This window comes from Streptomyces sp. NPDC101160 (genome assembly GCF_044768205.1).
In the GTDB taxonomy this organism is placed as follows: domain Bacteria; phylum Actinomycetota; class Actinomycetes; order Streptomycetales; family Streptomycetaceae; genus Streptomyces.
The window spans coordinates 522,153-577,163 of record NZ_JBIWPJ010000004.1; the positions used below are offsets into that span (position 1 = coordinate 522,153).

Sequence of the window (55,011 nt, forward strand, 5' to 3'; positions counted from 1 at the left end):
CAGGGCCAGGGCCCGAGGCCGGACCAGCGCCCGCAGGGCCTCCGGCCACGGGCCGCCCGCCCCGCGCCACCTCGCCTCAGCCTCGTGTCACCGTGACCGTGACCCGTGCGCCGGGGGCGGCGAGGAGCACCACGCGGCCCGGTCGCGGGCGCAGCACGACCGCCCTCCCCCGGGCCGCGACCTGCCACGCGCCCGGGGGCAGGGACAGTTCGGTGGCGCGGGGGCCGCGGCGGGCGGAGTCGTAGTCGAGGCGGTAGACGCCGGCCCCGGAGTCGTACGCGGCGGCGCGCACGGTGCCGGCGACGGCCTCGGCGTAGGGCTCGGCGGTGAGCTCCTTGTTCGTACGGAAGGCGCCGGCGCCGTCCACCGCGCAGTAGCCGCCGCCGTAGCACCACTCCCAGCCCGCCCAGCCGGAGGAGTAGCGGCCGAGCGAGGCCATGGCCTCGCGGTAGAAGCGGTTCATGTTCGGCAGCGCGTTGTTGAGCGGGCCCCACTCCCCCACCACCACGGGGACCTGGTACTGCTTCGGGTACTGGGTGACGGCGGCCTCGTAGCTCTCGACCCAGCGGGCCGACGGGTCGTAGTCCCCGCCCGCCTCCATGGTGGAGTTGTAGAAGTGCGGGGCGTAGACGATCTTCGGGTCGTCGATCCGGCCGAGGCCGGTCGGCACGCCCTCGCCGACGATCGGGGTCGGTTCGACGAAGATCCAGCCCTCCCGGTCGGCCGACCGGATCGCGTCCGCGATGCGGTTGTACATCGGCGTGAGCTGCTCGCGCTCGATCCGCCGGGCGGCGGTCGGCAGGTCCTCGCCCTCCCGCATCTCGCCCATGGGCTCGTTGATGGGGTCGTAGCCGAGGACGGCCGGGTGGTCGCGGAAGCGGTCGGCCAGCACCCGCCACATCCGGGCCTGGGCGAGCCTCAGGTCGGGGTCCTCGTAGAGGTGGGTGAAGGCGCGCTGGACGGCGGGCTCGAAGTACTCGGAGAACCAGTCGTCGGGGTGCGGGGTGAAGGGCAGCCCGTCGGTCCTGGTCGCCCACGCCGGAACGCCCCGGCTGCCGAACGCGGGCCCGAAGACGTCCTGGTGGGCGTCGAGGACGACCTTCATGTCGTACTTCTCGGCCCAGTCGAGAACCCGTTCGATCCTGCGGAGGTAGTCCTTGCTGTACTGGCCGGGCCTGGGCTCCAGGTCGTCCCAGAAGACCAGCACACGGGCGAGGTTGAAGCCCTTGGCGCGCATGTCGCGGAAGTGCTTCTCGGTGATGCCGGAGAGCGCCTGCTCGCCCCGGTGGGACTTGTCCGCGACGTTCCAGCCCCGCAGCTGGAGGGTGCGCCCCCGGGCGTCGGTGAGGGCCGGTATCGCCCCACCTGTCGGACCCGTCGCCGCACCGGTGTCGGCGCGGGCGGCGGTCGGGGCGAGGAGCGCGGCGACGACAGCGGTCGCGGCAAGGGTGGTTCGCAACAAGGAGGGCCTCCGGCACGACGAGGTGAGCGTTGTTCACGTTTCGCGTGCCGGAGATCCCATCAGTATTACTGGCGGGTCATCAAGAGGTCGGTCAGAAGGTCTTCAGGACGTTCTCAGGAGGTCTTCAGGACGATCTTCCCGAAGAGCTCGCCGGACGCCATCTTCGCGAAGCCCTCCCGGGCCCGGTCCAGCGGCAGCACCTCGTCGATCACCGGCCGCACACCCGTCGCGGCGCAGAAGGACAGCAGGTCCTCCAGCTCGTCCTTGGAGCCCATGGTCGAGCCGACGACCTTCAGCTCCAGGAAGAAGATCCGGGTCAGTTCGGCGTGCGAGGGCCGGTCGCCGCTGGTGGCACCGGAGATGACGAGCGTGCCGCCGGGCCGCAGCGACTTGACCGAGTGCGACCAGGTGGCGGCACCGACGGTCTCGATGACCGCGTCCACCCGCTGCGGCAGCCGCGCGCCGGGCTCGTACGCCTCCAGGGCGCCGAGCTCGACGGCCCGCTTCCGCTTGGCCTCGTCACGGCTGGTGGCGAAGACCCGCAGGCCGGCCGCCTTGCCGAGGACGATCGCGGCGGTGGCGACACCGCCGCCGGCGCCCTGCACGAGGACCGAGTCCCCGGGTCGTACCCCGGCGTTGGTGAAGAGCATCCGGTACGCGGTGAGCCAGGCGGTCGGCAGACAGGCGGCCTCCTCGAAGGAGAGCTCCTTGGGCTTGGGCAGCACGTTCCAGGCGGGCACGGAGACCCGCTCGGCGAAGGTGCCCTGGTAGCGCTCGGTCAGGATGGAGCGCGGCTCGTCGGGGCCGACGCCGTGGCCGGTCTGGCCGATGACGGAGTGCAGCACGACCTCGTTGCCGTGCTCGTCGATGCCCGCGGCGTCACAGCCGAGGATCATCGGCAGCTTGTCCTCGGACAGTCCGACCCCGCGCAGCGACCACAGGTCGTGGTGGTTGAGCGAGGCGGCCTTGACGGTGACGGTCGTCCACCCGGGCCGTGCCTCGGGCTCGGGCCGTTCGCCCAGTTCGAGGCCGTTCAGGGGCTGGTCGCGGTCGATTCGGGCAGCGTAGGCAGCGAACATGCCCCTGACCCTAGGGGCGGACGGGGAGCTCGCGGAACCACGCCGAGGTGTGACGCACGTCCCTCGCGGCGATCTTGCCGCCCACCCGCGCGAGGGCCCGCCCGGCCCACCGCACCCGCACGCCCGAGGGCCCCGCCCGTACACCGCACCCGTACACGCGAGGGCCCGCCCGGCCCACCGCACCCCATACACGCGAGGGCCCCGCCCAATCCACCGCACCCGTACGCCCGAGGGCCCCGCCCGGCCCACCGCACCCGCACACCCCAGGGCCGCCCAATCCACCGCACCCGCACACGCGAGGGCCCCGCCCGGTTCGCGTTCACGAACCTGGCGGGGCCCTCGGGGGTGTGCTGCCGAGCCCTGGCTCAGCGGCGGGCGACGCCCTCCGCGCGCGCGGCGGCGGCGACCGCGGCCGCGACGGCCGGGGCGACCCGCTCGTCGAACGGCGACGGGATCACGCAGTCGGCGGACAGGTCGTCGCCGACCACGGCGGCGATCGCGTCGGCCGCGGCGATCTTCATGCCCTCGGTGATCCGGGAGGCCCGGACCTGGAGCGCGCCGGCGAAGATGCCGGGGAACGCGAGGACGTTGTTGATCTGGTTCGGGTAGTCCGAACGGCCGGTGGCCACGACCGCCGCGTACTTGTGCGCGACGTCCGGGTGCACCTCGGGGTTCGGGTTGGCCATGGCGAAGACGAAGGCCTTCGGCGCCATGGCGGCGACCGCCTCCTCGGGGACCGTACCGCCGGAGACGCCGATGAAGACGTCGGCGCCGGCGAGGGCGGTCTCCAGGGAGCCGGAGAGGCCCGCCTTGTTCGTCAGCTCGGCGATCTCGCGCTTGACGTCGGTCAGGTCCTCGCGGTCCTGGCTGACGATGCCCTTGCGGTCGGTCACGGCGACGTCGCCGATGCCCGCCGACAGGAGGAACTTCGCGATGGCCACACCGGCCGCACCGGCGCCGGAGATGACCGCGCGCAGGTCGCCGAGGGTCCGGCCGGTCAGCTTCGCGGCGTTGCGCAGCGCGGCGAGCGTGACGATCGCCGTGCCGTGCTGGTCGTCGTGGAAGACCGGGATGTCCAGGCGCTCCTGGAGCTTGCGCTCGATCTCGAAGCACCGCGGCGCCGAGATGTCCTCCAGGTTCACGCCGCCGAAGGACGGGGCGAGCCGGACGACGGTCTCGACGATCTCGTCGGTGTCCGTGGTGGCGAGCGCGATCGGCACCGCGTCCACGCCGCCGAACTGCTTGAAGAGGATCGCCTTCCCCTCCATGACCGGAAGCGACGCCTCCGGGCCGATGTCGCCGAGGCCGAGCACCGCCGTGCCGTCGGTCACGACCGCCACGACCTGGGACTTCCAGGTGTAGTCGTTGACCAGCTCGGGCTGCTCCGCGATTGCCGTGCACACCTTGGCGACGCCGGGCGTGTACGCGAGGGACAGGTCGTCCTTGTCCCGCACCGGCACCGTGGCCTGGATGGCCATCTTGCCGCCGCGGTGCAGCGCGAAAACCGGATCGAAGGGCTCGCCGGGAGCCCCTTCGGTACCGCTCTCGCTGCGAGGATTGACGATCTCCGCTGCCATTGGGTTGACCCCTTAAGTCTTCTTCATTTTGAGGGTTGCCACTCCCTGGTAAGGAGGGGTGGGCGGGTCCCGCGGCCGCCGTGTCTGGCAGCCGCGCGGGCGCGCCGCACAACGCGCCCTGAGCCCCGGATGAGGGGTGTAAGGATCCTTCTTACCGGACGGACGGGTCCGGAGACGAGTCCATTCGGCCTCGGTGACGCGACTCATACCGAGCGCTACCGGACGTGCACGGAGAACGACACGTCACTCCATGTCCGGAAACATACTTTCCCGACCCGAATAGCGGCCTTCATGTCGTCCGAATGGCGAGATGCACGGAAGATTTTGCGGTGCAGACCCCACCCGTCCGCAGAAGATTTCGCTTGGGAGGACTGGGCAAGCGCGTTCCGAAGCCACCCGTTATCCGATTTTGACATCCTTGGCCGTCGGATTCGGGCAGTCCGAATGGCAAGATGCCAAATCACACGAGGTCGCGGCACTCGAAGCTGCGTGCACGACCCCCTAGGCAACGTAGGCAACTCCCCTCACCCGCCGGAGGAACCCGACCATGACCGCACGCTCCACGCGCTGCACGACCGCCGCCAAGACCCGCACGTCCCGTCTTGCCGCGGTCGCCGCCATCGCGGTCGCCGGCTCCATGCTGCTGACCGCCTGTGGCGACCAGACGAACAGCCAGAAGCCCGAGGGCGGCTCGTCCTCCGCGGTCGCCTCCAACGCGCCGCTGTTCTCCAAGCTCCCGGCCGACATCCAGAAGGCCGGCAAGATCAAGGTCGGCACGGACGCCTCGTACGCCCCCATGGAGTTCACCCAGGGCGAGAAGATCGTGGGTGTCGACCCCGACATCGCCGAGGCCCTCAGCAAGCAGCTCGGCGTCAAGTTCGAGTTCACCTCCGGCACCTTCGACGGCCTGATCACCTCGATCTACACCGGCCGCCAGGACCTGATCATGTCCTCGATGACGGACAACAAGAAGCGTCAGGAGGGCCTGGACGACAGCGGGAAGAAGATCGGCAAGGGCATCGACTTCGTCGACTACTTCAGCTCCGGCGTCTCCCTGCTCGTCAAGAAGGGCAACCCGCAGCACATCAACTCCCTCGACGACCTCTGCGGCAAGACCGTGGCCGTCCAGCGCGGCACGATCTACGAGGACACCTTCAAGGCCCAGGCCACCAAGTGCGGTGACAAGAAGCTGACCATCCAGGCGTTCGACACCGACGCCGAGGCCCAGACCCGCGTCAAGGCCGGCGGTGCGGTCGCCGACCTGAACGACTACCCGGTCGCCTCGTACATCGCGAAGACCTCCGGCGGCGGCAACGACTTCGAGGTCACCGGCAACCAGAGCGACGTCGGCCTCTTCGGCATCGGCGTCTCCAAGGACAAGACCCAGCTGCGCGACGCCATCAAGGAAGCGCTCGACGCGGCCATCAAGGACGGGTCCTACGGCCAGGCGCTGAAGCAGTGGAACGTCGAGGGCAGCGCCGTGAAGCAGGCGACCGTCAACGCCGGCCAGTGAGCCTCCCCGCCGTCCCCCGCTCCACCTGAAGGGCAGTCGTATGACTGACAAGATCCGCAAGGAACCGGCCGCCGCTCCGGCCGGTTCCGGCCCCACGGACAACCCGCCGGCCGGCCCGGCCGGCCCCCCGTCGGGCGTCCCCTACGAGGCGATCAAGGCCATCCCGGTCCGCCACTACGGCCGCTGGATCAGCGCCGTCGTGGTCGTGGCGCTCCTCGGCTGGCTGCTCTACGCCTTCTCTCAGGGCAACATCATCTGGGCCACGGTGTGGGACAAGCTGTTCGACACCTCGGTCCTGCACGGCCTGTGGAGCACGGTCGTCATCTCGGTCGCCTCGATGGCGCTGGGCCTCGTGCTCGGCATCCTCTTCGCCGTGATGCGCCTGTCGAAGAACCCGGTCACCGGCGCGGTCGCCTGGCTCTACATCTGGTTCTTCCGCGGCACCCCGGTGTACGTCCAGCTGCTGGTGTGGTTCAACCTGTCGCTGATCTTCGAGTACATCAACCTCGGGCCGATCTACAAGAACGAGACCGTCGACGTCATGACGCCGTTCATGGTCGCGCTCCTCGGCCTCGGCCTCAACGAGGGCGCGTACATGGCGGAGATCGTCCGCGCCGGCATCCAGTCGGTCGACGAGGGCCAGACCGAGGCGGCGCACGCGCTCGGCATGTCCCAGACGAAGACCATGTGGCGGATCGTCCTGCCGCAGGCCATGCGCGTGATCGTGCCGCCGACCGGCAACGAGTTCATCAACATGCTGAAGACCTCGTCCCTGGTCTCGGCCGTGCAGTACACCGAACTACTGCGTGCCTCGTCCAACATCGGCACCACCGCCGGCGCCGTGATGGAGATGCTCTTCGTGGCCTCCATCTGGTACCTCGCGCTCACCAGCGTGTTCAGCGTCGGCCAGTACTACCTGGAGCGCCGCTTCGCCCGCGGGTCGACCCGCAACCTGCCGGCCACGCCGTGGCAGCGCGTCAAGAAGAACCTCGTCACGTTCAAGCGTTCCCCGGAGGCGACCCGATGACCGGTCAGCCCATGGTCAAGGCCGAAGGCGTCCACAAGTCCTACGGCGCCGCGCACATCCTCCGGGGCATCGACCTGGAGGTGCAGAACGGCGAGGTGTTCTGTCTGGTCGGTCCGTCCGGCTCCGGCAAGTCGACCTTCCTGCGCTGCATCAACCACCTGGAGCGCATCGACGGCGGCCGGCTCTCGGTCGACGGCCAGCTGGTCGGCTACCGCCAGAAGGGCGAGAAGCTCTACGAGCTGAAGGACAGCGAGGTCGCGTCCCAGCGCCGCGACATCGGCATGGTCTTCCAGCGCTTCAACCTGTTCCCGCACATGACGGCCCTGGCCAACGTCATGGAGGCGCCGATCCAGGTGAAGGGCGAGTCCAAGGCGGTGGCGCGCGAGCGGGCCGAGCGCCTGCTCGACCGCGTCGGCCTCGGCGACAAGATGGGGAACTACCCCTCGCAGCTCTCCGGCGGCCAGCAGCAGCGCGTGGCCATCGCCCGCGCGCTGGCGATGGAGCCGAAGCTGATGCTCTTCGACGAGCCGACCTCGGCGCTCGACCCGGAGCTCGTGGGTGACGTCCTCGACGTCATGCGGGACCTGGCCGAGTCGGGCATGACGATGATCGTCGTCACGCACGAGATGGGCTTCGCCCGTGAGGTGGGCGACTCGCTGGTGTTCATGGACGGCGGCGTGGTGGTGGAGTCGGGCCACCCGAGGGACGTCCTGACGAACCCGCAGCACGACCGGACGAAGGCGTTCCTTTCGAAGGTCCTCTGAGCGGTACGAGAAGGGGCGGTACGGGCACGAGCCGGTACCGCCCCTTTCGGCGTCCCGTGGTCCTCCTTCACGGCGGGAAGGCGCTGTACGAGCAGGAGCCCGCACCGCCCCTTTTCGGCGCCCCGTGGTCTTACTTCACGGCGAGGAGGAGGGTGTCGGAGGGCGAGGCCCAGACGGCCCGGGCCTCGGCGAAGCCGGCGGCGCGGAGGGTGTCGGCGTGCCAGCGGGGCGAGGGCGTGTCGCCGTCGGCGTGCTCGCCGTAGATCTCGTAGCGGCGGGCGGTGGGCCCGGCGAGGACCGGGTCCTTGGCGGCGAGCGCCCACCAGTCGGCCCAGTCGAGCACGCCGGCGGCCTTCTCGGCGTCCATCCGGGCGTGCCGCTGCGCCCGCTCGGCGGCGTTGATGCGCGGGGTGGTCTCGTCGATCATGTGGTCGGCGTTCATGAAGACGCCGCCGTCGCGGACGAGGCCGGCGAGCTGCCCGTAGAGGGCCGTCAGGGGCTCGCTGTGCAGCCAGTGGAGGGCGGTGGCGGTCAGGACGGCGTCGTACGAGTCGTGGGGCAGCTCGCGCGTCCAGGCGGGGTCCTTGAGGTCGGCGGTGACGAAGGTGACGCGCTCGTCGCCCTCGAAGTAGCCCTCGGCGATGGCGAGCAGGGCCGGGTCGAGGTCGACGCCGGTGCTGGTCGCCTTCGGGAACCTTTGGAGCAGCCGGTCCGTGATACTTCCCGTACCGCACGCGAGGTCGAGCACGCGGGGCTCCGGTCCCACGACGGCCTCGACCATGTCGAGCATCACGCGGAAGCGTTCCTCGCGGTCCGGCATGTACCACTCCTGCTGGCGGTCCCAGCTCTGCTGCCAGGCCGTCCAGTCGGTGCGGGTCGTGTCGGTCATGCTTCTGCCTCCACCCTCTTCGTAATACCCTCAAAGGGAGAGCGTCGCTTACCCTCCCCCGCCTCGACCCTAGCCCGCCGGAGTAAGGACTACAAGTGGAACTGGCCTATTACTCGGACTACGCCGTGCGTCTGGTCAACACCGAGGAGCCGGCCCGCAGCAAGGACTCCCTCACCTCCGTCGACGCGGTCCGGGAACTCTTCGGGGAGGCCTCCCAGATGGCCCGGCGGGTGACCGACGCCGACGTGACCCGCTTCCGCTCGGTACGGTCCCGGCTGCGCGCGGTCTTCACCGCGGCCGACGAGGGCGACCACACGGGAGCGGTCGACCTCCTCAACTCGCTCCTGCTCGAGTTCCCGGTCAGCCCACAGATCTCGGGCCACGACTACCTCGACGAGGAGGGCAGGCCGCGCTGGCACATGCACCTCGCCGATCACCCGTCGAACGCGACCGCGGGCTACGCGGCCATCGCCGCGATGGGCCTCGCCTTCCACCTGACGGAGTTCGGCGCGGACCGGCTCGGCCTGTGCCAGGCGTCCCCCTGCCGCAACGCCTACCTCGACACCTCGACCAACCGCTCCCGCCGCTACTGCTCCGACCGCTGCGCGACCCGGGCCAACGTGGCCGCCTACCGGGCCCGCAAACGCCAGGAGGCCGCGGAGGCCGAACGCACCGGCCGCACGGCCGTGAGCAGCCAGGAGAGCACCACACCGGCCGACCGCTGACGCCCGGGCGTGACGGGCCGGTACCGCGCCCGCACCCGCCCCAGCACCAGCTGCTCCGGCACGACCCCGAACACCCGGCTGTCGCCCTCCGCGGCCGGGTTGTCCCCCAGCACCCACCAGCCCCCGTCCCGCCGCTCCACCAGCCGCTTCACGATCAGCAGGTCCTGCTGCAGCGGATGCCGCAGCACGGCCACCTGCCCGGGCCGCAACCGCGCCCCGTAGTGCACGAACAGCTGGTCGCCATGGAGCAGCGTGGGCACCATCGACACCCCCGTCACCTCGGCGATCCCGAACGGGGCCCCGGGCTCCCGCCCCGGCTCATGCCCCGATTCCACCATTCGGCACCTCCCGGTCCGATCGTCCACGAGTCCCATGGTGACCCTGGACTTTTGTCCTAAGCCCCTGGGGGCGCTCGCGAAATCCCGCTTCTCACCGAGTAATGTCCCACCTGAGAAGACGATCACGAGGAAGGACAGCAGCATGCTCTCCCGCCTGTTTGCCCCCAAGGTGAAGGTCAGCGCCCACTGCGACCTCCCCTGCGGCGTGTACGACCCGGCCCAGGCCCGCATCGAGGCCGAGTCGGTCAAGGCCGTCCAGGAGAAGATGTCGGCGAACGAGGACCCGCACTTCCAGGCCCGCGCCACGGTCATCAAGGAGCAGCGCGCGGAGCTCGCCAAGCACCACGTCTCGGTGCTCTGGAGCGACTACTTCAAGGCCCCGCACTTCGAGAAGTACCCCGAGCTCAACCAGCTGGTGAACGACACCCTGAAGGCCCTCTCGGCCGCCAAGGCGTCGACGGACCCGAAGACGGGCGAGAAGGCGCTGGAGCTCATCGCCGAGATCGACCGCATCTTCTGGGAGACGAAGAAGGCCTGACCTTCTTCCGCACCTGCCCGAAGGGGCCCGACCGCACAGCGGCCGGGCCCCTTCGGCGCGTTCCGGGCGCCGGTCGTCGGGTTGTCGGTCCGTCACTCCACCGGCAGTGCGTACCGGCGCTTCTCCTTCGATGTCGCGCCCAGGCGGTCGTAGAAGCGGATGGCGCCGTCGTTCCAGGTGGGGGTCTGCCACTGGATCTCGGTGAGGCCGAGGGTGCGGGCCTCGCGGTGGACGGCGGACATCAGGAGGGCGCCGAGGCCGTGGCCGCGGGCTTCGGCGGTGAGGTAGAGGCAGTCCATGTGGAGGTATTCGGCGGCGTCCCAGGTGGAGATTTCCGGGGCGCAGGTCGCGTAGCCGGCGAGGGTGCCGTCGGGGAGTTCGGCGACCAGGCAGCGCAGGCGCGGGGTCTCGGTGCCGAAGAGGAGGCGGTGGAGGCGGGCGGCCAGGTCGGTGGGCGGGGGCGCGGCGTGCTCGTAGGCGGCATGTTCGGCGGCCAGTTCGGCGACCCGGGGCAGGTCCTCGGGGTGGGCGTGCCGGGCGAGGGGGATGGCTGCCGCCCCGGGCGCCGCCTGCTGCTCCGCGTGATCGTTCATGCCGTCATCATGCACGGCCCCGCCGTCCCGCCGCCCCGCAGCCACCTCCGGTACGGCGCCGCGCGCAGCGCCACCTCGCGGTAGGCGGCGGCGAGGGCCGCGTACGGGCGGTCCAGGGGAGCGCCGGGGGCGGCGAAGAGGAGCAGGCGGACGGCGAGGGGGTCGCCGCGGAGGGGCCGGACGGCCATGTCGTCGCGTGGGCCGGAGGTGGGCTGGCAGGGGGCGACGGCCTCGCCGAGGGCGATGAGGGAGGCGGCCGTGTGGTAGTCGGCGTGCAGCACCGGCGGGTCGAGGCCGGCGGCGGTCAGGACGCGGCGCAGGCCGTCCCATTCGCCGTCGACGGCCGGGTCGACGGTCCAGCGGTCGTGGGCCAGGTCGGCGAGGTCGACGACCTCGTGGGCGGCGGCGGGGTGGTCGCGGGCCATGGAGACGAACTGCGGCTCGCGCTCGACGAGGACGCGCGCCCGCAGGCCGTCCGGGACCCGCAGGGGGCAGCCCTCGACCTCGTGGACGAAGGCCACGTCGAGCTGGCCCGCGGCGACCGTGCGCAGCAGGGTGTGGGCGGAGACGTCGACGCGCAGCGCGATCTCGGGGGCGATGTCGCGGCGGAGCCGGCGCAGCCAGCCGGGCAGGGCGCGGCTGGCGGTGGAGCCGACCCGGAGGGCCGGGCCGCCGGTGCGGGCGGCGGCGGCCCGGGTCTCGGTGACCAGCGCGGCCATGCCGTCGACGAGGGGGCGGGCCCGGCTGAGCACGGAGCGGCCGAGCGGGGTGGGGTGGCAGCCGGTGCGGCCGCGGGAGAAGAGTTCGGCGCCGAGCGCGTTCTCGATGCGGCGCAGCTGGGTGGTCAGGGAGGGCTGGCTGACGCCGAGTTGGCGGGCGGCCTTGTGCAGGCTGCCGGCGTCGGCGATGGCGCACAGCGCCCGCAGGTGCCTCACCTCCAGCTCCATGCCCCGAGGTTAGGGCGGCCCTCGCGCGCGCACCAGAGCGTCAACCGGTCTGTGATGCAACGGTGTTATCGCCGATTGACATCATTCCGCCGCCGTCCCGGCTCCCCCGACACTCTCCTCAACCCCACAGGAGGAGCCCCCACATGCGACACCCGAAGATGCTCACGTCCTTACTGACCGCCGCTCTCGGCGCCGGCCTGACGCTCTCCCTCTCCGCCGCCCCGGCCGCCGCCTCCGCCCCCTCGGCGGCGTACGCCGGTTCCGCCGCGGAGGCCAAGGCCAACCAGGCGTTCTTCGACGCCGTCATGAAGTCGGTCGCGAAGAAGCGGGCCGCCACGCCTGGTGCCGACGCCGTCACCGTGGTCTACAGCACCGCCAACGCACCCAGTTTCCGTACCCAGATCGCCCGCTCGGCGCAGATATGGAACAGCTCGGTGGTCAACGTCCGTCTGGCGGAGGGGTCCAACGCGGACTTCGCCTACTACGAGGGCAGCGACTCCCGCGGCTCGTACGCGAGCACCGACGGGCACGGCAACGGCTACATCTTCCTCGACTACCAGCAGAACCAGCAGTACAACTCCACCCGCGTCACCGCCCACGAGACCGGTCACGTCCTCGGTCTCCCCGACCACTACAGCGGTCCGTGCAGCGAGCTGATGTCCGGCGGCGGGCCCGGCACGTCCTGCCAGAACGCCTACCCGAACAGCCAGGAGCGCTCCCGCGTCGACCAGCTGTGGCGCTACGGCCTCGCCTCGGCCATGAAGCACTGATCGCGGCCGGACCGGTACAGCGGCAGGGCGGCCCGTACGGGTCGCCCTGCTCGCGTTCCGTGACGAGACGGGGTCAGGCCGCCTGCGGCAGCCGGCGGCCGAACTCGGTGCCCGGCGGCAGCTGGCGCCGGACCCGGGCCAGGGCCTCCTCGAAGTCACCGCCCGCGATGCCGGACTCGAAGGCCGCGCCGCCGTAGTGCAGGGTCAGGCTGAGGTCGGCGCGGTCGCCGAGGGTCAGCAGACAGCTGAGCGTGGCCTGCTGGGTGACGCCGTCCGTGACGACGGGGAGCGGCAGGTCCCACTCCAGGACGCAACCGCCGAGGGCCTGCCCGCCCTCGTCCGCGGCGCTGAGCGCGGCGAAGCTCGCGCCCGTGTACTCGATTCCCCTGATGCGGGTGGCCACATGGCTCCCGTCGGCCGTGATGACGATCGCTTCCGCACCACGGCGGTCCCGGTACCAGCCGGTCCAGACTTCTGTCGACTCCGATGACATGCGCGGACTGTAGCGGTATGACCAGCTCCGGCGCGCGGCCGGTCACCCGGCGGCCGGACTTGTCCCGGTCTCGCCGTTCTTGCCGGTCACGGGCGTGGTCGTGGCTTCCGCGCCGACTTCTGACGCTGCGTCCGACGGTGTCCCCGGCGGTGTCCCCGGCGGTCCGTCGTCAGGCGCCTCGTACAGCTCGCACTCCGGGTTGCGGCACGGCTGCACCTCCCACTCCGGCACCCAGGCCCCGAGGACCTTGTGCCGCCGCGCGAGGACCTGGCGCGGCTGTCCGCAGGCCGGGCAGGGATGCTCGGCCCGCGGGTCCCGGGTCGTCCGGGGAAGCTCCTCGGTCATGCCTCCAGGGTAGGACCGGTGCCCGGGGGCCGCTCCCCCGTCACCACGCCGGGTCGAGCTCCCGGTCACCGCTTCCTGGTGTACGTGCGCACGACGACCCCGTTGCCGAAGGTCCGTACGCCATCGAGCGCGAAGTCCCGGAGGGCGAAGTCCGCGCCGAACATCGGCATGCCGGAGCCGTACACCTGCGGGTACGACTTGATGACCAGCTCGTCGATCTCCTCGACCAGCTGCCCCGCGACCTGCGCGCCGCCGCAGAGCCAGATGCCCAGCGAGCCGTCCTCGGCCTTGAGCTCGCGGACCCGGGCGGCCAGGTCGCCGGCGACGAGCTCGACGTTCGGGTCGGGCGACTCGGTGAGCGAGCGGGTCGCGACGATCTCGCGCAGGTGGGCGTACGGGCTGGTGATGCCGGCGTCCAGGGCGAGGCGGTACGAGCCGAGGCCCTGGATGACCGTGTCGAAGCGCTTGTTGGGCACGTCCGCGAGGCCGACGGCCGCCCGGAAGGCGGTCGGGAGCGTGTCCGGGTACTCGGTGTTCATGAAAGCGGCGTACTCCTCGTCCATGAACTGGAACATGGACGAGGCGTCGCCGTGGGGGTCGCCGATGAACCCGTCGAGGGAGCAGGCGACGTAGTACGTGAGCTTGCGCAAGCCGAATCTCTTTCCGTGGGCGGATGCGGCCCGCACCTGCGAACCACTGCATGCATAGTGCTTCACATGTAGTGGTTAGCGCAAGCCCTTTCGTACGCCGGTACGACTCTGCTCGGCGAGTCCTCTCCGCGGCTGCGCTCAGCGGCTGCGCCGCGTCACGAACTCCGCGAGCGCCAGCAGGTCTCCGGCCGCCGACAGGTCCGGCACCGCGCGGGAGAGCTGCTCCACCGCGCGGGCCATCCGCTCGGCGGCCTGGTTCTGCGCCCAGTCCCGGCCGCCGGCCCGCTCGACCGCGTCCGCCGCCGCCCGTACCGCGTCGGCGTCCAGGACCGGCCGGGCGTACAGCGCGGCCAGTTCCTCGCCCGCCGGGGTGCCGGAGGTGAGCGCGGCCACGACGGGGAGCGACTTCTTGTGGGCGACGAGGTCGGCGCCGGCCGGTTTGCCGGTGCGGCCCGGGTCGCCCCAGATGCCGATGAGGTCGTCGATCAGCTGGAACGCCAGCCCGGCCTCACGGCCGAAGGCGTCCATCGCCGCGACGGCCTCCTCCCCCGCCCCCGCGTACAGCGCGCCGAGCGCGCACGCGCAGCCAAGCAGGGCGCCGGTCTTGGCGGTGGCCATCGCCACCACCTCGTCCAGGGTGACCTCGTGCGGCCCGCGCTGCTCGAAGGCGCAGTCCGCCTGCTGGCCCGCGCACAGCTCGATCACACAGGCGGCGAGCCGGGCGGAGGCGGCCGCGGCGGCCGGGTGCGGGTCCTCGGCGAGCAGCCGCAGCGAGAGCGCGTTCATGGCATCGCCCGCGAGCAGCGCGTCCGGGATGCCGAACACGGCCCAGGCGGTGGGACGGTGACGGCGGGTGGGGTCCTCGTCGACGATGTCGTCGTGGAGCAGGGTGAAGTTGTGCGCCAGCTCCACCGCCGCCGCGGCCTTCACGGCCGGGGCCGGGTCCGCGCCGAACGCGCGGGTCGCGGCGAGCACCAGGGCCGGCCGGATGGCCTTGCCGCCCTGTCCGTCGGCCGGGCGGCCGTCGGCCTCCTCCCAGCCGAAGTGGTACGCGGCGATACGCCGTATGGAACCCGGCAGGGACGCGACGGTCGTGCGCAGTTGGGGTTCGACGACGCCGCGGGTCCGGTCCAGGAGCAGCACGGCGCTCTGCCCCTCGGTACCGGTCGCGGCGTGCGCGCTGGTCATGGTCATGTGTGCGGTCACCTTCGTCAGGGCCTGGTCGGTGCGGGGCGGGCGGCGGCCGGTGGGCGGCCGCGGCCGGTGGGCGGGCGGCGCGGTGGGCGGCCGCGGCTCGCGCGGAGTCGGGCGTCCGGGGGCGGGGCCTGTCGGCGTGGCCCCGCACCCGGATGGCCGGCTCAGCGCCGGCGGCCGACCTCCACGTTCTCCAGGACACCGAGGGCGTCGGGGACGAGGACGGCTGCCGAGAAGTAGGCGGTGACCAGGTAGGAGGTGATCGCCTGCTCGTCGATGCCCATGAAGCGGCAGGACATGCCGGGCTCGATCTCGTCCGGCAGGCCGAACTGGTTGAGGCCGATCACGCCCTGGTCGGACTCGCCCGTGCGCATGCAGAGGATCGAGGTGGTGCCGGCGTCGGAGACCGGGATCTTGTCGCACGGGTAGATCGGCACCCCGCGCCAGGTCGTGATCCTGGTGCCGTCGACGTCGACGGTGTCGGGGACCAGGCCGCGCCGGTTGAGCTCGCGGCCGATGGCGGCGATGGCCAGCGGGTGGGCCAGGAACAGCCGCGAGTTGCGCCGCCGGGACAGCAGCTCGTCCAGGTCGTCGGGGCCGGGCACGCCGTCGTGGGGCTGGATCCGCTGCCCGTAGTCGCAGTTGGCGAGGAGGCCGAACTCCCGGTTGTTGACCAGCTCGTGCTCCTGGCGCTCGCGCAGCGCCTCGACCGTGAGCCGCAACTGCTGCTCGGTCTGGTTCATCGGCTTGTTGTAGAGGTCGGCCACGCGTGTGTGGACCTTGAGGACGGTCTGGGCGACGCTCAGCCCGTACTCGCGCGGGGACGCCTCGTAGTCCACGAAGGTGTGCGGGATGACGGCCTCGCCGACATGGCCGGCGGAGAGGTCGATGGCCGCCTCGCCGTACCTGTTGGTGGCGCGCGGGGGCAGCGCCGCGAACTCCGCCAGATGGCCGGCCAGCGCGCCGGCCCGCTCGGCGAGACTCAGCACGTCGGCCCGGGTGAGCTCCAGGACCGTACAGGCCGTGGCGGCGCGGGCGGTCCACTCCCAGCTCGCGTCCGCGGCGACGAGGGCGGCCTCGCCGAAGTAGGCTCCGTCGGCGAGGAGGCCGAGGACCGTCTCGTCCCCGTAGGGCCCCTCGCCGATCTGCTCGACCTTGCCGTGGGCGAGGAGGTGGACCCGGTCGGTGGTGTCGCCGCGGGTGGCGATGACCTCGCCCGGCGCGTACGCCCGCTGGCGGCAGCGGCCCGCCAGCTCGGTCAGGACGTCGCCGTCCTCGAACCCGCGCAGGGCCGGGAGTTCGCCGAGCTCCGCGGGGATGACCGCGACCTGCTCGCCGGTCTGCACGAAGGTGACGCGGCCGTCACCCACGGCGTAGCTGAGCCGCCGGTTCACCCGGTAGGTGCCGCCCTGCACCTGCACCCACGGCAGCGCCTTCAGGAGCCACCGGGAGGTGATCTCCTGCATCTGCGGTGCCGACTTGGTGGTGGACGCGAGGTTCCGCGCGGCAGCGGTGCCGAGGCTCTGCTGCGGTGGTGCCTGATCCGCGCGGATCTCGCCGTCGACCGAACCAACGGACATGGAACTCCCTCTCGTACGACAAAGCTGCGAGAGAGAGCCTTTCAGCACGGAGCGTGTCCGCGCCATTACACAAAAGAGTGGGTGTGGATCGCGGCGGGCTGGGCATCGCGCGCGTTCCTTCACGCGAACGGATCACGCCTTCCGTCGCCTTCCTGTCCGGATCGGCTCGCACACCGTACGAACGGATGGCAGCGGAGCCGGTGCCTCCGGTACTCCGGAAGCACTGCGAGAGCACGGCGAAACCCCTGCGGAACCACCGCACTTCGCATGCCCGAAAGGAGCCGGTCATGGCCCCACCCATGTCCGCGAGCCGCTTCCTCGACGCACTGCGCGACGAGGGTCTGACGGTCGTCGAGGTCGGCGACTGGCGCACCCACAACCGCAACCACAAGGGCCCCTGGGGCCCGGTCAACGGCGTGATGATCCACCACACCGTCACCCGCGGCACCGACAACACCGTCCGCATCTGCCGGGACGGCTACGAGTCCCTGCCCGGGCCGCTCTGCCACGGCGTGATCGCCAAGGACGGCACGGTCCACCTGGTCGGCTACGGCAGGGCCAACCACGCCGGCCTCGGCGACCCCGACGTGCTGCGGGCGGTCGTCGCCGAGCAGCGGCTGCCGGTCGACGACGAGGCCACCACGGACGGCAACCGGCACTTCTACGGCTTCGAGTGCGAGAACCTGGGCGACGGCGAGGACCCGTGGCCCAAGGTTCAGCTGGAGGCCATCACCAAGGCCGCGGCGGCGCTGTGCCGGGTGCACGGCTGGACCCAGCGCTCGGTCATCGGCCACAAGGAGTGGCAGCCGGGCAAGGTGGACCCGCGCGGCTTCACCATGGGGTGGCTGCGCGAGCAGATCGCCGACCGGCTGCGCTGACCGCGCACCGGCCTCTCCGGACACCGCCCCGAACAGCGACAATGGCCGGGTGAACGCGTTCGATCCCGCCCTCCTGCGGCCCCGGCTCCCTTCCCCTCTCCAGCCGGTCGAGGACGAGCGCTTCACCCGGCACGGCCTGACGCTGCTGCTCAAGCGGGACGACCTGATCCACCCCGACCTGCCGGGCAACAAGTGGCGCAAGCTCGCGCTCAACCTGCGGGCGGCCGCCGGGCGCCCGGTGCTCACCTTCGGCGGCGCCTACTCCAACCACCTGCGGGCGACGGCCGCCGCCGGCCGGCTCCTCGGCTTCGCCACGATCGGCGTCGTGCGCGGCGAGGAGCTGGCCGGCCGCCCGCCGAACCCCTCGCTCGCGCGCTGCGCGGCGGACGGGATGCGGCTGGTGTTCGTGGACCGGGGCACGTACCGCCGCAAGCACGAGCCCGACACCCTGGCACGGATCCTGGAGCGGGCCGAGGCGCCCGGTGACGTGTACGTCGTCCCCGAGGGCGGCAGCAACGCGCTCGCCGTCCAGGGCTGCGTGGAGCTCGGCCGGGAGCTCGTGGGCGAGGCCGACGTGGCCGCGGTCGCCGTCGGCACCGGCGGCACCCTGGCGGGCCTCGCGGCCGGGCTCGGGCCCGGGCAGCGGGCGCTGGGCGTGCCGGTCCTGAAGGGCGGCTTCCTGGGCGCGGAGGTCGTGGCCCTGCAGGAGGCCGCGTTCGGCGGTCCGCGCGGCGACTGGTGGCTGGACGAGCGCTTCCACGGCGGCGGTTACGCCCGTACGACGCCGGAGCTCGACGCCTTCGCACAGGATTTCGAGGCGCGGCACGGTTCGTGGCACGCACTCGCCATCGAGCGCCTGTATGTGGCCAAAATGCTCCACGGCCTGCTGACGCTCGCCGAGGAGGGCGCCTTCGCCTCCGGCACCCGGATCGCGGCGATCGTCACCGGCGCACCGGAGCCCCGGGAAGGGGCGCGGGACGCGGCCGGGGAAGGAGCGCGGGAAGGGGCTCAGCCGGCCTCCTCCCGGTAGGCCGCCGCCTCCTCCAGGTCGAGCCGGCGCAGCAGGCTGCGCATCATCTCGTCGTCGATCCGGCGTGCGTCGCGCAGCTTCACGAAGACCTCGCGCTCGGCGTCGATCATCTCCCGCGCGAGGCGCCGGTAGGTGTCGTCCGCCGTCTCCCCGGTCAGCTCGTTGACCGCGCCGAGCCGCTCCCACACCGAGTTGCGGCGCCGTTCCATGACGGTGCGGAGCCGGTCGGCGATCGGCTCGGGCAGCGCGTTGCGCGGGTCGGCGAGGAGGGCATCGAGGCGTTCCTCGGCGGCCCGGGACGCCTCGCTCTGGGCCTGCGCCTCGGCCAGGGTCTCCTGGTAGCGGTCGCGGCCGGGCAGCTTCAGGACCCGGATGAGCGGCGGCAGGGTGAGGCCCTGGACGACGAGGGTGCCGATGACGGTGGTGAAGGTGAGGAAGAGGACCAGGTTGCGGGCGGGGAACGGGACGTCGTCGGTGACGATCGGGATGGAGAAGGCGATGGCGAGCGAGACCACGCCGCGCATGCCGGCCCAGCCGATGACCACCGGCGCCCGCCAGTCCACCCCGGGCTCACGCTCGCGGATCCGGGCGGAGAGCCAGCGCGGCACGAAGGTGGCCGGGAAGACCCAGACGAAGCGGACGACGACCACGAAGACGAAGACCCCGACCGCGTACCCGGCCGCCTCCGCCATCCCGTACGGCCCGAGTCCCTCGACGACGAAGGGCAGCTGGAGGCCGATCAGCGCGAAGACGGCGGACTCCAGGACGAAGGCGACCATCTTCCACACGGCCTCCTCCTGGAGCCGGGTGGCGAAGTCCACCTGGTACGCCTTGTGGCCGAGGAAGAGACCGACCACGACGACGGCGAGCACACCGGAGGCGCCGACCTCCTCGGCGGCCGCGTAGGCGATGAAGGGGATGAGGAGGGAGAGGGTGTTCTGGAGCAGCGCCTCGCCCAGCCGGCAGCGGATCCAGTGGATCGGCACCATGAGGACGAGGCCGACGCCGATGCCGCCGACCGCGGCGAGCAGGAACTCGCCGACGCCGCCGACCCAGCTGATGCCCTCGCCCACGGCGGCGGCGAGGGCGACCTTGTAGGCGGTGATCGCGGTGGCGTCGTTCACCAGCGACTCGCCCTGGAGGATCGTGGTGATCCGGTTCGGCAGGCCGAGCCTGCGGGCGATGGCGGTGGCGGCGACCGCGTCCGGCGGGGCGACGACCGCGCCGAGGACCAGGGCGGCGGTCAGCGGCAGGTCGGGCACGAGCACGTACGCGAGCCAGCCCACCATGACGGTCGCGAAGAGCACGTAACCGACCGAGAGCAGCGCGACGGGCCGGATGTTGGCGCGCAGGTCGAGGTACGAGGAGTCGACGGCGGCCGTGTAGAGCAGCGGCGGCAGGATCAGCGGCAGCACGATGTGCGGGTCGAGGGTGTAGTCCGGCATCCCCGGCACGTACGAGGCGAGGAGGCCGACCGCGACCAGGAGCAGCGGCGCGGGCACCGGTGTCCTGCGGGCGAAGCCCGCCACGGCGGTGCTCGCCGCCACCAGTGCCACCAGCTGCAGTGCGTCCATGCCCGTCCCGTCCCCTGTCGTCGCTCGTCCTGGCCACCGCGACCGCCACCGCCGGCGCCACCGCCGGAATCCGTCCGTGCCGGCGCTGTCGGTGCCACGTCGTAACCTGGCCATCATGAGCGAGTGCCTGCACGTTCCCGAACTGCCGCGCCCCGAGCCGGCGCCGCTGCACGACACCTGTCCGGAGTGTCTGGCTGACGGGACACACCCCGTCCAGCTGCGGCTCTGTCTGAGCTGTGGGCACGTCGGCTGCTGCGACTCCTCGGCGGGACGGCACGCGACGGCGCACTTCTCGGCCACCGGTCACCCGGTGATGCGGACCTTCGAACCGAACGAACGCTGGCGATGGTGCTTCGTGGACGGTTCGATCGTCTGACGGCTGGGTAGTTCAGCCCTCCGCGGGTTCTCCGCGGCCGCCGGGCGGGGGGCGGTCCTTCCGGGCCCCCGGCGACACGGCGGGACGGATCGCGATAGCGTCTCGGCGGACTGCGCAACCACTGCGTACCGCCTGGTTCGGGGGGCCTTCTCCCCGGGCCCCGAAGAGCATGTGCCACCTTGGAGGTGAGGGTGTCCCAGATCGCAGGCGAGCCCGGGACCCAGGACTTCGTGGAAGTCCGGCTGCCCGCTGCGGGTGCCTACCTGTCCGTGCTGCGTACGGCCACGGCCGGCCTCGCGGCGCGCTTGGACTTCACCCTCGACGAGATCGAGGACCTGCGGATCGCCGTCGACGAGGCGTGCGCGATCCTGCTCCAGCAGGCGGTGCCGGGATCGGTGCTGAGCTGTGTGTTCCGCCTGATCGACGACTCGCTCGACGTCACGGTGTCGGCTCCGACCACGGACGGCCGGGCGCCGGAGCGCGACACCTTCGCGTGGACGGTGCTGTCGGCGCTGGCCGGGAAGGTCGAGTCGTCCGTGGCGGACGACAAGACCGTCTCCATCAGCCTGTACAAACAGCGCGGCGCGGGGCCAGGCCCGGCGTGAGGCGGGGGGACGCGACGGCCGGCTTCCCCGAGCAGCAGGCCCGGCCGCATCCGGAGGCCGACGCCGAGGCCGGGGCCGCCGGTGTCGATGACGAGGTCGAGGTCGACGTCGCTACGGATCACGCAGAGCAGGCGGACCACATGAGCGAGCACGAGCAGCACGAAGAGGCCCCGGCCGCGGCCGAGCCGGACGAGGCCCCGCACGGGGCTCCCGATCCGCACGACCGCAGCGGGGCGCGGGCCCTCTTCATCGAGCTGCGCTCCCTGCCGGAGGGATCGCCGGAGCGGGCGGCGCTGCGCGACCGGCTGGTCCGGATGCACCTGCCGCTGGTGGAGCACCTGGCCCGGCGGTTCCGCAACCGTGGCGAGCCGCTCGACGACCTGACGCAGGTGGCGACGATCGGCCTGATCAAGTCGGTGGACCGGTTCGACCCGGACCGCGGGGTGGAGTTCTCCACGTACGCGACCCCGACGGTGGTCGGCGAGATCAAGCGCCACTTCCGAGACAAGGGCTGGGCGGTACGGGTGCCCCGCCGCCTCCAGGAGCTGCGGCTCTCGCTGACGACGGCGACGGCGGAGCTCTCGCAGCAGCACGGGCGCTCGCCGACCGTGCACGAGCTGGCGGAGCGGCTCGGGATCTCCGAGGAGGAGGTCCTGGAGGGCCTGGAGTCAGCGAACGCCTATTCGACGCTCTCGCTGGACGTGCCGGACACGGACGACGAGTCGCCGGCGGTCGCGGACACGCTGGGCGCGGAGGACGAGGCCCTGGAGGGCGTCGAGTACCGGGAGTCGCTCAAGCCGCTCCTGGAGGACCTGCCGCCGCGGGAGAAGCGGATCCTGCTCCTTCGCTTCTTCGGGAACATGACCCAGTCGCAGATCGCGCAGGAGGTCGGCATCTCGCAGATGCACGTCTCCCGGCTGCTCGCGCGCACGCTGGCGCAGCTGCGGGAGAAGCTGCTCGTGGAGGAGTGACCGCCGGCCCTGGAAGTGACCCGCCGGCCCCAAGGGGCGGGTCTACGGGCCTACGCGCTGTCCTGGCCGGGGCGCTTGATGCCGAGCGCCTCGGTCGTGGCCGGGTTCACCAGGAGCACGAGGCCGGTCACCGCGAGGACCGCGAGGGCGATGCCCGCCGGGATCATGACGCTGTTCGCCTGGAGCAGCTGCCAGGCGACCGGCAGCGCGAGGATCTGGGTGATCACCGCCGGGCCGCGGCTCCAGGAGCGGCGCCGCAGCAGGCCGCGGGCGGCGGCGAGCGGGATGAGTCCGAGAGCGACCAGGGTGACCCCGCCCATGAGGGCCGAGGTGAGGTCGCCGGTCCGGTGGACGAGGCTGGTCACCAGCATGTAGAGGCCGCCGGCGGCCAGGGCGAGGCCCTCCACGCCGGCCACCACCGCGGCTGCGGTGAGCCGCCCGGGCCGGGCGCCCTGCTCCGTACCCCGCTCCGTACTGCTCATGTCGGCACTGCTCGCACTGCTCATGCTGGAAGGGTAGCGGGGGCCCGCCCTGAGGTGCCCGGCCCCTGGACCGGGACTGCGTCCGGTACCGCCGGGTAGGTACGCTGGCGACCATGCGCGCGCTTCTCGTGGTCAACCCGGCAGCTACCACCACCAGTGCCCGCACCCGTGACGTGCTGATCCACGCACTCGCCAGCGAGATGAAGCTGGAGGCGGTGACCACCGAGTACCGCGGGCACGCCCGTGACCTGGGGCGACGGGCCGCGGAGTCGGACGACGTCGATCTCGTGGTGGCGCTCGGCGGCGACGGCACGGTGAACGAGGTGGTGAACGGGCTGCTGCACGCGGGGCCCGATCCGGAGCGGCTGCCGCGGCTCGCGGTGGTGCCGGGCGGCTCGACCAATGTCTTCGCGCGGGCCCTCGGGCTGCCGAACGACGCCGTCGAGGCGACGGGCGCGCTCCTCGACGCGCTGCGCGAGCAGCGGACACGGACGGTGAGCCTCGGGCTCGCGTCCGGGACGCCGGGCACGGACGACGAGGCGGTGCCCGAACGTTGGTTCACCTTCTGCGCCGGCTTCGGCTTCGACGCGAGCGTGATCGGTCGGGTCGAACAGCAGCGCGAGCGGGGCAAGCGTTCGACCCACGCCCTGTATCTGCGTCAGGTGGTGCGCCAGTTCCTGGGCGAGCGGAACCGGCGGCACGGGACGATCACCGTGGAGCGCCCGGGTGAGGATCCCGTGGAGGATCTCGTCCTCTCCATAATCTGCAACACCTCCCCCTGGACCTACCTGGGCAATCGTCCGGTGTACGCGTCCCCGGAGGCGTCCTTCGAGACGGCTCTCGACGTGCTCGGTCTGACCCGTCTGTCGACCCCGTCGGTGGCCCGGTACGCGACCCAGCTGCTGACCTCGACCCCGGAGCGCGGGCCGCACGGGAAGCACGCGCTGACTCTCCATGATCTGACCGACTTCACCTTGCATTCGAAGGTGCCCCTCCCCCTCCAGATGGACGGAGACCACCTGGGACTGCGTACGAGCGTGACGTTCACAGGCGTACGCCGTGCACTGCGTGTGATTGTGTGACCAGAAGGACCGAAAGTCCTTCCACTCGAACGTTTAGGCTGCCCTCCACCCCCCAGAAGTACGGCTGTGACCGAGCCGACACCGAGGAATCAAAAAAAACTTTCCGGAAGGGGTTGTATCCGTTGCTGGGGTTTGGGAGTCTCTTCTTGGCGATCGGGACGGCCCGCAACACCGGCCTCCACTGAGAGCCAGAACCCCTCCTCTGTAACAAGGACCACACCAGTTCACCTGGCAGTCGGACCTTCCCTTGCGGGGGGATTCGTGAAAGCGTTCACATTCACAAGCAACTCGCACGTAACACCTGAGAGAGGTAGCAGCCATGGACTGGCGTCACAACGCCGTTTGCCGCGAGGAAGACCCCGAGCTCTTCTTCCCCATCGGCAACACCGGTCCTGCGCTGCTGCAGATCGAGGAAGCCAAGGCCGTCTGCCGCCGCTGCCCCGTCATGGAGCAGTGCCTGCAGTGGGCGCTCGAGTCCGGCCAGGACTCCGGCGTCTGGGGTGGCCTCAGCGAGGACGAGCGCCGCGCGATGAAGCGCCGCGCCGCCCGCAACCGGGCGCGCAACGCCAGCGCCTGAGCCACCTGCACAGCCTGAGGCAAGCGGCGCGTACACCGTGTACGCACTCACCGCCCCCGAGCCGCAGCGCGCGCAGTAACCCACAGCATTCGAGCCCCGGACCGATTCACTTCGGTCCGGGGCTCGCTGCTGTGAACTCCCCCACAGGGGAAGAGGGTTGCTCCGGCGGAATCGCTCCGCCGGAGCAGTTCCGCCACATCACTTCTGCGGAATCACCTCTGCCGAATCACTTCTGCCGAATCACTTCTGCCGAATCACTTCTGCGGCTGGACCGGGATGTCGAGCACCACTCGGGTGCCGCGCTCGGTGCCCGGCTGCATGTCGAAGCTGCCGCCGAGCTCGCCCTCGACCAGGGTGCGGACGATCTGGAGGCCGAGGTTGCCGGCCCGCTGCGGGTCGAAGCCCTCGGGCAGCCCGCGGCCGTCGTCCTTGACCGTGATCAGCAGCCGGGCGTCGGCCCGTGGTTCGCCGCGGACGGCGGTGACCTCGACGGTTCCCGTCTCCCCCGGCGCGAAGGCGTGTTCCAGGGCGTTCTGCAGGATCTCGGTGAGCACCATGGAGAGCGGCGTGGCGACCTCGGCGTCGAGGATGCCGAAGCGGCCGTTGCGCCGGCAGGTGACCTTGCCCGGGGAGATCTCGGCGACCATCGCGATCACGCGGTCGGCGATGTCGTCGAACTCGACCCGCTCGTCCAGGTTCTGGGACAGCGTCTCATGGACGATGGCGATCGAACCGACGCGCCGTACGGCCTCGTTGAGCGCCTCCCGGCCGCGGTCGGAGTCCATCCGGCGGGCCTGCAGCCGGAGCAGGGCGGCCACCGTCTGGAGGTTGTTCTTCACCCGGTGGTGGATCTCCCGGATGGTGGCGTCCTTGGTGATCAACTCGCGCTCGCGGCGGCGCAGTTCGGTGACGTCCCGGAGCAGCACGAGCGAACCGATGCGGGTGCCCTTGGGCTTGAGCGGGATCGCGCGCAGCTGGATCACGCCGCCGTTGCCCTCGACCTCGAACTCGCGCGGGGCGTAGCCGGAGGCCAACTTGACCAGGGCCTCGTCGACCGGGCCGCGGGAGGGGGCGAGTTCGGCGGTGACCTGGCCGAGGTGCTGGCCGACGAGGTCGGCGGCGAGGCCGAGCCGGTGGTAGGCGGAGAGGGCGTTGGGCGAGGCGTACTGCACGATGCCGTCGGCGTCGAGGCGCATCAGTCCGTCGCCGGCCCGCGGCGAGGAGTCCATGTCGACCTGCTCGCCGGGGAAGGGGAACTCGCCGGCGGCGATCATCTGGGCGAGGTCGGAGGCGGACTGGAGGTAGGTGAGCTCCAGCCGGGACGGGGTCCGCACGGTGAGCAGGTTGGTGTTGCGGGCGATGACGCCGAGGACGCGGCCCTCCCGCCGTACGGGGATGGACTCGACCCGTACCGGGACCTCCTCGCGCCACTCGGGGTCGCCCTCGCGCACGATCCGGCCCTCGTCGAGCGCGGCGTCGAGCAGCGGCCGGCGGCCGCGCGGGACCAGGTGGCCGACCATGTCGTCCTGGTAGGAGGTGGGGCCGGTGTTCGGCCGCATCTGGGCGACCGACACGTAGCGGGCCCCGTCGAGGGTGGGCACCCAGAGGACGAGGTCGGCGAAGGAGAGGTCGGAGAGCAGCTGCCACTCCGACACCAGCAGATGGAGCCAGTCGAGGTCGGACTCGCTCAGAGCGGTGTGCTGGCGGACGAGGTCGTTCATGGAGGGCACGTGTGCGAGCGTACCCGCGGAATTAACAGGCGGTGAACCTGGATCTCAGGGCGTCCGTGGTGGAGGATGGGCCCCGAAACGACCGCTTGCACGCGGATGGACAGACAAGAATGGTCTAGTCCACAATGCTATACATTCGAGCCTCCATCCTCCCCGCACAGGAGGATGGACGAGGTACCCGGCGCTCTCTGCCCTGACTGCGCCGAGACCTCCCACACGGCCGCGGGACCGCACATCCCCGGCCGGGCAACTCCGGGCTGCGGTGCCGGACGGGTTGAGGGTCCCGTCCCGGCGCCGCGGCCCGCGGGCCTTTCCCCTCACTCGCCCCGCCGGGCCTTTCCTTGCTCGCCCCGTGGGGCTTCTCCCTTTACTCGCCGTGCGGGGCCTGCCCCCCTGCTCGCCGGGCGGGGCCTTCCCCCTACTCGCGGTGCGGCCAGGCCCGCATCGCCGCCTCCGCCACGGCCGCCAGCTCCTCCTCTGTCGCCCCGTCGCGGGCCTGCTGCGACATGCCCTGAAGGACGGCGCCGCTGAAGCGGGCGAGGGTGCGGGGATCGGCGCCGGCCGGGAGCTCGCCGGACTCGACGTCATGGCGGATCCGCTGCTCGATGGCGTCCAGGTTGGCGTTGCGCCGGGCGCGCAGGGCCTCGGCGACCTCCGGTGTGGAGCAGTTCACGCCGGCCGAGATCACCAGGCAGCCATGCGGGTGACCGGGCTCGGTGAAGTGCGCGGCGGCCTCGCGCAGCATGCGCCCCACCGCCTCGCGGGCCGTCCCCTCCTCTTCGAAGGCGCGGCTGCCGAAGGCGCCGTGCGACTCCACGTAGGCGGCGACGACCTCCTCGAACAGGGTCTTCTTGTCACCGAAGGCCGCGTAGAGGCTCGGCGCACTGATGCCCATGGCCCGGGTCAGATCGGAGACCGAGGTCGTCTCGTAGCCGTGCTCCCAGAAGGCCATCGTCGCCTGCTCCAGGGCCGTCGGGCGGTCGAAGGAGCGGGGGCGGCCGCGCTGCTTGGTGGTCATGAGGTGAATTCTATAGCGCGCGCTACGGAAAGTGAGGTACGGTCTTTTCGTAACGACCACTACAGAAGTGAGGGGGGCGCCGCCATGGGTGCGCTCACGGGGAAGACGGCACTGGTCACGGGTGGCAGCCGGGGCATCGGGCGGGCGATCGCCGAGCGCCTGGCGCGGGACGGGGCGCGGGTCGCCGTGCATTACGGGAGCAACGAGACGGCGGCCAAGGAGACGGTCACCGCGATCGAGGCGGCGGGCGGCGAGGCGTTCGCGATCGGGCAGGAGCTGGGAGTCGCGGGGGACGCGGCGGCGCTGTGGGCGGCGTTCGACGCGGCCGTGGGCCCGGACGCCAGCCTGGACGTCCTGGTGAACAACGCGGGGATCGGCGCCTCGGCACCCTTCGCGGCGATCGGCGAGGAGGAGTACGACCGGATCTTCGCGGTCAACACCAAGGCGCCGTTCTTCCTTGCGCAGCTCGGCGCGGAGCGGCTGCGCGACGGGGGCCGGATCGTGAACGTGTCGACCGGGCTCTCGCATGCCGCGATGATGCCGGACCTGATCGCGTACGCGATGTCGAAGAGCGCGCTCGACGTGTTCACCCGCTATCTGTCGAAGGTGCTCGGCCCGCGCGGGATCACGGTGAACGCGGTGGCGCCCGGGATCGTCGACACGGACATCAACGCGGGCTGGCTGCGGGGGAACGCGGAGGCATGGGCGGGGGCGGCGGCGATGTCGGCCCTGGGGAAGGTCGGGGCCCCCGAGGACATAGCCGACGTGGTGGCCTTCCTCGCCTCGCACGACGGGCGCTGGGTGACGGGCCAGTGGATCGACGCGACGGGGGGCTCGCTGGCCTGACGGGCGGCCGGCGGGGGCGGGGTTCGAGTGGCCCGCGGGACGGGTGCGGCCGACGATGAGAGGGGGTTGTTCACGGGGCGGAACGGCATGGGCCGAGGGCCTGCGCTCTGCTAGATTTGGGGCTAGATTGGTCTATACCACATAGGTGACCACATCGGCCCTCAGCAGCCCCTCACCAGATCGGCAGGCACAGCGTGGAAGTTGTCATCGTCAAGGACGCCAAGGCGGGCGGCGAGCTCATCGCGGACGGCATCGCCGGCCTCCTGCGCCGCAAGCCCGACGCGCTGCTCGGCGTGGCCACCGGCTCGACCCCGCTGCCCATCTACGACGCCCTGATCGCCAAGGTGGCCGCGGGCGACGTGGACGCCTCCCGGGCCCGGATCGCCCAGCTCGACGAGTACGTGGGGCTGCCGGCCGGGCACCCGGAGTCGTACCGGTCGACGGTGCTGCGCCAGGTCGTGGAGCCGCTCGGGCTCTCCCAGGACGCCTTCATGGGCCCCGACGGCTCGGCCGAGGACGTCCAGGCGGCCTGCGAGGCGTACGACCGGGCGCTGGCCGAGGCCGGCGGCGTCGACCTGCAGATCCTCGGCATCGGCACCGACGGGCACATCGGCTTCAACGAGCCGTGCTCCTCGCTCGCCTCCCGCACCCGGATCAAGACGCTCACCGAGCAGACCCGCGTCGACAACGCGCGCTTCTTCGACGACGACATCGAGCAGGTGCCGCACCACGTCATCACGCAGGGCATCGGCACCATCCTGGAGGCCCGTCACCTGGTGCTGCTCGCCACCGGCGAGGGCAAGGCCGAGGCCGTGGCGCAGACGGTCGAGGGCCCGGTCGCCGCGCTGGTGCCGGCCTCCGCGCTGCAGCTGCACCCGCACGCGACCGTGGTCGTGGACGAGGCGGCCGCCTCCAAGCTGAAGCTGGCGGACTACTTCCGCCACACCTACGCGAACAAGCCGTCCTGGCAGGGCATCTAAGGCATCTAGAGGCCCGCGCGAGCCCGTGAACGCGAGGGGCCCGGCACCAGGATCTGGTGCCGGGCCCCTCTGCCGTACCGGCTCCGGTACGGGACCGGGGGTACGGGACCGGGCTCAGCGGCCGGCGATCGCCTCCGCCGCGGCCTGGCCGCAGACGCGGGCAGCGCCGTGGGTGGCGATGTGGAGGGCGCCGCGGGGCTCCGACTCGTCGAGGCCCATCTCGACCACCACGGTGTCGGGGCGGGCGGCGAGCAGGGCGTCGAGGGTGCCGGACATCCACGGGTGCCGGTGGGCGTCGCGGACGACGGCGACCACGCGCCGCTCCCCCGCGGCGGCCAGCACGGCGTCGGCCGAGGCGTCCGCCCCGTACGAGCCGGTGCGGGTGCCGGGCAGGAGCCGCTCCAGTTCGGCGGCGATGCCCCACGGGGTCTCGTCGCCGACGGCGAAGTTGGCGGCGGGCGTGAAGGAGGCCACGTAGGGGGCGTCGGTCACCGGGGTGAAGGGCCGCTCGCCCGGGGTGATCGTGAGGGCCCGGCGGGCCGCGACGAGTCCGACGTCGGTGCCGGGCGCGGTCCCCTCCTGTGTCGCCGCGCCCGGCCCCGTTCCAGCCCCCCTGGCCCGGTGCGCCTGGGTCCAGGCCGCCAGCGCGCGGACGCGCTCGGCGGCGTCTGCCAGCCGCTCCTCGGGCAGTTCACCGGTCCGTACCGCCGTCACCAGCGCGTCGCGCAGCCGCAGCACGGTCTCCTCGTCGGCCAGCCCGCCGCCGACGCAGATGGCGTCGGCGCCCGCGGCGATCGCAAGGACGGATCCGCGCTCGATGCCGTAGGTCGCCGCGACGGCCTGCATCTCCATGCCGTCGGTGACGATCAGGCCCTCGAAGCCCAGCTCCTGGCGCAGCAGACCGGTGAGGATCTGCGGGCTCAGGGTGGCCGGACGATCCGGGTCGAGCGCGGAGAGCAGGATATGCGCGCTCATCACGGCTTTGGAACCCGCCGCGATGGCCGCGCGGAAAGGTACCAGCTCACGGGCGTGCAGTGTGGCGAGGTCCACATCGATACGGGGCAGCGCGTCGTGCGAGTCCACGTTGGTGTCGCCGTGCCCCGGGAAGTGCTTGGTGCAGGCGGCGACGCCCACGGCCTGGAGGCCGTCGACGTAGGCCACGGTGTGCCGGGCGACCAGGTCGGGGTCGGCGCCGAAGGAGCGGACTCCGATGACCGGGTTCTCGGCGTTGGAGTTGACGTCGGCCGAGGGTGCCCAGTTGAGGTCGACCCCGCAGGCGACGAGCCGGCGGCCCAGCTCGCGGGCGACGGCCCGGGTGAGCTCGACGTCGTCGACGTGGCCGAGGGCGTAGTTGCCGGGGAACGAGGAGCCCTCGTTGACCTCCAGGCGGGTGACGTCGCCGCCCTCCTCGTCGATGGCCACCAGGACGTCGTCCCGCTCGGCGCGCAGCCGCGCGGTGAGCGCGGCGAGCTGCTCGGGGGTGACGACGTTCCGGCCGAAGAGTCCGACCGAGGAGAGGCCCTCGCCGATCCGGCGGAGCAGCCAGTCGGGGGCGGTGGTGCCGACGAAGCCCGGCTGCAGGACGGTGAGCGCGTCCCGGGTCAGGGTGTCCGTGCTGGTTGCGAGCGTGGTCATGGGGCGCCGTTATCCCTTCACCGCGCCGGCGGTCATGCCGCCGACGGCCTTGCGCTGGAGGAAGAGGAAGACGATCAGGACGGGGAGCGCGAAGAGGGTCGAGGCGGCCATGGTGGCACCCCAGTCGTTGCCGAACGCGGTCTGGAACTGGGTCAGCCAGAGCGTCAGGGTCTGCGACTCCTTGTCCTTGTTGAGCATGAGGATCATCGCGAACTCGTTCCAGGCCGTGATGAAGCCGAAGATCGAGGTCGACATCAGGCCCGGGGCGAGCAGCGGGAAGATGACCTTGCGGAAGGCCTGGCCGCGGGTGCAGCCGTCGATCTGGGCGGCCTCCTCCAGCTCGACCGGGACGGCGGCGATGAAGCCGCGCAGGGTCCAGATGGTGAAGGGCAGCACCATCACGAAGTAGATCGCCGTGAGGACCGGGATGCTGTTCAGCATGTCGTTGTCGCGGGAGATCATGTACATCGCGATGGTGAGGACCTCCCACGGGGCCATCTGCGCCATCATCACGACGAGCACGATGGCCTTGCGGCCGCGGAACCTCATCCGGGCGAGCGCGAAGCTCGCCAGCAGGGCCACGAAGAGGGCGAGCACCACGGCGCCGACGGTCACCACGAGGCTGTTGGTGACATAGGTCCAGAAGAGGTCGATGCCGGTGGCGGTCGAGTAGTTCTCGAGGGTCGGCTTGAAGACGAAGACCGGGTCCTTCGTCATGATCTGGTGCTGCGGCTTCAGCGAGGACGCGAACATCCAGTAGACGGGGAAGACGAACACCACCGCGATCACGAGGGCGGAGAGGTTCTTGACGACGGCGCCGGCCGTGAGCCGCTTGCGGGTGCGGTACTTCTTCGGGGCGGCGGGCGCGGCCGGGGCGGCCGGGCGGGTGGTGCTCACGGTGCTCACAGTTCCTCCTCCTGCTTCAGGATCAGGCGGAAGTAGAAGGACATGATCGCGATCAGCATCACGATGGTGAGGACGGAGATGGCCGCGGCGACGCCGTAGTGGAACTGGCCGACGCCCTCGATGTAGGCGAAGACGGGCAGCGTCTCGGAGGCGCGGTCGGGGCCGCCCTTGTTCAGGGCGTAGATCTGCGTGAACGCCTTGAAGATCCAGATCACTTCGAGGAACGTGGTGATCATGAAGAAGGGCTTGAGGTTCGGGAAGACCACGGCCCAGAAGGTGCGCCAGCCGTTCGCGCCGTCCATCTTGGCGGCCTCGTACAGCTCGGTGCCGATGGTGGTCAGACCGGCGTACATGTTGAGGGCGACGAACGGGATGGAGCCCCAGGCGATCAGGATCATCGAGATCACCAGGGTGGAGAAGCCCGTCTCGAACCAGTTGTGCTGCTCGTAGCCGGCGAAGCCGAGCGTGCGCATCAGCCAGTTGACGACGCCGAACTGCTCGTCGAAGAGCCACTGGAAGACGGTGACGGAGGCGACGATCGGCATGGCCCAGGCGAAGACCAGGGACAGCGAGAGCACCAGCCGCATCTTCTTGCCGAGCCGGTTGAGCAGCAGGCCGATGCCGGTGCCGACCGCCATGGTGAGCAGGACGCTCGCAGCGGTGAAGACGACGGAGCGGACGACGACCGTCCAGAACTCCGAGTCGCTCAGCAGGCCGGTGTAGTTGTCGAAGCCCGTCCACACCGTCTCGCGGGTGATGAACTCCTTCCGGCCCAGCTCCTGGAACGAGAGGATCACGTTGCGGATCAGCGGGTAGAGGAGCAGCGCCGCCATCGACAGCAGGGCCGGTGCGACGAGCAGGTACGGCAGCAGCCCGCTGGGCAGGGAGCGTCTCCCCCGCGAGGGCTGAAGGACTTCCTTCGGGCCGGAACTGGCCGGCGGGGTCTGTGACTTCCCTGCCGCCCTCCCGGGCGCGTCCTGGGGACCGGCGGTCGCCGTCCCCTGGGAGTCCACGGTCATGGTCTTCTTCCTCGCGGTTCTGGGGCTCCCGTGCCCACCGGGGCGCGGCCCGGGGGAGCGGGCCGCTGAAAACTGCGGAGCGCCGGCGGTGCGGTCCGGTCCGGGCCGCACCGCCGGGGCTACGTGTGACTACTGCGGTGCAGTTGCTGCCGTTACTGCTGGTTGACGCGCTCGCCGATGACCTTGTCGGCGGCCTCGGCGGCGGCCTTGGCGTCGCCGCCCTTCAGGACCTTGGTCATGTAGTCCTTGATCGGGTTCGGGGCGGTCTCGACGTTCGCCCAGCCCGGGGTCACCGGGGTGATCTTGCCGACGCCGGCGGCCAGGGCCATGGCCTCGGCGAAGGAGCCGGCGGCCGGCTTGAACTGCGCGGCGTCGTTGTTCGGGAGCAGCGCGCCGGCGGTGGCCTCGGCGTACTTGGTCATCTGCTCCTTGCCGGCGGCGAGGGCCAGCCACTCCTTGGCGAGGTCCTTGTTCTGGGAGCGCTCGGCCACGGCGAGGTTGGAGCCGCCGAAGAACACGGAGCCCGGCTTGTCGGCGGTCTTGCCCGGGATCGGGAAGTAGCCGAAGTCGGCGGTCTTGCCGGCCTTCTTCATGGCGTCGATCGCGCCGCCGGCCTCCCAGCCGAGACCGATCCAGGACGCCACGCCGCCCTTGGGGACGATGTCGGTGGACTGCTGCGGGGTCGCCTCGTCCTTGTCCTTCGGAGCGGTGGAGTAGGACGCCAGCTCCTTGTAGAAGTTCATGGCGTTGAGGGCCTCGGGGGAGGACAGGGCGCCCTTCCACTTGTCGCCGTCCTTGACGGCGAGGTCGCCGCCCTCGTCCCAGACGAAGCCCGCGAGGACGTACCAGCTCTGGCCGGGCAGGTAGATCGGCTGCGACTTCGGGTCGGCGGCCTTGAGCTTCTTCAGGCCGTCGATCCACTCGGCGCGGGTCTTCGGCGGCGTGACGCCGGCCTTCTTGAAGGCGGCCTTGTCGTAGACGACGACGCGGCTGGCGGCGTACCACGGGGCGGAGTAGAGCTTGCCGTCGAGCTCGGCCGAGGCGGTCATGCCCTTGTTCCAGCCGTCGTAGCCCAGCTTGGCCTTGTCGCCGGAGAGGTCGGCGAGGCCGCCGGTGACCGCGTAGCCGGCGGTCTGGGTGTTGCCGAGCTCAAGGACGTCCGGCGGGGTGTCCTCGGAGAGGGCGGTGGTGACCTTCTCCTGGATGCCGTTCCACTGCTGCTTCTCGACCTTGACCTTGACGCCCGGGTGCTTGGCCTCGAACTCCTTGTTGACACCCGCCATCCAGGCGTCGGGCGCCGAGCCGTCCATGACCCAGACGGTCAGGGTCTTGTCGCCACCCTGGGCCTTGCCGCCCTTGTCACCCTTGTCGCCGCTGTCCGTACCGCACGCAGCGACGGAGACCATCATGCCCGCGACGCCGATCGCCGCGATGAGCTTGCGCTTCACGCCACCCTCCTCAGGGATGCCTGCTCCCCCTCCCACCGCGCGAAGACGCGAAGACATACGTCGAGTAATGCTGTGGGGCTGGGACCTGGTCTTTAATGGTGTAGACCAGTACCCGGAGCTTGGCCTAGACCTTTAGGGGTGTCAAGGGTGTATAAGAAGGGCAGTCGGGTCCGTTATCGGACCGACACCTGAGGGAGGGCGACGACCCGTGACCGGTCCGTGCCACCATGTGAGCCGCGACAGACGGAGGAGCCGGTGACGGCAGCAGCACAGGCATCGGGAAGGCAGGCCATGGCCACGGACGCGGGCAGCACGGAGACAGAGGGCGGCGCAGCCACCCGTACCGCGCGCGTGCCCAAGTACTACCGCCTGAAGCGGCATCTGCTCGACATGACGGAGACCCTGCCGCCCGGCACCCCGGTCCCGCCGGAGCGCACGCTCGCCGCGGAGTTCGACACCTCGCGCACCACGGTGCGCCAGGCCCTGCAGGAACTGGTGGTCGAGGGCCGCCTGGAGCGGATCCAGGGCAAGGGCACGTTCGTGGCCAAGCCCAAGGTCTCCCAGGCCCTCCAGCTCACCTCGTACACCGAGGACATGCGGGCCCAGGGCCTGGAGCCCACCTCGCAGCTCCTCGACATCGGATACGTGACGGCCGACGACACCCTCGCCGGACTGCTCGACATCTCCCCCGGCGGCCGGGTGCTGCGCATCGAGCGGCTGCGCCTCGCGAGCGGCGAGCCGATGGCCATCGAGACCACGCACCTGTCCGCCAAGCGCTTCCCCGCGCTGCGGCGTTCGCTGGTGAAGTACACCTCGCTCTACACGGCGCTCGCAGAGGTGTACGACGTGCACCTGGCCGAGGCCGAGGAGACCATCGAGACCTCGCTCGCCACCCCCCGCGAGGCCGGCCTGCTCGGTACGGACGTGGGCCTGCCGATGCTGATGCTCTCCCGGCACTCGCTCGACGCCCAGGGCGAGCCGGTCGAGTGGGTGCGCTCGGTGTACCGCGGCGACCGCTACAAGTTCGTGGCCCGCCTCCAGCGCCCCAACGGCTGACCCCTTCTCCTGCAACGCCGGACGGCCGCACCCCGCGACGGGGTGCGGCCGTCCGGCGTTGCAGGGCGTACGGGAGCGGGAGACGGGACCGGGCGGGCGTAGGAGCCGGGCGTACGGGGCCGGGCGGGCGTACGGGCCCGGGGCGGGAGGCCGTCGTTCCGCCCGGCACCTTTCGCCTGGCAGGAACGTGACGCCCGCGCGGAAGGCGCTGGTCAGCCGCGCGCGAGCCGCACCGGGCCGCGCTGTCCCCAACCGGCCACGCGGTTGGCGCCACCCGTTTTCCGGTGACACAGGGCCCCGGCCGGGCCAGTCTTGAACCCGTCGAAGCCGCCCCGGAGCAAGGGAGCGGCGCCGGGGCCCGGCCCCGAACCCCCCTTACACGGAAGGCTGCTCCGCCATGCGCACGCTCGCCCGTTTCGCACCGATCGCCCTTCTCGTCCCCGTCGCGGCGACGCTCGTCCTCTCCCTCGGCGCCGGGACGACGAGCACGGAGCAGACCAGCGTCACCGCCGAGGGCGTCGTCACGGAGACCCCGCAGCCGGGTGACACCGGCGACGGCTTCTCCTGGGGCTGAGCGCCATCTACCTCGTCGGCATCTCGATGAGGGCGCCGGACGACGAAGCCGCCCCGGGCGACCGACCCCCACCACCGCCGTCCGCGTCCCGGCTCGTCGAGACGCTGCACCGCCTCGCCCGGCCGCAGGACCGCTTCGAGTGCGCCCGGGCGCTGGTCCTCGACCGCTCGGTCCGGCTCGCCCTGTACGTCGGGGCCCCCGACGAGATCGAGGCCGTCGGCCACGCGCTGCGGCTCTGCCGGCGCCTCCTCGGCCACTCCCCCGAACTCCGCCACCACCGCATCGCGGACTTCCGGCTCCTCTGAGCCCCCCCAACCCGCACTCGACACCCGACACACTTCGAGGAACAGCCATGCCCAGGGCCCGTCCCAGCGTGTCCGTCATCATCCCCAACTACAACTACGAGAAGACCCTGCGCGCCTGTCTCGCCTCGGTCCTCGCCCAGACCCACGCCCCGCTCGACGTCGTCGTCGTCGACGACGCCAGCACCGACCGGTCCCGGGACATCGCCCGGGAGTTCGGCGTCGTGCTCATCGCCAACCCGCGCAACCGCGGGGTGTCCGCGGCCCGGAACCTCGGGGCCGCCGCGGCCCGCGGCGAGATCCTCTTCTTCCTCGACTCGGACACCGCGCTGCACCCCGAGGCCCTGGCCAACGCCGTCGACCTGCTCGAAGCCGACCCCGGACTCGGCTGTGTGCACGGCGTCCTGGACCCCGAGCCGCTCTTCGACGACGGCCCGGTCGAGCGCTACCACGCCCTGCACGCGCACTTCTGGCGCCGCCGGGCCGCCGGCGAGGTGCGCACCGCCTTCTTCGCGCTCGGCGCCATCCGCAAGGAGGTCTTCGAGCGGGTCGGCCCCTTCGACGAGAACCTGCGCGACTCGGAGGACGTCGAGTACAGCGGCCGGCTGGTGCGCTCGCACCGGATCCTGATGACCGAGGCGATCCGCGGCCGGCACGACGACGTCGACCGGCTCGGGGCGATGCTCTCGGAGCAGTACCGCCGCTCCCAGCTGCTCGTCGCGGCGCTCGGCCAGATGCGGCAGGGCGGACTCACCGCCAACCGGCCGCTCGGCGTGCTCGCCGCGGCCCTCACCCTGCCGACCCTGCTCCTTGGACTGCTCTCCCCCTGGCTGCTGCTCGTACCCGCGCTCTGCGCGCTGCTCTTCGCCTGCGCCGACCCGGGACTCAGCCGCTTCGCGCTGCGCACGAGGGGCCCCGGCTTCCTCCTCTTCTTCACCGCGGTCCACTTCGTCCTCCACCAGGCGATCGTCCTCGGCGCGGCGCGCGGAGTCGTCCGCTGGCTCACCGAGCCGGACTTCGGACCGAGCGTCCGACGCCGTGCCGCGACCACGGCCACCACCACCGCAGCCACCACCACAGCCACGGCCCCCACGAGCCCCAAAACCCCCGTCTGACGCCCCCGCCGCTCCCCCCACCCTCAGGACTCAGGAGTCCGTTCATGGCCACGCCCACGCTCACCGGCCGTCAGGCGCCGCCGGCCCGACCGCCGTCCTCCCGGCCGCCCAGTCGGCTCGCCGACCTCACCGCTCTGGTCCGCCCCGGACAGTGGACCAAGAACCTCGTCGTCGTCCCCCTCGGGCTGCTCGGCGCGCCCCGCACCGACGCCGGCGCGCTCGGCGGCGCGCTCGCCGCTCTCGCCGTCTTCACCCTGGCGTCCGCCCTGGTCTACCTGGTCAACGATCTCGGCGACCGGGACCGCGACCGGCGCCACCCGGAGAAGCGGCACCGGCCGATCGCCGCCGGCCGGATCGGCACGGCCACCGCCGTCTCCTTCGCCGCCGTCCTCGCCGCGCTGCTCCTGGCGACGGTCGGCCTGACCGTCGCCACCGGGACCGCCGGGCTCGCCGACTGGTGGCCGGTCGCCGCGTACCTGGTGCTCAACGCCGCGTACAGCAGGGGGCTCAAGCACGTACCGCTGCTCGACGTCTTCATCGTCGCCCTCGGCTTCGTGCTGCGCCTCGCGCAGGGCTGCCTGGCCTCCGGGAACCCGGTGCCCAGCTGGCTCGCGCTCGGCCTCCTCTCGCTCTGCCTGCTGCTGATCCTCGGCAAGCGGCGGCACGAGATGGCGGTCGGCGGGGTGCTGCACCGGCCGGCATTGCGCGGCTACACCGTGGGCTTCCTCGACCAGCTGCTCGCCTTCACCGCGGTCCTCGCGGCGGTGAGTTACGTGCTGCACGTCCAGGCCAGCCCGGTCTTCGGCACGCACGGTCCGCTCGTCGCCGTCCTCACGGCGCCGCTTGCGCTGTTCGGGCTCGCCCGCTACCTCCAGCTGCTCGTCGTCGACGCGGGCGGTGGCAACCCCACCCGCGCGTTGTTCAGCGACCGGATGACCGTCTCCAACGCGCTGCTGTGGGCCGGGCTGCTGGCCGGCGCCTGGCTGCTCGGCCGGCCCGGCTCATGACCGCGACGACCCCGCCGGCCTCGCCGACCCCGCTGACCCCGCTGACCCCGACGCCCCCGACGCCCCCGCCGGCCTCGCCGACCCCGACGACCACACCAGCCTCGCCCCCGCCGCCCGTTCGGCGAGGTCCGAAACGCCTGCTCCGCGTCCTCTTCCCGCTCGCCGTCGGCACCGGCGTCGGCGTCGCCCTGTACGAGCGGGCCGGCGACCTCGCCGCGCTCGTGCTGCGGCCCGGCTCCGTCCCGTACCTCCTCCTCGCCCTCGCGGCCAACGCCGTCGCCGTCCTGTTCACCATGGCCACCTGGCGCTCCCTCCTCTCCGATCTCGGACCGGGGCTGCCGGGCCGGACCGCGACCCGGATCTACTTCACGTCCTACCTCGGCAAGTACGTGCCGGGCGCGGTCTGGGGCGTCCTCGCCCAGCTGCGGATGGGCGGCGCCGCCGGCGTGCCCGCGCCCGTCGTGCTCACCGTCTTCCTGCTCAACGTGATCGTCGCCGTCCTCACCGGCCTCGCCGTCGGCCCCGTCGCCGCGCCCTGGACGCTCGGCACCGGGGCCTGGTGGCTGGTGCTGCCCGGCGCGGCCACCGTCGTGCTCGCCGTGAAGCCGCGGCTGCTCAACCGGCTGGCCGCGTTCGCCGCCCGGCTGGCCCGCCGGCCGGCTCCGCAGGCCCGGGCGAGCGCCCGGGGCATGCGCCGGGCGCTCGCCGCGGCCACCGCCTCCTGGGCGGTGTCGGGCCTCCACCTGTGGGCGCTCGCGGTGATGCTCGGCGCGCCGCCGCTGACCGCGCTGCCGGTCTGCGTGGGCGGCTTCGCCCTGGCCACGGCCGCGGCCAGCCTCGTGGTCGTCCTGCCGGACGGCTGGGGCGCCCGGGAGGCCCTGCTGCTGCTGTCGCTGACCGCCGTCCTGCCCTGGCAGGAGGCGACCGCCGTCGCGGTCGCCAGCCGGGTGGTCTGCACCCTCAGCGAGGTCCTCGTCGGCGGCGCCGCCCTGCTCCTCACCCTGCCCCGCAAGCCCCACCGCGCTCCCCCCTCACCCGGCTCCCCGCGCTCCCCGCGTTCCCCCCGCCCCTCCGACCGACCCGAAGGAACCCCATGCCCAGGCAGCTCTACACCGTCGACGACTGCGAGTCGCTGACCACCAAGCAGGTCCACGGCCTCTACAAGGACCACGTCAACAAGGCCCAGGTCTCCCTGATGACCTCCTTCGGCTTCGGCCAGGAGCTCGTCGCGAGCGCCGAGGGCGTCTGGATCACCCAGCGCGACGGCCGGCGGGTGCTCGACTTCACCGGCGGCGTCGGCGTGCTCAACCACGGCCACAACCACCCGCGGATCCTCGCCGCCCGGCAGCGCTTCCAGGAGCGCCGCAGCATGGAGGTCCACAAGACGTACTTCTCGCCGTACGTCGCCGCGCTCGGCCACAACCTCGCCCAGCTCCTCCCGGGCGACCTGAACATGTCGTTCTTCCCGAACTCGGGTGCGGAGGCGGTCGAGGGCGCGGTCAAGCTCGCGTACAAGTACCACGGCGGGCGCCGCTCCCGGGTGCTGCGGGCCGACATCTCCTTCCACGGCAAGCTGCTCGGCTCGGGCAGCCTGACCGGGCAGAACCAGTCGACGTTCCAGTTCCCCGGCATCCCGGGCGTGGGGGTCTTCCGCTACGGCGACCTGGAGTCCGTGCGGAAGCTGGTCGCCGAACTGCGCACCGCCGGGGGCGAGTCGGACGTGTACGCGATCCTCATCGAGCCGCTGTCCGCCTCCACCATGAACGAGTGCTCGGAGGAGTTCCTGCGCGGGCTGCGGGAGTTGTGCACGGCCGAGGACATCGTGCTGCTCTTCGACGAGATCTACACCGGCTGGGGCAAGACCGGCACGCTCTTCCACTTCATGCGGTACGAGGGCCTGGTCCCCGACATCCTCACCACCTCCAAGTCCTTCGGCGGCGGCAAGTCCTCCATCTCGGCCTTCGTCGCCCGCGAGCCCGTCTTCCGCAAGGCGTACGACAACCTCACCGACGCCCTGCTCCAGTCGACGTCCACCACCTACTACGGCTTCGGCGAGGAGGCGGTCACCGCCATCGAGGCCGTCAACGTGGCCGTCGAGGACGACTATCCGGCGCGTGCCCGGGCCATCGAGCGGATCCTCGGCCCCGGTCTGGAGCGGATCGCCAAGGAGCACCCGGACGTGGTGGCCGAGGTGCGCGGGGCGGGCGCGCTGCACGGCGTCTTCCTGCACAAGGGCCCGAAGGTCCTGGAGCTGGTGACGAAGCTGGTGCCGGGCTCGATGACGAAGGACCCGCGCTTCCGCACCAAGCTGATCACCTCGTCGGTGGTCAACGCCCTCTACCGGGACCACGGCATCTACACCTACTACACGCTCAACGGCGACAACCCGCTGATGGTCGCGCCCTCGCTGGTCGCCGAGCAGCACGAGGTCGAGTTCTTCCTCGACTGCCTCGACAGGACGCTCGCCCAGGGTCTGCCCCGTCTGCTCACCCGTTTCGTCAAGGAGAAGGTGTCGTCGCTGTGGTAACCCGCGCTGGAACAACACGGGCCGTGGTCACCGGCGGTGCCGGAATGCTCGGTTCGACGCTCGTCCGCCGGCTGCTCGCCGACGGCCACCAGGTGCACTGCGTGGACCTGCGGGCGCCGGGCACCGCGCACGAGAACCTCACCCACACCGTCTCGGACGTCCGGGACGAGGTCACCATGAAACGGGTCACGGACGGTGCGGACGTGGTGGTGCACTGCGCCGCCGCCCTGCCCAGCTACCCGGCCGACACCATACGTTCGGTGATCGTCGGCGGTACGGAGGCGGTGCTCGGCGCGGCCGCGGCGAACGCCGTGCCGCGGGTCGTGCACATCTCCTCGACCGCCGTCTACGGGCTGCCGAAGACGGTGCCGACGCCCGAGGAGTACCCGCGCGAGCCCGTCGACACGTACAGCGCCGCCAAGGCGGAGGCCGAGGAGGTCGCCGAGCGGTTCCGGGGCGGTGACATGTGCGTGCCGATCCTGCGGCCCAAGACCTTCCTCGGCCCCGGCCGCATGGGGTTGTTCGCCATGCTCTTCGAGTGGGCCGAGGAAGGGCGGAACTTCCCGGTCCTCGGCCGCGGCGACGTGCGGATCCAGATGTTCGACGTGGACGACCTGGTCGACGCCGTCGTCACCGCGATGCACGCGCCGGCCGAACGGGCCGACGACACCTTCAACCTCGGCGCCACCGAGTTCGGCACGCTCCGCGAGGACTTCCAGGCCGTCCTGGACGCGGCCGGCCACGGCAAGCGGGTCCGCTCGCTGCCCGCCCGGCCCGCGCTCGCCGCGCTCAGCCTGCTCCAGCGCTCCGGACTCTCCCCGGTCTACGGCCGGCTGCTCCACAAGCTGCTCGACGACAGCTTCGTCTCCACCGACAAGGCCCGTGACGTGCTCGGCTTCCGGCCGAAGCACTCCAACAAGGACGCGATCCTGCGGACGTACGCCTGGTGGCGCGAGCAGCAGGCGCAGACCCGGCAGTCCGCCCGCCCCGCGAAGCGGAGCGAGGGCGTCACCAGTGTCGAACCGTGGCGGCAGGGAGCCCTCTCCCTCGCCAAGGTCCTCTTCTAGGAGAACCCGATCATGTCCCTCCCCCTGGTCTCCGTCATCGTCCCCAACTACAACTACGGCCGCTCGATCGGCCTGTGCGTCGAGGCCGCCCTCGCGCAGACCTACCCGAACATCGAGGTCGTCGTGGTCGACGACTGCTCCACCGACGACTCCGCCCGGATCGCGGCCGAGGCGGGCGCCCGGGTGGTGTCCACCGGCGTCAACAGCGGGGTCGCCGTCGCCCGCAACCTCGGCGCCGAGCTCACCTCGGGCGAGATCCTGGTCTTCCTCGACTCCGACGTCGCCATGCACCCGGACGCCGTGGCGAACGCGGTCCGGCTCCTCGGCGCAGGAGAGCGGTACGGGGCGATCTGCGGCACGTACGAGCCGGAGCCGCTGATCCGGGACAGCCTCGTCGAGGAGTACCGCTCGCTCCAGCAGTACTACCTGCTGCTGAGGTCCGAGGGCGTCATCACCACCGTCCACACCGCGATCCTGGCCATGCCCCGCCGCGTCTTCGAGGAGGTCGGCCCCTTCAACCCGATCCTGCGGCACACCGAGGACCAGGACTACGGCCGCCGGATCTCCGAGCGGTACACGGTGCTCAGCTCCCTCGAGGTGCGGGGCCGGCACGACCACGACGACACCCTGCGGATCGTCCTCGACAAGGTCTTCGCCCGCGCCCGGCTCGCCGTGCCGCTCATCCTCGGCCGCCGCCACCTCCAGGGCGGCTTCGTCACCGGCCCGCGGGCCGGCGCCAGCCTCGCCGCGCCGCTCGCGGTGGCCGCGCTGGCCGCGCCGCCGCTGTGGGGCGCGGTGTGGGCGCTGCTGCCGCTGACCCTGTTCGTCCTGGGTGTGCTCGGCGACCTGGACATGTACCGGGAGGTGCGGCGGCACCGGGGCCGGCTCTTCCTCGGGTACTTCGTGGCGGTCAACTTCCTGGTGAACCTGACGGTGTTCGCGGCGATCGCGGTCGCGGGGGTGCAGTGGCTGTGCTCGGCGCGCTTCCGGCACCTGTACGACCCGCGGCCGCGCCCGGACCTGGCGCCTTCCCCGGCGGGTGCGGGCCGTGGCTGACACGCTCGCGCCCGAGGCCGTACGGGAGTCCTCCCCGGCTCCGGTACGGCTCCGGGGGCGTCGCGGGGGGCGGCTCGTGGCGGGCGCGGCCGTGGCCTGGCTGGTGCTGCTGATCGTCGAGTGGGCGGCCGACGGCCGGATCTGGCTGGGCAACCTGGTCGGCATCGTGCCGCCCGCCGCCTTCGTCCTCGTCCCGCTGCTGCTCGCCGCCCTGGCGCCGCTCGCCCGTGGCGCGGCGCGGTGGCGGAGCCTCGGCGCCGCGGGCCTCGCGCTGCTCCTCGGTCTCGGCCAGTCGGGCGTCGACCCCGCCGCGCTCTGGCGGGCCAAGCCGCGGCCGGGCACGGACGCGGTCCGGGTCCTCGCCTGGAACACCAACTCGTGGAACCAGATGCTCGGCACCCAGGACCACTTCTACGCCTTCCTGAAGGCGAAGCACGCCGACGTGTACCTGCTGCACGAGTACCAGCACGTGACCGCCGACCGGAAGGGCCGGCTGCCCGTCGACGATCTGGCGCGGCTGCGCCGGGAGTTCCCCGGTTACGGGATCGCGGTCCGCGGCGAGCTGGTGACGCTGTCCCGCTTCCCGATCGTCGGGCAGCCGGCCGTCGGCCCGGCCCGGGCGGTGCCGGCGGGCGCCGACTGGCGGACCACGTACCGGGAGAGCAAGGTGCTGCGCACGGACGTGCTGGTCAGGGGCCGGGTGGTGTCGTTCTACAACGTGCACATGCCGGTGTGGAACAGCATGCCGGACGGCCTCCTCTCGCCCGCCTTCTACCGGCACATGCGGGAGCGTTTCGCGCCGCGCCGGGCGCAGTACGAAGGGCTTGAGGCCGATGTGGCCGCGAACCGCCACCCGGTGGTCGTCGCCGGGGACTTCAACGCGACGGCCGCGATGGCGGACCTGGACCCGCTGCGCGAGCGGCTGGCCGACGCGGCGGACGTGAGCACCGACCCGTACCCGACGAGCTGGGAGGAGGGCGGCTGGAAGCCGTTCTGGCGCACCGACTGGGCGTTCACCGGGAACGGGGCGCGGGCCGAGCGCTACTCCTTCGGCGACCCGGAGAAGCTGTCGGACCACGCGACGCAGGACCTGTGGGTCGGGCTGCCGAGGGGCACGGAACGGGGAGAGGGCTGACGCCGTGGTCTTCCTCTGCGCGCTGCTCTGGGCGGTCTTCCTCGCGCTGCACCTCGTGCTCAACGGGCGCTGGTGGGCCTGGCTCGCGGTCTCGTTGCTGCCGCCGGTCGCCCTCGCCGCCGTACCGCTGGCGCTGCTCGTCGCCGCCTCGGTCACCGGCGCATGGGGCGCGGCGGCGCTCGCGGCCTGCTCGCTGCTGGTCGCCTGGCCGCAGAACGGCGTCAACCTGCGGGCCCTGCGGCCCCGCTCGGCTCCGGCGGGGCTGCGGCTCGTCTCCTGGAACACCCAGCACTGGAACCAGGGCGGTGACCCCGGCCGGTTCTACGGCTTCCTGCGCGGCCTCGACGCGGACGTGTACGTCCTGCAGGAGTACCTCAACGGCTTCGAGGGCGGCGAGGTCTGGGACATCGACGACGAGGAGCGGCTGCGGGCCGCGTTCCCGGGCCACCACCTGGCGGTCGACAACAACGCGGTGACGCTGTCCCGGTTCCCGCTCGCCGGGCCGCCGGTGCCGGTCGGCGCCTGCTCGCTCCGCGCGGACCTGCGCGTCGGCGCCGGGACCCTGTCCACGTACAACGTGCACATCCCGGTCCAGCTCACCGTCATGAATCCGCTGCGCCCGGCCTTCTTCCGGGACATGCGGCGCCGGGCGGCGGCCCGCGACGCCGAGTACGCGGCGCTCGTCGCCGACCTGCGGGGCAACCCGCACCCGGTCCTGGTGACCGGGGACTTCAACACCAGCGCGGCCATCGGGGACATCCGGCGGCTGCCCCGCTCGCTGCGCGACGCGATCGGCGCCTGCCGCTCGTTCCTGCCCGCGAGCTGGCACGCCCGCTCCAGGCTGCGGCTGTGGCGGATCGACTGGGCCTTCACGGGCGGCGGCGCCCGCGTCGGCTCGTACCGCTTCCGCGACGCCGAGGGCCTCTCCGACCACCTGGTCCAGGAACTGACCGTCACCACACCCTGTTCGGAAAGCGAGATCTGATGGAGTACACGACGCTCGGCGGGCCCGGCGGCCCGCGGGTGAGCACGCTGTGCCTGGGCACGCTGCCCTTCGGCACCCGCATCGGCGAGGAGACCGCCTTCGCCGTCCTCGACCGCTTCCACGAGGCCGGCGGCACGTTCCTCGACACCGCCAACACCTACGCCTTCTGGGAGCCGGGCGCCACCGGCGCCGAGAGCGAGCTGCTCATCGGGCGCTGGCTGCGCAGCCGGGGGGTGCGGGACGAGATGGTCCTCGCCACCAAGGTGGGCGCGCTGCCCGATCCGCCCGGCTCGGCCTGGCCGGAGTGCGCGGAGGGGCTCTCGGCGCCGGTGTTGCGCCGCCAGGTCGAGGAGAGCCTGCGGAACCTGGGCACGGACCGCGTCGACCTGTACTACGCGCACATCGACGACCGGGCGACGCCGGTGGCCGAGACGATGGGCGCCTTCGGCGAGCTGGTCGCCGCCGGGAAGATCGGCCGGGCCGGCTGCTCCAACTTCGCCGCCTGGCGGATCGAGGAGTCGCGGGGCGCCGCCCGGGCCGCGGGGGTGCCGGACTACGCGGCCGTGCAGCAGCGCTACACCTATCTGCGGCCGCGCCCGGGCGCCGACTTCGGGGTGAACCCGCACGCCTCCGAGGAACTGCTCGACTACCTGGGCACGCGGCCCGAGCTGACCTTCACGGCGTACACGACCCAGCTGACGGGCGCCTACACCGACCCGGGCAAGGAGGTGCCGGAGCAGTACCGGCACGCCGGTTCGGAGCGGCGCCTGAAGGTGCTCGGCGAGGTCGCCGCGGAGCTGGGCCGGTCCGCGAACCAGGTGGTCCTGGCGTGGGCGCTGGGCGGGGCGCTGCCGGTGCTGCCGGTGATCGGGGCGAGTTCGCCGGCGCAGCTCGACGAGGCGCTGGGCGCGGTGGGGCTGGGGCTCGACGAGAAGCTGAGGAAGCGGCTCGACGATGCGGACTGACCGGGGGCGCCTCGGCGCGATCGGCGTGGTGTGGCTGCTGGCGCTGCTGGTCGGCGGGGCGGTCGCGGTGGCGGGACTCGGCAGGCTCGACCAGTCCTTCACCGCCACCGGCGGGCCCGGCCACCGCGCCAACCAGGAGATCCACGCGCGCTACGGCAACGGGGCGGCCGTCCCGCCGCTGGTGGCCGTGGCGGCGGTACGGGACCGGGCCGCGGCCGACCGCTTCGCCGGCGCGGTCGCCCGGGCGGCGGGCCCGGACGCCCGCACCCTGACGCGTACGGCGGGCGGCACCGCGTACGCCCTGGTCCACCCGGGCGCGGGGAAGCCGGACCTGGCGGGCCTGACCGCCGTCGAGGACACGGCGAGGGCGCTGCGGGCCGCCGGGGTGGAGGTGACCGGTGTGCTGCCGCTGACGGCGGACAGCGCGGCGGCCGGCCCCGGCCCGCCGGCGCTCGTCCTGAAGGGGGCCTGCGCGCTCGGCTTCCTGGGGCTCCTCGCGTGGGCGTTCCGCTCGCCGCTCGGGGTGCTGGCCCCGCTGGTGCTCGCCGCGACGGTCTCGGTGGCCGCGCTGCTGCTGGTCGAGGCGGTGGCGTCGGCCGTTCCGGTCAGCTTCGTCGTGGTCTATCCGATCCCGGTGACGGCCCTGGTGGTCATGGTGCGGCGCTGGGCGCGTCCGCCGGGCGGCGCGGTCACGGGAGCCGCGGCGGGCGCGGCGGCCTTCACCGCGCTGGCCTGCTTCCCCGCGGTGTTCCTGCGCTCGATCGGCATCGCGGGGGCGGCGGTGTGCGTGGTGGGTGCGGTGGTGACGCTGACGCTGGATCCGTTGCTGCGGTCCGCGGCGGGAGCGGCGCGGAGCGGTCGCTCCGGCGCGTCGCGCCGACGCGCGGCGGGGCGCATGGCGGCGCCGACGGCCGGCGGGGCCGCCGGGCACGCGGCCGCGCGGCGGGTCGCCGTCACCGCCGCGCAGGCGGACCCCGGCCGGTCTTTCACCTCCCGCCGTCTCCCCGGCCCCGGTCCCCGTCGGGCCTGGTCGCGCCCCGTCTCGCTCGTCGCCTTCGCCCTCCTCCTGCTCTGCGCGGGTGCGGCGCCCCTGGTCCGCGTCGGCAACCCCGAGGCCCGTGCCCTCGTGGCCGCCGGCCCGGCGCGGGAGGGACTCGACCGGCTCGAAGCGGCCGGGGTCGCGACCGGTGTGCTCAATCCGCTGGAGGTCCTGGTGCCTTCGGGCGCGGCCGGGGAGGTGGTGCGCCGGGCGTCCGTGGTGCCGGGCGTGCGGTTCGCGGCGGCGCCGAGCGGGCCCGGGTGGCGCCGGGGCGGTACGGCCCTGGTCGTGGTCGTGCCGGAGGAGGAGCCGATGACGCCCGGGGGTGCGCGGACCGTCGAGGCGGTGCGGGCGGCGCTCGCCGGGACCGGGGCGCTGGTCGGGGGTTCGGGGGTGGTGGACCGGGATCTGGTGGACGGGGACTACGGGTTGCTGCCGTACGCGGTGCCGGTGGTCGCGCTCGTCGCCTTCGGCGTCCTCGTACGGAGGCAGCGGCGCACGGCGGCCCGGTCGCTCCTGGGCGCGCTGCTCGCCGCGGCCGCGGCGGCCGGCGGGCCGGTGCTGCTGTGGCAGTTCGGGCCGGGCGGGACGGGCGCGGTGACGGGCTGGGTGCCGCTGGTGGTGGGGGCGTTCGCGTTCTGCGTGTCCCTGGAGCGCTCGGCGGCGACCGTCGCCGCGCCGTCCTCCTCCGGCTCGTCCTCCGCCGGCTCGTCCTCCTCCGGCTCGTCCTCCTCCGGCTCGTCCTCGTCGCCGGCCGGGGCCACCGACGCGGCCGGCCTCCTGGCGGCCGGCGCGGGCGCGCTCGCGGTGCTCGCGGCCGGGATCGGCCCGCAGGTCGAACTGGCCCTGCTCGTCTCGGCGTTCGCGCTGACCGCGCTGCTCGACGCGGTGGGCGGCCGGGTCCTCGCCGCACCGGCGGCCCGCTCCCGTCTCACTCCTTGGAGTTCACCCCAATTGGTCTAGACCTAGACGGGTGCACCCCTCTAGCATCGACGACCGCTACAGCGAGGGGGAGACAGAAATGCTGGAGGCGCTCGGCATCAAGGAGCCGACGGAGACCGTCTACCGTCTGCTCCTGGAGCGGCCCGAGTACGGGGTGACGGAGATGGCGGCCCACCTGGGCCGCACCGAGACGGAGGTGCGCGAGGCCCTGCTCTGCCTCGCCGACCTCAGGCTCGTCCTGATGGACGAGGACTCGGGCGAGGTGGAGCCGTACTCCCCGGACGTCGGCTTCTCCTTCCTGCTCTCCCGCGCCGAGGCCGAACTCAGCAAGCGCAGACGCCAGGTCGAACAGGCGGGCCGGGCGGTGGCCGGGATCCTCGCCACCTACGCCGACTGCCCGGACCATCCGGCCCGCCACGACGTCGTCCACCGGATCACCGGCCTCGACGCCGTCCGCGAACGCCTTGAGGACCTGGCGGCAGGCGCCCGCACCGAGTGCCTCTCGCTGCTCCCGGGCGGGGCCCAGCTGCCCGACACCATGGACGCCAGCCAGCCGCTCGACCAGCTCGCCCTGGAGCGCGGGGTGCGGATCCGGTCGATCTACCAGGAGAGCTTCCGCAACGACCCGCCGACCGCCGACTACGTGCGCTGGTACTGCGGCCTCGGCGGCGAGGCCCGTACCGTCCCCGTCGTCCCCATGCTCATGGTGATCGTCGACCGCGAGGCCGCACTCGTCCCGGTCGACCCGGCGGACGCCCGCGCGGGCGCCCTGGAGGTCCGCAGCCCCGGCCTGGTGCACGCCCTCGTCGTCCTCTTCGACCGCCTCTGGGACGCGGGCACCCCCTTCGGCGAGGCCCCGCGACGCGACGAGCACGATCTCTCGCCGCAGGAGCGCGAGTTGCTGATGCTCCTCGGCATCGGCTGCACCGACGACATCGCCGCGCGCCGGCTCGGGGTCTCCCTGCGCACCGTGCGGCGGATGAGTTCGGAGCTGATGTCCCGGCTCGGCGCGCGCAGCCGTTTCGAGGCGGGGGTGCGGGCGGTGAAGGAGGGCTGGCTGTGAGTCTCATCCGTTATACGGACAGGGGTTCCGCGAATCGAGGCGTTCCCCTAGATTTCCCGGTCATTACGAGGTGATCAGCGAGGGGACGGAATCGCCATGTCAGAAGCCGCACAAGGGAAACAACCGGTCGTCACACCCCTCAGGGTGGTGATCGCCGTCTGCCTCGTCGCGCCGTTCGTCGCGATGCTCTGGGTGAGCTCCTACGCGAAGGTGGACCCCGCCTTCATGGGCATCCCGTTCTTCTACTGGTACCAGATGCTCTGGGTGCTCATCTCCACCGCGCTGACCGTGGTGGCCTACTGGCTGTGGCAGCGTGACCAGCGCGCCCGCAAGGGAGGTGACGCGCGATGAAGGACGGCGTGAACGGCGTCGCGCTCGGCGTCTTCGTCTTCTTCTTCCTGGCCGTCACGGTCATGGGCTTCCTGGCGGCCAAGTGGCGCCGGGCCGAGAACGAGCACAGCCTCGACGAATGGGGCCTCGGCGGACGCTCGTTCGGCACCTGGATCACCTGGTTCCTGCTGGGCGGCGACCTCTACACCGCGTACACCTTCGTCGCCGTCCCGGCGGCGATCTACGCGGCGGGCGCGGCCGGCTTCTTCGCCGTCCCGTACACGATCCTGGTCTACCCGCTGATCTTCACCTTCCTGCCCCGCCTGTGGTCGGTGTCGCACAAGCACGGGTACGTGACGACGTCGGACTTCGTCCGCGGCCGCTTCGGCTCCAAGGGCCTGTCGCTCGCGGTCGCCGTCACCGGCATCCTCGCCACGATGCCGTACATCGCGCTCCAGCTGGTCGGCATCCAGGCCGTCCTGGACGTGATGGGCGTCGGCGGCGGCGAGAACACCAACTGGTTCGTGAAGGACCTGCCGCTGCTCATCGCCTTCGGCGTGCTCGCCGCGTACACCTACTCGTCCGGTCTGCGCGCGCCCGCGCTCATCGCGTTCGTCAAGGACACGCTGATCTACATCGTCATCGCGGTGGCGATCATCTACATCCCGATCAAGCTGGGCGGCTTCGACGAGATCTTCGGCAAGGCCGCGGAGGCGTACAAGACCGTCAACCCGCTGACCCACAAGCCCAAGGGCGCCCTGGTGCCCGGCGAGGCCGGCCAGTGGACGTACGCGACGCTCGCGCTCGGCTCGGCGCTCGCGCTCTTCATGTACCCGCACTCGATCACGGCGACGCTCTCCTCCAAGAGCCGCAACGTGATCCGCCGCAACACCACGATCCTGCCGCTGTACTCGCTGATGCTGGGCCTGCTCGCGCTGCTCGGCTTCATGGCGATCGCCGCCGGGGTGAAGGTGACCAACGGCCAGCTCGCCATCCCGCAGCTCTTCGAGGACATGTTCCCCGACTGGTTCGCCGGCATCGCCTTCGCCGCCATCGGCATCGGCGCGCTCGTGCCGGCCGCGATCATGTCGATCGCCGCGGCCAACCTCTTCACCCGCAACATCTACAAGGACTTCATCAAGCCGGACGCGACCGCCGAGCAGGAGACCAAGGTCTCCAAGCTGGTCTCGCTCCTGGTGAAGGTCGGCGCCCTGGTCTTCGTCCTCACCATGGACAAGACCGTCGCCATCAACTTCCAGCTGCTCGGCGGCATCTGGATCCTGCAGACCTTCCCGTCCCTGGTCGGCGGCCTCTTCACGCGCTGGCCGCACCGCTGGGCGCTGCTCGCCGGCTGGGCCGTGGGCATGGTCTACGGCACCGCCGCCGCGTACGGGGTCGCGAGCCCCACGCAGAAGCACTTCGGCGGCTCCGCGGCCGAGATCCCGGGCATCGGCGAGATCGGCTACATCGGCCTCACCGCCTTCGTCCTCAACGTCCTCGTCACCGTCGCCCTCACCCTGGTCCTGCGCTCCGTCGGCACCCCCGACGGAGTCGACGAGACCTCGCCGGAGGACTACACGGCCGACGCGGGCGACGCGGGCGTCGTCACCGAACTGCCGAAGGTCGGCACCGGCCACTGACCCGGCCACCGCACGGCTGCGCCCGCCCCCTGGATTCCGGGAGGCGGGCGCGGGCGTGCCGGGTGCAGACTGCCGGGCATGGACTTCACGATCAGGGCGGTACGGCCCGAGGAGTACGAGGAGCTCGGTGACCTCACCGGGCTGACCTATCTGAACGACGGGCTCCTGGTGCACGGGGAGGACGACTTCTACCTGGCCGTGCTCCGTGACACCGCCCGGCGGGCGCGCGAGAGCGAGGTGCTCGTCGCCGTGGACGCCGAGGGCCGGGTCATCGGCGGAGTGACCTTCGCCGCCGGCGGCACCGCCTGGGCGGACATCGCGGTCGAGGGCGAGGCGGAGTTCCGGATGCTCGTCGTCGCGCCGGACGCGCGTGGACGGGGCGTCGGCGAGGCCCTCGTGCGGGCCTGCGTCGACCGGGCGCGGGCCCTGCCCGGCTGCGCGCGGCTCGTGCTCTCCACGGCCGACCTGATGGTCTCCGCGCACCGGATATACGAGCGGCTGGGCTTCGTCCGCACCCCCGAGCGGGACTGGGCACCGATCCCCGACCACCTCCTGCGCACCTACGCACTGGAGTTGGCGGAACACTGACGACACACAACATGTGGGGGGTGCTCCGAGGGGCGCCCCCCACATGTATGCTCGTCCTCGCTGTCGCCGCAGGGGAATCCGGTGAAAATCCGGAACTGTCCCGCAACGGTGTACTAAGTGCGTTTCCGTACGACGTGAGTCCGAGGACCTGCCGACAGCGCGCCCGGTCCGTCCGTTCCGGGTGTCACTGACGTCCGGGCCTCGCGGAGTGGGCCGGTGGACGCGGCGCCGCCGTGCGTACGGCGCCCGTTGCCGCCTCCCGTCCTGGCCCCGTGCCGAGCGAGGGAGAGCCCCCACGTGACCATCGCGCCCGCCGATCCGGCTTCGGCCGAGGCTTCCGCGGTCGAGACCGACGGCCCCGGGACCGCGCTGCTGCGGACCCTGACCGACCTCACCGTCGACCTCCCGGACACCGACCCCGGCCGGGTCGCCGCCGCCGCGCTGCGCGGCCGGCACCCCGGCTCGGACGAGGCGGAGCTGCGCGAGCTGGCCACGGAGGCCGCCGCCGGTCTGATCGCCGAGGACCCGGCGTACTCCCGGCTCGCCGCCCGGCTCCTGACGATCACGATCGCCCAGGAGGCGGCCGGCCAGGGCGCGGTGTCCTTCGCCGCCTCCGTCGCCGTCGGCCACCGCGAGGGCCTGATCGCCGACCGCACGGCCGACTTCGTCGCCCTGCACGCGGAGCGGCTCGACGCGACGATCGACGCGGCCGCCGACGACCGCTTCGGCTACTTCGGCCTGCGCACGCTCTACTCGCGCTACCTGCTGCGCCACCCGATCACCCGCAAGGTCATCGAGACCCCGCAGCACTTCATGCTGCGCGTGGCCGCCGGCCTCGCCGAGGACGACTCCGTCCGCGCGCTCGACGAGGTGACGGCGCTCTACGGCCTGATGAGCCGCCTGGACTACCTGCCGTCCTCCCCCACGCTCTTCAACTCCGGCACCCGCCACCCGCAGATGTCGTCCTGCTACCTGCTCGACTCGCCGCAGGACGAGCTGGACTCCATCTACGACCGCTACCACCAGGTCGCGCGGCTGTCGAAGCACGCCGGCGGCATCGGCCTGTCGTACTCCCGCATCCGCGCCCGCGGTTCGCTGATCCGCGGCACCAACGGGCACTCCAACGGCATCGTGCCGTTCCTGAAGACGCTGGACGCCTCCGTCGCCGCCGTGAACCAGGGCGGCCGCCGCAAGGGCGCCGCCGCGGTCTACCTGGAGACCTGGCACGCGGACATCGAGGAGTTCCTGGAGCTCCGCGACAACACCGGCGAGGACGCCCGCCGTACGCACAACCTCAACCTCGCGCACTGGATCCCGGACGAGTTCATGCGCCGGGTCAACGCGGACGCCGAGTGGTCGCTGTTCTCGCCGGCCGACGTGCCCGAGCTGGTCGACCTGTACGGCGAGGAGTTCGACGCCGCCTACCGCAAGGCCGAGGCGGCGGGCCTGGCCCGCAAGACCATGCCGGCCCGCGACCTGTACGGCCGCATGATGCGCACCCTGGCGCAGACCGGCAACGGCTGGATGACCTTCAAGGACGCCGCCAACCGGACCGCGAACCAGACCGCCGAGCCCGGCACGGTCGTCCACTCCTCCAACCTGTGCACCGAGATCATCGAGGTCACCAACGACGGCGAGACCGCCGTCTGCAACCTCGGCTCGGTCAACCTGGGCGCCTTCGTGCTCCAGGAGACGGGCGGGATCGACTGGGAGCGGCTGGACCAGACCGTCCGCACCGCCGTCACGTTCCTCGACCGGGTCGTCGACATCAACTTCTACCCGACCGAGCAGGCCGGCCGCTCCAACGCCAAGTGGCGTCCGGTGGGCCTGGGCGCGATGGGCCTCCAGGACGTCTTCTTCAAGCTGCGGCTGCCCTTCGACTCGGCCGAGGCGCGCGCCCTGTCCACCCGGATCGCCGAGCGGATCATGCTCGCCGCGTACGAGGCGTCCGCCGACCTCGCCGAGCGCAACGGCCCGCTGCCGGCCTGGGACAAGACCCGCACCGCGCGTGGTGTGCTGCACCCGGACCACTACGACGTCGAGCTGAACTGGCCGGAGCGCTGGGCCGCGCTGCGCGAGCGGATCGCCGCCACCGGCATGCGCAACAGCCTGCTGCTCGCCATCGCCCCGACCGCGACGATCGCCTCGATCGCGGGCGTCTACGAGTGCATCGAGCCGCAGGTCTCCAACCTCTTCAAGCGCGAGACGCTGTCCGGCGAGTTCCTCCAGGTCAACTCGTACCTGGTGGCGGAGCTCAAGGAGCTCGGCGTGTGGGACGCGCAGACCCGTGAGGCGCTGCGCGACTCCAACGGCTCGGTGGCCGGCTTCGGCTGGGTGCCGGCCGAGGTGCGCGAGCTGTACCGGACGGCCTGGGAGATCCCGCAGCGCGGTCTGATCGACATGGCCGCCGCCCGCACCCCGTTCCTGGACCAGGCGCAGTCCCTGAACCTGTTCATGGAGACGCCGACCATCGGCAAGCTGTCGTCGATGTACGCGTACGCCTGGAAGCAGGGCCTGAAGACCACGTACTACCTGCGCTCGCGCCCGGCGACCCGGATCGCCCGCGCCGCCCAGGCCACCACGATCCCCGTCCAGCAGGCCACGCCCGACGCGGACGCCGTCGCCTGCTCCCTGGAGAACCCCGAGTCCTGCGAGGCATGCCAGTAATGAGCTCCACCCGTTCTCACAACCTGCTCGACCCGGGCTTCGAACTGACCCTGCGTCCGATGCGCTACCCGGACTTCTACGAGCGCTACCGGGACGCCATCAAGAACACCTGGACCGTGGAGGAGGTCGACCTCCACTCGGACGTCGCCGACCTCGCCAAGCTGTCTCCGGGCGAGCAGCACATGATCGGCCGTCTCGTCGCCTTCTTCGCGACCGGCGACTCGATCGTGGCCAACAACCTGGTGCTGACGCTCTACAAGCACATCAACTCCCCGGAGGCGCGCCTCTACCTGAGCCGCCAGCTCTTCGAGGAGGCCGTGCACGTCCAGTTCTATCTGACGCTGCTCGACACCTACCTGCCCGACCCGGACGACCGCGCGGCGGCCTTCGCGGCCGTCGAGAACATCCCGTCGATCCGCGAGAAGGCGCAGTTCTGCTTCAAGTGGATGGACTCGGTGGAGAAGATCGAGCGCCTGGAGACGGCCGCCGACCGGCGCCGCTTCCTGCTCAACCTGATCTGCTTCGCCGCCTGCATCGAGGGCCTGTTCTTCTACGGCGCCTTCGCCTACGTGTACTGGTTCCGCAGCCGCGGTCTGCTGCACGGCCTGGCCACCGGCACCAACTGGGTGTTCCGGGACGAGACGATGCACATGAACTTCGCCTTCGAGGTCGTGGACACCGTCCGCAAGGAGGAGCCGGAGCTCTTCGACGACGAGCTGCAGCAGCAGGTCACCGACATGCTGAAGGAGGCCGTCGAGGCGGAGCTCCAGTTCGGCCAGGACCTGTGCGGTGACGGCCTGCCGGGCATGAACACGGAGTCGATGCGCGAGTACCTCCAGTGCGTCGCCGACCAGCGCCTGACCCGCCTGGGCTTCGCCCCGGTGTTCGGCTCGGAGAACCCGTTCGCGTTCATGGAGCTCCAGGGCGTCCAGGAGCTGACGAACTTCTTCGAGCGCCGGCCGTCCGCCTACCAGGTGGCGGTCGAGGGCTCGGTCGACCTCGACGAGGACTTCTGATCGCCTCGGTTCCGAACGCGTAGGGTGCCCGGCATGGGGATCTTCTTACGCGCGCGGCTCGGCACGCGGCTCATGGCGTGCTCCGCCGCTCTGCTCACCGTCGCCGCGGGCCTGGGAATCAGGTCCGCGGCGTCGGGCGTCGTCGCGAAGTACGCGGGCGACGCGCTCTACACGCTCCTCGTCCTGGCCCTGGTGGTGCTGGTCGCGCCGCGGGTCCGGCCGGCCGTGGCGGCCTGGGTGGCCCTCGGGTTCAGCTGGGCGGTGGAGCTGTTCCAACTGACCGGCGTACCGGCGGA

General features: G+C 71.9%; 55 protein-coding genes and 1 riboswitch (1 of these 56 cut by a window edge). Of the genes, 35 read left to right on the plus strand and 20 right to left on the minus strand.

The annotated features are described in order from the left end of the window. Positions 1-76: 76 nt before the first annotated feature. The 3 genes from ACIRSU_RS15345 to ACIRSU_RS15355 form a co-directional block, all read right to left on the minus strand. Entirely contained in the window at positions 77-1,462 is a 1,386-nt protein-coding gene (locus tag ACIRSU_RS15345; protein WP_403792205.1) for a cellulase family glycosylhydrolase, read from the minus strand. A 113-nt stretch (positions 1,463-1,575) separates the two neighbouring features. Next, entirely contained in the window at positions 1,576-2,541 is a 966-nt protein-coding gene (locus ACIRSU_RS15350) for a zinc-binding dehydrogenase (protein ID WP_403792207.1), read from the minus strand. A 365-nt stretch (positions 2,542-2,906) separates the two neighbouring features. Further along, a complete protein-coding gene (locus tag ACIRSU_RS15355) occupies positions 2,907-4,118 on the minus strand; it encodes an NADP-dependent malic enzyme (protein WP_403792209.1) in 1,212 nt (403 codons plus the stop codon). Positions 4,119-4,665: 547 nt separating this feature from the next. On the opposite strand from ACIRSU_RS15355, the gene ACIRSU_RS15360 reads away from it, so the two are divergent. The 3 genes from ACIRSU_RS15360 to ACIRSU_RS15370 are packed head-to-tail and all read left to right on the plus strand — an operon-like array spanning position 4,666 to position 7,422. Continuing rightward, a complete protein-coding gene (locus ACIRSU_RS15360; RefSeq protein WP_403792211.1) occupies positions 4,666-5,631 on the plus strand; it encodes an ABC transporter substrate-binding protein in 966 nt (321 codons plus the stop codon). A gap of 40 nt (positions 5,632-5,671) precedes the next feature. Next, positions 5,672-6,658, plus strand: coding sequence for an amino acid ABC transporter permease (locus tag ACIRSU_RS15365; RefSeq protein ID WP_403792213.1), 987 nt, complete (start codon positions 5,672-5,674; stop codon positions 6,656-6,658). Then, on the plus strand, positions 6,655-7,422 hold the full coding sequence (locus ACIRSU_RS15370) for an amino acid ABC transporter ATP-binding protein (protein WP_403792215.1): 768 nt from the start codon (positions 6,655-6,657) through the stop codon (positions 7,420-7,422). The genes ACIRSU_RS15365 and ACIRSU_RS15370 overlap by 4 nt, the downstream gene beginning before the upstream one ends. Before the next feature lie 130 nt (positions 7,423-7,552). On the opposite strand, the gene ACIRSU_RS15375 is transcribed toward ACIRSU_RS15370, so the two are convergent. Further along, positions 7,553-8,311: a class I SAM-dependent methyltransferase gene (locus tag ACIRSU_RS15375; RefSeq protein WP_403792217.1), complete on the minus strand. Its 759-nt coding sequence runs from the start codon at positions 8,309-8,311 to the stop codon at positions 7,553-7,555. A 95-nt stretch (positions 8,312-8,406) separates the two neighbouring features. Here ACIRSU_RS15375 and ACIRSU_RS15380 point away from each other — a divergent pair, with 95 nt between their 5' ends. Then, positions 8,407-9,036 (plus strand): CGNR zinc finger domain-containing protein, encoded by a 630-nt coding sequence (locus tag ACIRSU_RS15380; RefSeq protein ID WP_403792219.1) that lies wholly within the window; start codon positions 8,407-8,409, stop codon positions 9,034-9,036. Here ACIRSU_RS15380 and sodX read toward each other — a convergent pair. Beyond that, on the minus strand, positions 8,940-9,374 hold the full coding sequence (gene sodX, locus ACIRSU_RS15385) for a nickel-type superoxide dismutase maturation protease (RefSeq protein ID WP_403792221.1): 435 nt from the start codon (positions 9,372-9,374) through the stop codon (positions 8,940-8,942). The genes ACIRSU_RS15380 and sodX overlap by 97 nt on opposite strands. A 142-nt stretch (positions 9,375-9,516) precedes the next feature. On the opposite strand from sodX, the gene sodN reads away from it, so the two are divergent. Beyond that, positions 9,517-9,912, plus strand: coding sequence for a superoxide dismutase, Ni (sodN, locus tag ACIRSU_RS15390; protein ID WP_389208412.1), 396 nt, complete (start codon positions 9,517-9,519; stop codon positions 9,910-9,912). A 92-nt stretch (positions 9,913-10,004) separates the two neighbouring features. Here sodN and ACIRSU_RS15395 read toward each other — a convergent pair whose 3' ends face one another. Next, complete coding sequence (locus tag ACIRSU_RS15395; protein WP_403792223.1) at positions 10,005-10,505, minus strand: GNAT family N-acetyltransferase; 501 nt, start codon at positions 10,503-10,505, stop codon at positions 10,005-10,007. Further along, complete coding sequence (locus ACIRSU_RS15400; RefSeq protein WP_403792225.1) at positions 10,502-11,452, minus strand: LysR family transcriptional regulator; 951 nt, start codon at positions 11,450-11,452, stop codon at positions 10,502-10,504. The genes ACIRSU_RS15395 and ACIRSU_RS15400 overlap by 4 nt, the downstream gene beginning before the upstream one ends. A 143-nt stretch (positions 11,453-11,595) precedes the next feature. Between ACIRSU_RS15400 and snpA the strand changes: the two genes are divergently transcribed. Further along, positions 11,596-12,222 (plus strand): snapalysin, encoded by a 627-nt coding sequence (gene snpA / locus ACIRSU_RS15405; protein WP_403792226.1) that lies wholly within the window; start codon positions 11,596-11,598, stop codon positions 12,220-12,222. Between the two features lie 73 nt (positions 12,223-12,295). On the opposite strand, the gene ACIRSU_RS15410 is transcribed toward snpA, so the two are convergent. The 5 genes from ACIRSU_RS15410 to ACIRSU_RS15430 form a co-directional block, all read right to left on the minus strand. After that, positions 12,296-12,715, minus strand: a complete 420-nt coding sequence (locus ACIRSU_RS15410; protein WP_403792228.1) for a DUF6304 family protein — start codon at positions 12,713-12,715, stop codon at positions 12,296-12,298. Positions 12,716-12,757: 42 nt separating this feature from the next. Next, complete coding sequence (locus tag ACIRSU_RS15415) at positions 12,758-13,060, minus strand: hypothetical protein (RefSeq protein WP_403792230.1); 303 nt, start codon at positions 13,058-13,060, stop codon at positions 12,758-12,760. A 65-nt stretch (positions 13,061-13,125) separates the two neighbouring features. After that, positions 13,126-13,710, minus strand: coding sequence for a dihydrofolate reductase family protein (locus ACIRSU_RS15420; protein WP_403792232.1), 585 nt, complete (start codon positions 13,708-13,710; stop codon positions 13,126-13,128). 138 nt (positions 13,711-13,848) lie between these two features. After that, entirely contained in the window at positions 13,849-14,904 is a 1,056-nt protein-coding gene (locus tag ACIRSU_RS15425) for a family 2 encapsulin nanocompartment cargo protein polyprenyl transferase (RefSeq protein WP_403792233.1), read from the minus strand. Positions 14,905-15,068: 164 nt separating this feature from the next. Continuing rightward, positions 15,069-16,484, minus strand: coding sequence for a family 2B encapsulin nanocompartment shell protein (locus ACIRSU_RS15430; RefSeq protein WP_403792235.1), 1,416 nt, complete (start codon positions 16,482-16,484; stop codon positions 15,069-15,071). Positions 16,485-16,771: 287 nt separating this feature from the next. Here ACIRSU_RS15430 and ACIRSU_RS15435 point away from each other — a divergent pair, with 287 nt between their 5' ends. Then, a complete protein-coding gene (locus ACIRSU_RS15435; RefSeq protein WP_403792237.1) occupies positions 16,772-17,362 on the plus strand; it encodes an N-acetylmuramoyl-L-alanine amidase in 591 nt (196 codons plus the stop codon). Between the two features lie 49 nt (positions 17,363-17,411). Beyond that, complete coding sequence (locus ACIRSU_RS15440) at positions 17,412-18,392, plus strand: 1-aminocyclopropane-1-carboxylate deaminase/D-cysteine desulfhydrase (protein ID WP_403792239.1); 981 nt, start codon at positions 17,412-17,414, stop codon at positions 18,390-18,392. Here ACIRSU_RS15440 and ACIRSU_RS15445 read toward each other — a convergent pair. Further along, positions 18,371-19,966, minus strand: coding sequence for a Na+/H+ antiporter (locus tag ACIRSU_RS15445; protein ID WP_403792240.1), 1,596 nt, complete (start codon positions 19,964-19,966; stop codon positions 18,371-18,373). The genes ACIRSU_RS15440 and ACIRSU_RS15445 overlap by 22 nt on opposite strands. 115 nt (positions 19,967-20,081) lie before the next feature. Between ACIRSU_RS15445 and ACIRSU_RS15450 the strand changes: the two genes are divergently transcribed. The 3 genes from ACIRSU_RS15450 to ACIRSU_RS15460 all read left to right on the plus strand — a co-directional run bounded on the left by ACIRSU_RS15450 (position 20,082) and on the right by ACIRSU_RS15460 (position 21,918). Continuing rightward, a complete protein-coding gene (locus tag ACIRSU_RS15450) occupies positions 20,082-20,342 on the plus strand; it encodes a UBP-type zinc finger domain-containing protein (RefSeq protein ID WP_403792242.1) in 261 nt (86 codons plus the stop codon). A 191-nt stretch (positions 20,343-20,533) separates the two neighbouring features. Then, entirely contained in the window at positions 20,534-20,947 is a 414-nt protein-coding gene (locus ACIRSU_RS15455; protein WP_403792244.1) for an anti-sigma regulatory factor, read from the plus strand. Beyond that, positions 20,944-21,918 carry an RNA polymerase sigma factor SigF gene (locus tag ACIRSU_RS15460; protein ID WP_403792246.1) on the plus strand — a complete coding sequence of 325 codons (975 nt, stop codon included), beginning with the start codon at positions 20,944-20,946 and terminating at the stop codon, positions 21,916-21,918. Before ACIRSU_RS15455 ends, ACIRSU_RS15460 begins: the two co-directional genes overlap by 4 nt. A gap of 50 nt (positions 21,919-21,968) precedes the next feature. On the opposite strand, the gene ACIRSU_RS15465 is transcribed toward ACIRSU_RS15460, so the two are convergent. After that, a complete protein-coding gene (locus ACIRSU_RS15465) occupies positions 21,969-22,400 on the minus strand; it encodes a hypothetical protein (protein ID WP_403792578.1) in 432 nt (143 codons plus the stop codon). A 113-nt stretch (positions 22,401-22,513) separates the two neighbouring features. Here ACIRSU_RS15465 and ACIRSU_RS15470 point away from each other — a divergent pair, with 113 nt between their 5' ends. Together ACIRSU_RS15470 and ACIRSU_RS15475 are read left to right on the plus strand one after the other, a co-directional pair. Continuing rightward, positions 22,514-23,482, plus strand: coding sequence for a diacylglycerol/lipid kinase family protein (locus ACIRSU_RS15470; protein ID WP_403792247.1), 969 nt, complete (start codon positions 22,514-22,516; stop codon positions 23,480-23,482). A gap of 319 nt (positions 23,483-23,801) precedes the next feature. Then, positions 23,802-24,059 (plus strand): WhiB family transcriptional regulator, encoded by a 258-nt coding sequence (locus ACIRSU_RS15475; RefSeq protein WP_003953983.1) that lies wholly within the window; start codon positions 23,802-23,804, stop codon positions 24,057-24,059. 254 nt (positions 24,060-24,313) lie between these two features. Here the strand turns inward: ACIRSU_RS15475 and ACIRSU_RS15480 are convergent, their stop codons facing one another. Beyond that, entirely contained in the window at positions 24,314-25,780 is a 1,467-nt protein-coding gene (locus ACIRSU_RS15480; RefSeq protein ID WP_403792579.1) for a sensor histidine kinase, read from the minus strand. 427 nt (positions 25,781-26,207) lie between these two features. Then, positions 26,208-26,807, minus strand: a complete 600-nt coding sequence (locus ACIRSU_RS15485) for a TetR/AcrR family transcriptional regulator (RefSeq protein ID WP_403792249.1) — start codon at positions 26,805-26,807, stop codon at positions 26,208-26,210. A gap of 84 nt (positions 26,808-26,891) precedes the next feature. On the opposite strand from ACIRSU_RS15485, the gene ACIRSU_RS15490 reads away from it, so the two are divergent. Continuing rightward, a complete protein-coding gene (locus ACIRSU_RS15490) occupies positions 26,892-27,653 on the plus strand; it encodes an SDR family oxidoreductase (RefSeq protein WP_403792252.1) in 762 nt (253 codons plus the stop codon). A 194-nt stretch (positions 27,654-27,847) separates the two neighbouring features. Further along, complete coding sequence (nagB, locus tag ACIRSU_RS15495) at positions 27,848-28,633, plus strand: glucosamine-6-phosphate deaminase (RefSeq protein WP_403792253.1); 786 nt, start codon at positions 27,848-27,850, stop codon at positions 28,631-28,633. A 114-nt stretch (positions 28,634-28,747) separates the two neighbouring features. On the opposite strand, the gene ACIRSU_RS15500 is transcribed toward nagB, so the two are convergent. From ACIRSU_RS15500 to ACIRSU_RS15515, 4 genes are all read right to left on the minus strand, one after another. Beyond that, complete coding sequence (locus ACIRSU_RS15500; RefSeq protein WP_403792255.1) at positions 28,748-30,268, minus strand: glycoside hydrolase family 3 protein; 1,521 nt, start codon at positions 30,266-30,268, stop codon at positions 28,748-28,750. A gap of 9 nt (positions 30,269-30,277) precedes the next feature. Next, a complete protein-coding gene (locus tag ACIRSU_RS15505; protein ID WP_403792581.1) occupies positions 30,278-31,057 on the minus strand; it encodes a carbohydrate ABC transporter permease in 780 nt (259 codons plus the stop codon). Between the two features lie 113 nt (positions 31,058-31,170). Then, a complete protein-coding gene (locus tag ACIRSU_RS15510) occupies positions 31,171-32,193 on the minus strand; it encodes a carbohydrate ABC transporter permease (protein ID WP_403792256.1) in 1,023 nt (340 codons plus the stop codon). Between the two features lie 152 nt (positions 32,194-32,345). Further along, positions 32,346-33,641, minus strand: a complete 1,296-nt coding sequence (locus ACIRSU_RS15515; protein WP_403792258.1) for an extracellular solute-binding protein — start codon at positions 33,639-33,641, stop codon at positions 32,346-32,348. A 291-nt stretch (positions 33,642-33,932) separates the two neighbouring features. On the opposite strand from ACIRSU_RS15515, the gene ACIRSU_RS15520 reads away from it, so the two are divergent. From ACIRSU_RS15520 to ACIRSU_RS15615, 20 genes are all read left to right on the plus strand, one after another. Further along, a complete protein-coding gene (locus ACIRSU_RS15520) occupies positions 33,933-34,697 on the plus strand; it encodes a GntR family transcriptional regulator (protein WP_345492086.1) in 765 nt (254 codons plus the stop codon). A gap of 397 nt (positions 34,698-35,094) precedes the next feature. Continuing rightward, the gene (locus ACIRSU_RS15525; RefSeq protein WP_403792260.1) at positions 35,095-35,271 is read left to right on the plus strand and encodes a hypothetical protein; all 177 of its coding nucleotides are present in this window, start codon (positions 35,095-35,097) and stop codon (positions 35,269-35,271) included. Between the two features lie 26 nt (positions 35,272-35,297). Further along, on the plus strand, positions 35,298-35,576 hold the full coding sequence (locus tag ACIRSU_RS15530) for a hypothetical protein (RefSeq protein ID WP_403792262.1): 279 nt from the start codon (positions 35,298-35,300) through the stop codon (positions 35,574-35,576). Positions 35,577-35,623: 47 nt separating this feature from the next. Beyond that, on the plus strand, positions 35,624-36,688 hold the full coding sequence (locus tag ACIRSU_RS15535) for a glycosyltransferase family 2 protein (protein ID WP_403792263.1): 1,065 nt from the start codon (positions 35,624-35,626) through the stop codon (positions 36,686-36,688). 44 nt (positions 36,689-36,732) lie between these two features. Continuing rightward, on the plus strand, positions 36,733-37,695 hold the full coding sequence (locus tag ACIRSU_RS15540) for a UbiA prenyltransferase family protein (RefSeq protein WP_403792265.1): 963 nt from the start codon (positions 36,733-36,735) through the stop codon (positions 37,693-37,695). Beyond that, positions 37,692-38,831, plus strand: coding sequence for a lysylphosphatidylglycerol synthase domain-containing protein (locus tag ACIRSU_RS15545; RefSeq protein ID WP_403792267.1), 1,140 nt, complete (start codon positions 37,692-37,694; stop codon positions 38,829-38,831). Before ACIRSU_RS15540 ends, ACIRSU_RS15545 begins: the two co-directional genes overlap by 4 nt. After that, complete coding sequence (locus ACIRSU_RS15550) at positions 38,789-40,222, plus strand: aspartate aminotransferase family protein (RefSeq protein WP_403792269.1); 1,434 nt, start codon at positions 38,789-38,791, stop codon at positions 40,220-40,222. The genes ACIRSU_RS15545 and ACIRSU_RS15550 overlap by 43 nt, the downstream gene beginning before the upstream one ends. After that, positions 40,216-41,289, plus strand: a complete 1,074-nt coding sequence (locus ACIRSU_RS15555; RefSeq protein ID WP_403792271.1) for an NAD-dependent epimerase/dehydratase family protein — start codon at positions 40,216-40,218, stop codon at positions 41,287-41,289. The genes ACIRSU_RS15550 and ACIRSU_RS15555 overlap by 7 nt, the downstream gene beginning before the upstream one ends. A gap of 12 nt (positions 41,290-41,301) precedes the next feature. Further along, positions 41,302-42,345: a glycosyltransferase family 2 protein gene (locus ACIRSU_RS15560; protein ID WP_403792273.1), complete on the plus strand. Its 1,044-nt coding sequence runs from the start codon at positions 41,302-41,304 to the stop codon at positions 42,343-42,345. Then, a complete protein-coding gene (locus ACIRSU_RS15565; RefSeq protein ID WP_403792274.1) occupies positions 42,338-43,480 on the plus strand; it encodes an endonuclease/exonuclease/phosphatase family protein in 1,143 nt (380 codons plus the stop codon). The genes ACIRSU_RS15560 and ACIRSU_RS15565 overlap by 8 nt, the downstream gene beginning before the upstream one ends. Before the next feature lie 4 nt (positions 43,481-43,484). After that, positions 43,485-44,465, plus strand: coding sequence for an endonuclease/exonuclease/phosphatase family protein (locus ACIRSU_RS15570; RefSeq protein ID WP_403792276.1), 981 nt, complete (start codon positions 43,485-43,487; stop codon positions 44,463-44,465). After that, positions 44,465-45,430, plus strand: a complete 966-nt coding sequence (locus ACIRSU_RS15575) for an aldo/keto reductase (protein WP_403792278.1) — start codon at positions 44,465-44,467, stop codon at positions 45,428-45,430. The genes ACIRSU_RS15570 and ACIRSU_RS15575 overlap by 1 nt, the downstream gene beginning before the upstream one ends. Then, positions 45,420-47,432: a hypothetical protein gene (locus tag ACIRSU_RS15580; RefSeq protein WP_403792280.1), complete on the plus strand. Its 2,013-nt coding sequence runs from the start codon at positions 45,420-45,422 to the stop codon at positions 47,430-47,432. The genes ACIRSU_RS15575 and ACIRSU_RS15580 overlap by 11 nt, the downstream gene beginning before the upstream one ends. A 58-nt stretch (positions 47,433-47,490) precedes the next feature. After that, complete coding sequence (locus ACIRSU_RS15585; RefSeq protein WP_403792583.1) at positions 47,491-48,474, plus strand: LuxR C-terminal-related transcriptional regulator; 984 nt, start codon at positions 47,491-47,493, stop codon at positions 48,472-48,474. Between the two features lie 96 nt (positions 48,475-48,570). Then, entirely contained in the window at positions 48,571-48,825 is a 255-nt protein-coding gene (locus ACIRSU_RS15590; RefSeq protein ID WP_403792281.1) for a DUF3311 domain-containing protein, read from the plus strand. Next, a complete protein-coding gene (mctP, locus tag ACIRSU_RS15595) occupies positions 48,822-50,444 on the plus strand; it encodes a monocarboxylate uptake permease MctP (RefSeq protein ID WP_403792283.1) in 1,623 nt (540 codons plus the stop codon). Before ACIRSU_RS15590 ends, mctP begins: the two co-directional genes overlap by 4 nt. A gap of 78 nt (positions 50,445-50,522) precedes the next feature. Then, positions 50,523-51,032: a GNAT family N-acetyltransferase gene (locus tag ACIRSU_RS15600; RefSeq protein ID WP_403792285.1), complete on the plus strand. Its 510-nt coding sequence runs from the start codon at positions 50,523-50,525 to the stop codon at positions 51,030-51,032. Positions 51,033-51,104: 72 nt separating this feature from the next. Then, a riboswitch (cobalamin riboswitch) is annotated at positions 51,105-51,181 on the plus strand. Between the two features lie 148 nt (positions 51,182-51,329). Then, positions 51,330-53,699: a ribonucleoside-diphosphate reductase subunit alpha gene (locus tag ACIRSU_RS15605; RefSeq protein WP_403792286.1), complete on the plus strand. Its 2,370-nt coding sequence runs from the start codon at positions 51,330-51,332 to the stop codon at positions 53,697-53,699. Further along, a complete protein-coding gene (locus ACIRSU_RS15610) occupies positions 53,690-54,715 on the plus strand; it encodes a ribonucleotide-diphosphate reductase subunit beta (protein ID WP_403792288.1) in 1,026 nt (341 codons plus the stop codon). Before ACIRSU_RS15605 ends, ACIRSU_RS15610 begins: the two co-directional genes overlap by 10 nt. Before the next feature lie 33 nt (positions 54,716-54,748). Then, a protein-coding gene (locus ACIRSU_RS15615) for a DUF2809 domain-containing protein (protein ID WP_403792290.1) crosses the window boundary here: on the plus strand, positions 54,749-55,011 show its 5' portion. The gene runs 160 nt beyond the window's last position; only the first 263 of its 423 coding nucleotides appear in the window; its start codon is at positions 54,749-54,751; the stop codon falls past the right edge of the window.

Coding starts and splice junctions, on each gene's coding strand:
- ACIRSU_RS15350 (WP_403792207.1), bottom strand. CDS start 2,541: ATGTTCGCTGCCTACGCTGCCCGAATCGACCGCGACCAGCCCCTGAAC.
- ACIRSU_RS15355 (WP_403792209.1), bottom strand. CDS start 4,118: ATGGCAGCGGAGATCGTCAATCCTCGCAGCGAGAGCGGTACCGAAGGG.
- ACIRSU_RS15360 (WP_403792211.1), top strand. CDS start 4,666: ATGACCGCACGCTCCACGCGCTGCACGACCGCCGCCAAGACCCGCACG.
- ACIRSU_RS15365 (WP_403792213.1), top strand. CDS start 5,672: ATGACTGACAAGATCCGCAAGGAACCGGCCGCCGCTCCGGCCGGTTCC.
- ACIRSU_RS15370 (WP_403792215.1), top strand. CDS start 6,655: ATGACCGGTCAGCCCATGGTCAAGGCCGAAGGCGTCCACAAGTCCTAC.
- ACIRSU_RS15375 (WP_403792217.1), bottom strand. CDS start 8,311: ATGACCGACACGACCCGCACCGACTGGACGGCCTGGCAGCAGAGCTGG.
- sodX (WP_403792221.1), bottom strand. CDS start 9,374: ATGGTGGAATCGGGGCATGAGCCGGGGCGGGAGCCCGGGGCCCCGTTC.
- sodN (WP_389208412.1), top strand. CDS start 9,517: ATGCTCTCCCGCCTGTTTGCCCCCAAGGTGAAGGTCAGCGCCCACTGC.
- ACIRSU_RS15395 (WP_403792223.1), bottom strand. CDS start 10,505: ATGAACGATCACGCGGAGCAGCAGGCGGCGCCCGGGGCGGCAGCCATC.
- ACIRSU_RS15400 (WP_403792225.1), bottom strand. CDS start 11,452: ATGGAGCTGGAGGTGAGGCACCTGCGGGCGCTGTGCGCCATCGCCGAC.
- snpA (WP_403792226.1), top strand. CDS start 11,596: ATGCGACACCCGAAGATGCTCACGTCCTTACTGACCGCCGCTCTCGGC.
- ACIRSU_RS15410 (WP_403792228.1), bottom strand. CDS start 12,715: ATGTCATCGGAGTCGACAGAAGTCTGGACCGGCTGGTACCGGGACCGC.
- ACIRSU_RS15415 (WP_403792230.1), bottom strand. CDS start 13,060: ATGACCGAGGAGCTTCCCCGGACGACCCGGGACCCGCGGGCCGAGCAT.
- ACIRSU_RS15425 (WP_403792233.1), bottom strand. CDS start 14,904: ATGACCATGACCAGCGCGCACGCCGCGACCGGTACCGAGGGGCAGAGC.
- ACIRSU_RS15430 (WP_403792235.1), bottom strand. CDS start 16,484: ATGTCCGTTGGTTCGGTCGACGGCGAGATCCGCGCGGATCAGGCACCA.
- ACIRSU_RS15435 (WP_403792237.1), top strand. CDS start 16,772: ATGGCCCCACCCATGTCCGCGAGCCGCTTCCTCGACGCACTGCGCGAC.
- ACIRSU_RS15445 (WP_403792240.1), bottom strand. CDS start 19,966: ATGGACGCACTGCAGCTGGTGGCACTGGTGGCGGCGAGCACCGCCGTG.
- ACIRSU_RS15450 (WP_403792242.1), top strand. CDS start 20,082: ATGAGCGAGTGCCTGCACGTTCCCGAACTGCCGCGCCCCGAGCCGGCG.
- ACIRSU_RS15465 (WP_403792578.1), bottom strand. CDS start 22,400: ATGAGCAGTACGGAGCGGGGTACGGAGCAGGGCGCCCGGCCCGGGCGG.
- ACIRSU_RS15470 (WP_403792247.1), top strand. CDS start 22,514: ATGCGCGCGCTTCTCGTGGTCAACCCGGCAGCTACCACCACCAGTGCC.
- ACIRSU_RS15475 (WP_003953983.1), top strand. CDS start 23,802: ATGGACTGGCGTCACAACGCCGTTTGCCGCGAGGAAGACCCCGAGCTC.
- ACIRSU_RS15480 (WP_403792579.1), bottom strand. CDS start 25,780: ATGAACGACCTCGTCCGCCAGCACACCGCTCTGAGCGAGTCCGACCTC.
- ACIRSU_RS15485 (WP_403792249.1), bottom strand. CDS start 26,807: ATGACCACCAAGCAGCGCGGCCGCCCCCGCTCCTTCGACCGCCCGACG.
- ACIRSU_RS15490 (WP_403792252.1), top strand. CDS start 26,892: ATGGGTGCGCTCACGGGGAAGACGGCACTGGTCACGGGTGGCAGCCGG.
- ACIRSU_RS15500 (WP_403792255.1), bottom strand. CDS start 30,268: ATGACCACGCTCGCAACCAGCACGGACACCCTGACCCGGGACGCGCTC.
- ACIRSU_RS15510 (WP_403792256.1), bottom strand. CDS start 32,193: ATGACCGTGGACTCCCAGGGGACGGCGACCGCCGGTCCCCAGGACGCG.
- ACIRSU_RS15520 (WP_345492086.1), top strand. CDS start 33,933: ATGGCCACGGACGCGGGCAGCACGGAGACAGAGGGCGGCGCAGCCACC.
- ACIRSU_RS15525 (WP_403792260.1), top strand. CDS start 35,095: ATGCGCACGCTCGCCCGTTTCGCACCGATCGCCCTTCTCGTCCCCGTC.
- ACIRSU_RS15530 (WP_403792262.1), top strand. CDS start 35,298: ATGAGGGCGCCGGACGACGAAGCCGCCCCGGGCGACCGACCCCCACCA.
- ACIRSU_RS15535 (WP_403792263.1), top strand. CDS start 35,624: ATGCCCAGGGCCCGTCCCAGCGTGTCCGTCATCATCCCCAACTACAAC.
- ACIRSU_RS15540 (WP_403792265.1), top strand. CDS start 36,733: ATGGCCACGCCCACGCTCACCGGCCGTCAGGCGCCGCCGGCCCGACCG.
- ACIRSU_RS15545 (WP_403792267.1), top strand. CDS start 37,692: ATGACCGCGACGACCCCGCCGGCCTCGCCGACCCCGCTGACCCCGCTG.
- ACIRSU_RS15550 (WP_403792269.1), top strand. CDS start 38,789: ATGCCCAGGCAGCTCTACACCGTCGACGACTGCGAGTCGCTGACCACC.
- ACIRSU_RS15560 (WP_403792273.1), top strand. CDS start 41,302: ATGTCCCTCCCCCTGGTCTCCGTCATCGTCCCCAACTACAACTACGGC.
- ACIRSU_RS15575 (WP_403792278.1), top strand. CDS start 44,465: ATGGAGTACACGACGCTCGGCGGGCCCGGCGGCCCGCGGGTGAGCACG.
- ACIRSU_RS15580 (WP_403792280.1), top strand. CDS start 45,420: ATGCGGACTGACCGGGGGCGCCTCGGCGCGATCGGCGTGGTGTGGCTG.
- ACIRSU_RS15585 (WP_403792583.1), top strand. CDS start 47,491: ATGCTGGAGGCGCTCGGCATCAAGGAGCCGACGGAGACCGTCTACCGT.
- ACIRSU_RS15590 (WP_403792281.1), top strand. CDS start 48,571: ATGTCAGAAGCCGCACAAGGGAAACAACCGGTCGTCACACCCCTCAGG.
- mctP (WP_403792283.1), top strand. CDS start 48,822: ATGAAGGACGGCGTGAACGGCGTCGCGCTCGGCGTCTTCGTCTTCTTC.
- ACIRSU_RS15600 (WP_403792285.1), top strand. CDS start 50,523: ATGGACTTCACGATCAGGGCGGTACGGCCCGAGGAGTACGAGGAGCTC.
- ACIRSU_RS15610 (WP_403792288.1), top strand. CDS start 53,690: ATGCCAGTAATGAGCTCCACCCGTTCTCACAACCTGCTCGACCCGGGC.